The following is a 54817-nucleotide window of genomic DNA, read 5'->3' as shown; positions in this document are numbered from 1 at the left end:
GGAATGGACGTCGCGGCCCTCCTGGGGCGATTTCGTCGTCGAGATCCGCATGGAGCATGTCGGCGATCCGCCCTGGATCGACCTCGACAATCTGGCCAAGGCGCTGCTGGACGCCATCAAGGGCTATCTGTTCCACGACGACAGCCAGGTCGCCCGCCTGCTGGTCGAGCGCGGCGAAGGCGAGCGAGAACGCATCACCATCCGGGTGTTTCCCAGAACCTGACCTCAGCCGGTCGGCCGCGTGAAGCGCAGCGTCGGCAGGCGCATCTGCATGTCGGCGCCCACGAACAGCTGCGGCTCGGACGGCAGCGGCACGGCCGCCGCCTGCTCCTTGCGCGTCACGCAGGCGCGGGCGCCCGCGGCCAGCGAGAGGAAGTCCGTCGCCGTCGGCAGGGCCTCCAGCACGCAGCCATCGAACCACGGATAGCGCTCGTCCGCGCCGCATCCGAAGGACGTCCGGTCGCGCCGCGCGGCGGTCAGCACCATCCTGTTGGGCCCCTGTAGCGCGTTCACGAAGACGCCGGAGAAACAGGCCGAGATGATCACCACCGTCGGTCGCGTCCCGCAGGTCCGCCGGACGGCGCCGGCCATGATGTCGGGCGTCATCAGGTCATCGCCGTAGACCATGCCCTCGGGCGTGCCGTGCGAGGTGAAATAGATCAGACAGCCCCGCGTCGCCCGGGCCGCGGTCTGCATCATGCCCGTGCTCACCGCTGAGGCGGGCGTCGGCTCGGGCACGTCGGTGCGCAGGGAATAGTCGACCATGTCGGCGCGGCTGAAGCCGGCGTCCTGGAAGCCCTTCACCAGATCGCGGCGCGCATTGTCGAAGGCCTCGATCGGACGACCATGCCCGTCTCGCCAGTCGGCCTGGATGATCGCCGCGGTCCAGCCTTCGAAGCGGCTGGGCGCGCCTTGCGCGCCTGCAGGGCCGGCCAGCGCCAGCAACCCCGTCACAAGTACGATCAGACCCCGGACCATCGTCTGCCCCTTCGCCCAAGCTGTACCGACGTTAGCCGATCAGGCGGGCAGGGGAAGGGGGGGGTCACTTCTTCCGGAACTGGTCCAGCGATACGACCTTGGGCGTGTCGTCGCCGCCGGCCGGGGGCGGGGTTTCGTCGGGCTCGGTCGCTGCGATCTCGGCGGCGATCTCCTCGATCGTCGCCGGCGGCTCGAACTGCAGCAGGAACTGCACCGACGGATCGTAGAACCGGGTCACGGCGGTGTAGGGCATGGCCAGAACCTTGGGCATGCCGCCGAACTTCAGCATCACCGAGAAGCGCGACTGCTCGACCTTCAGGTCCCAGTACTGGTGCTGCAGCACGACCGTCATCTCGTCCGGATATTTGGCGAGAATGTCCGGCGGCACGCTCACGCCCGGGGCCCGGGTCTTGAAGGTGACGTAGAAATGGTGCGCGCCGGGGATGCCGCCGGGTCCGGCCGCCCGTTCAAGCGCCGAGCGGATCACGCCGCGCAGGGCGTCCTGCGCCAGCTGCTCGTAGTGCATTTCGTCGACGGGAGGCGTCTCTTCGGACATCGGGAGTCTCGGCTGCTCAGTGGCGGTGATACCCGCCGCCGGGCGCGCGCGGAAGAGAGCAAGAAGGTGAAAACGCCGCGTTTTCGCGAACCGCGTTCGATCGTTCGATTCCGGGGATGAAAGTGCCGGGGTTCTGTTGCCAGGCCCCCGGCGAGCCCCGCCCCGGGATCTGAACCCCGAGGACTTAGTTCGGAATTACCGGAACCGCATTACGCGGCGACGGCGTATTCCCCAGCGAAGTTATCGTTCGCAGTTAGAAAATGACCCGATACGGTGGGTCAGGACGAGCGAAAGCAATCCTCTTTACACGTCCGTCGATGCTAGTCGGCCCCGCGCTCGCCCGCCGATAACCGGGAGAGAATGGTGGAGCCGCCGGGAATCGCACCCGGGTCCGGTCCGCTTATTACAGGCACGTTTATCGCCATAGTCCGGGCGAACCCGAACAGGACCAATATAGGTGACAGCGCCCCGAAGTCCAAGCGCTCAAGCCGGGCTGCGGCCCGCGCAGATGCGGTCAGGCTGCAGCCATGCGTTTCAGAACGCGCGTCCGGGAGGACCGCCGCCGACCTGGATGTTGCCGCCCGTGTTCGGACCATAGGTGTCGCGACGCAGGGCCTCGCGCGTGTCCTGGCGAGCCTGTTCCCATTCCCACGCGGGCGCACAGACGCGGCGCGGCCGGTTGCTGCCGACGACCGTCGTGCCTCGACGACAGATCATGCGGTTCGGGTCTTCCGCCTCCGGTCGGACGCCGGTCGTTGTGACGGGCGGCAGCACCGTGGTCTGCTGACTGGTTGCGGCGGATGGAGCGGCTTGCGGGCCCGTATCCTGCGGCGCGGCAAGGCTGACGGCGAATGCGGCGAGAACGGCGAGCATGGATCATCCTCCCATACCCGCGTTTTCTATCGCAAGTTACCCGTTTCGCCAACTGCGGCGCCGACTCCCCGGCTAGCGCCGGGGGTGTGTTTTAGAAGCCGCGGCCGGGAGGGCCTTCGCCGCCCGTGGTCGAGGCGCCGCCGAGGTTCTGGCCCTGGCTGTCGCGACGCAGGGCTTCGCGGGTTTCCTGACGCGCTTCTTCCCATTGCGCGGCCGTGGCGCAGACGCGGCGCGGACGGTTGCTGCCGACGGTCGCGGCGCTGCGGCGGCACACCATCCGGTTGGGATCTTCCTCACCGTTGCGCGTGCCGGTCGCCGTCACCGGCGGCAGAACCGTGGTGGTCGACGCGTCGCCCGTGGGCGCGGGAGTTTGCGGGGTGGTGGTGTCCTGGGGGGAGGCGAGGCCAATGGCGAACGCGGCGAGGATTACAAGCATCGAAAAAGACTCTCCTGTACCGGCGCTTTTCCAGCGTCAGTTGCTTGCCTGGCCAACCGCGGCGTCAGGCGCGCAGGCAAGATGCCGTGGATTTCCGCGCGGTCAAGCTTGGGCGTGCGCGTTTTGGTTGATCCTGGTCCAGCCGGGGGTCTGGTTCCGGAACCAGGTCAGCTGCCGCTTGGCGTAGTTTCGGGTGGCCTGGCGGGTCGCTTCGACGGCCTCGTCCAGGGTCGCCTCGCCGTTCAGATGGGCGGCGAACTCGCGCACGCCGACGGCCTTCATCGCCGGCAGGTCCGGATCGAGACCGCGCGCCATCAGCGCCTCCACCTCTTGCAGCGCGCCCTGTTCGACCATCAGCGCGACGCGGCGGTCGCAATTGGCGTAGAGCGTCGCCCGGTCGGGCTCGACCACCATGCCCGTCCACGAACCGGGCGGCAGCAGGGGCGTGGTGTCGGTCGTCCAGTCCGTCAGCGCGCGGCCGGTGTGCTCGGCCACCGCACGCGCCCGGATCAACCGCTGCCGGTCCCCAACCTCGATCCGCTGCGCGGCGGCCGGGTCCAGTTCGGCGAGACGCCGGCGGAAAGCCGTCTCGCCTTCCGCCTCGAACGCGGCGGTCGCCGCCTCGCGCGCTTCCGTCGGAATCGCCGGAATGTCCGCCAGCCCCTTGGTCAGGGCGGTGAAATACAGACCCGTGCCCCCGACCAGCAGCGCGGGCCGCCCGGCCTCGGCAAGCTCGGCCAGAACTTCAAGCACCGTGCGGCTCCAGCGCCCGACCGACCAGGCGTCCGCGGCGTCGGCGACGCCGTACAGCCGGTGTTCGATCGCGGCCTCATCCGCCTCCGACGGCCGTGCGCTCAGCACCTGCAGATCGGCGTACAGCTGCTGGCTGTCGGCGTTGACGATCACGGCCCCGGTGCGCGCCGCCGTCTCCATCGCCAGGCTCGACTTGCCCGAGGCGGTTGGGCCGGCGATCAGCTGTATCGGGGGCAGGGACAAATCGGCGCTCGCAGGGCAGGGCCTCCGGCGATAGAACGCAGGCCCCGCAGCCGCAACCCGCAGGACTCCAGACCTTGCCCGACCGCGCTTCCGTCATCGCCGCCCTCGACGCCGTGCTCGATCCGAAGAGCGGCAAGGGGCTGGTCGCCGCCGGACTGGCGCAGGGCCTGACCGTCGCGGCGGACCGGGCGGGTTTCGTCATGGAGGTGCCGGCGACGGAAACCGCCCTGTACGCCCCCGTCCGCGATGCGGCCGAGGCGGCGCTGAAGGCGCTTCCGGGCATGGAGCGGGTCTCGGTCGTCCTGACCGCCGAAGCCGTCCAGCACGCGCCGGCCCGCCGCACGGCATCGCTGTCGCCCCAGGCCGTCGACCAGACCCGCCCGAAAGCGCCGGTCCCCACCGATCGCCCCGCCCACGTCCGCCGCGTGCTGGCCGTCGCGTCCGGTAAGGGCGGCGTCGGCAAGTCTACGGTCGCCGTCAATCTGGCCGCCGCCCTGGCGGCGCGCGGCCTGTCGGTCGGGGTGCTGGACGCCGACGTCTACGGTCCGTCACTGCCGACCATGCTCGGCATCTCGGGCAAGCCCGACTACCGCGACGGCATGATCGAGCCTCACGTCGCCCATGGTCTGAAGGCCATGTCGGTCGGTCTCCTGACCCAGGCCGACGACGCCATGATCTGGCGCGGGCCGATGGCGTCCCAGGCCATCACCCAGATGCTGACCCAGACCCGCTGGGGCACGGAGGAGGCGCCGCTGGACGTGCTGGTCGTCGACCTGCCGCCCGGCACCGGCGACGTCCAGCTGACCCTGATCCAGAAGACGCCGCTGGACGGCGCCGTCATCGTCTCGACCCCACAGGAGGTCGCCCTCGCCGACGCCCGCCGCGCCCATGTCCTGTTCCAGAAGGTGAAGGTCCCGACGCTCGGCCTGATCGAGAACATGTCCGGCCCGATCTTCGGCAAGGGCGGCGCGGAGGCCGAGGCCAAACGGCTGGACGTGCCTTACCTCGGCGACCTGCCGCTTGAGGCCGCCGTGCGCGAAGCCGGCGACGCGGGGCGGCCGGTGGTTCTCACCGACCCGGACGGCGAGGTCGCAGCGCGCTTCGCAGCGATCGCGGAGCGAGTGGTCGAAGCTCTGCGGCTCTGACGGAAAAAGTGAACGCGACAGGGTTTCCAAAAGAAACTTTATTGGCCACCTTGTCGGTTCCAGTCACCTTCTCCGGTTGCCCATGTCCGTCGACGCCCTGTTTCGCCCGTTCACCGTCAAGTCCCTGACCCTGCCGAACCGCATCGTCATGGCGCCGATGACGCGGTCCTTCTCGCCGGGCGGGATCCCCACCTCCGACGTGGCCGGCTACTACCGCCGCCGCGCGGAAGGCGGCGTCGGTCTGATCGTCACCGAGGGCACGGTGGTCGAGCGTCCGGCGGCCCGGAACGACGCGAAGGTGCCAGTCTTCCACGGCGAGGCCCTTCCCGAGTGGAGGAAGGTCGTCGAGGAAGTCCACGCCGCCGGCGGCCTGATCGCGCCCCAGCTGTGGCACGTCGGCTCGGCCCGCGGTCAGGGCGCGGACTGGCAGCCGCTCGGCAAGGTCGACAGCCCCTCGGGCTTCACCACGCCGGGCAATCGCAAGCTCGAGCCGATGACCGACGAGGACATCGCCGACACCATCGCCGCCTTCGGCCGCTCGGCCCGCGCCACCCGCGAGCTCGGCTTCGACGCCGTCGAGATCCATGGCGCCCACGGCTATTTGATCGACCAGTTCTTCTGGAACGGCCTCAACGACCGCGCCGACAAATGGGGCGGCGGGACCATCGCCGACCGCGCCCGCTTCGGGGCCGAGGTGGTCAAGGCGGTGCGCGAGGGCGTCGGCCCGGACATGGCCCTGATCCTGCGTCTGTCACAGTGGAAGTCGCACGATTTCGGCGCGAAGAACGCCCACGATCCGGCCGAGCTGGAGCAGTGGCTCAGCCCGCTGGTCGAGGCCGGCGTCGACGTCTTCCACTGCTCGCAGCGCCGCTTCTGGGAACCGGAGTTCGAGGGCTCGGACCTCAACTTCGCCGGCTGGACCAAGAAGGTCACCGGCCTGCCGACCATCACCGTCGGCTCGGTTGGTCTCGACGGCGAGTTCATCGCGGCCTTCGGCGGCGCGGGCTCGAAGCCGGCCTCGCTGGACGGCCTGATCGCCCGGCTCGAGAAGGACGAGTTCGACCTCGTCGCCGTCGGCCGCGCCCTCCTGGCCGATCCGCACTGGGTCGAGAAGATCCGCGACGGCCGCCACGACGAGCTGAAAGACTTCGAACGCGCGGCGATGGCCACGCTCTCGTAGGGTCGAGGGTCGAGGGATCAGGGGGCAGGGGCGTCGTTTTCGACCCTCGACCCTCGCCCCTCGACCCTAACTCCGCTCCAGAACGCGGAAGACGAAGGCGTGGTCGTCCTTCTCTCCGGCCGAATGGCCTTCGGACGAGACCTCGGTCCAGGCGTCTTCATCGAACGCCGGGAACAGCACGTCGCCCTCGGGTTCGGCGTCGACCTCGGTGACATACAGTCGCTTTGCGCGCGGCAGGGCGGCCTCGAAAAGGCCGGCGCCGCCGATGATGCAGATCTCGGTCGCGCCGTCGTCCTCGGCCTGTTCGCGGGCGATTTCGATCGCCTCGTCCAGCGTCCGGCAGACCAGCGCGCCCCTGGCCTCGCCCTGCTCGCCATAGCCCTCGTCGCGGGTCAGCACGACATTCAGCCGGCCGGGCAGGGGCTTCAGCGGCAGGCTCTCCCACGTCTTGCGGCCCATGATGCAGGGCTTGCCGATGGTGATCGCCTTGAAGCGCTGCAGGTCGCTGCGCAGACGCCAGGGCAGGTCCCCGTCACGGCCGATCACCCCGTTCCTGGCGCGGGCGACGACGAGGGCGATCTGGGGCAGGGGCACGGCGACCTCTCGCGCGCACGGACCGGACGGCCGCGGCGCTCTTTCACCCTGCTCTTTGCGCGATTCCGCCCGGCGCCTTCAAGGCGTCAGGCCCGGCGACCGCTCTGCGGCGGGGGCGATTCCGGTTCCGGAGAAGGAGCGGGCTCCGGCGTCCGGGGCCAGGGCGGCAGGCGGAAGTCGGCATGGGCCTTCAGCATGGCCAGCCCCAGCGCCCGGTTGCGCGCGCTCATCATTGTTCGGCCTCCAGCAGCCGTGAACGGAAGAGAAGAGCCCCCAGCGCCGCCCCGATCAGCGGCGCGACGATAAACAGCCACAGCTGGCTCAGCGCTTCGCCGCCGACCAGCACGGCGGGCCCGAAGCTGCGGGCCGGATTGACCGACACCCCCGTCACCTGGATTCCGACGATGTGGATCACGGTCAGGGTCAGGCCGATGGCCAGGCCGGCGAACGGCGCCTGTCCGCCGGCGCCGGTCACGCCAAGGATGACGATGACGAAGATCGCGGTCGCGACCACCTCGAACACCGCCCCGGCGGCCAGGCCGTATCCGCCCGGCGAGGCGGCGTCGTAGCCGTTCTGTCCCAGACTGGCGAAACCGGTCTGGGCGATCAGTCCGATCAGCACCGCCCCGATCACCGCGCCGATGAACTGCGCCACCCAGTAGACGCCCATTTCCTTCGCGCTCATCCGCCCGGCGAGGAACACCGCCAGGCTGACGGCCGGGTTCACGTGGCAGCCCGAGACCGGCCCGATCCCGTAGGCCATGGCCACGATCGCCAGGCCGAAGGCGAAGGCGATGCCCAGCTGTCCGACATGGTCGAACCCGCCCAGCACGGCCGCGCCGCACCCGAAGAACACCAGCACCATCGTGCCGATCAGCTCCGCCGTGAATTTCCCGGTCATCACTCGCGCCTCCGAATCCTGGACCCGGAGACATTCTGGTCAGGGCATCAGGGTCGGAACATCAGGTGGAACCCGGAGGCGCGGTGCAACGCCAGCGGGTCAGGGCGCGACGGCCTCGTAGGTCACCGACATCTCGCCGACGGCGCCGTCGGCGGGCTCTATCACGCGCACGACCGCGATCAGGCGGCCTTCAGCGTCATGCTGCTCGAAGGTCGTCCAGACGGTCGGCCCGAACTCATTGGCGAAAGGCTCACGCCATTTTCCCGTGCTGAAGCCCGGCGCCCATCCGGTCAGGCCTGCGGCGGCGGCCTGGGCGATCCGGTCGCCCTGGGGTCGCCAGTCCCACGCATGAAGCTCGCAATGGCCGGGCCGGTCGGTCGTCGTATAACGGATGCCCCGGGCGTACCCGGAGCTGCCGCCGCCGGTGGCGACGGGAGCCATGGGATTGGCCGGCCCCTGAATCCGGCCGCACACGTCGAGCGACCCGGTGACAATGTTCGCCAGGTCCGGCCCCGTCCCGTACCACAGGGGCGACAGCTGCTGCAGCGCCAGCGCCGCGACCAGTCCGACGATCACGCCTTCACCTCCAGCCAGTGCAGCCATTTCCGCTGCATCGCCGCCTCGATATCGATCCCGGCGGCGTCGCAATAGATCAGCAACATGCCCAGTACGTCCGCCGCCTCGTCGCCCAGCTTGCCGGCGTCGGCGGCGCCCCGCGCCCGTCCGCTCATGCGGAGATGCTCGGCGGTCAGCTCGCCCAGCTCCTCCTGCACTTTCAGCAGCGCCCAGTCCGCCGACCGTTCGATGCCGTGCTCGCGCGCATAGATGTCGGAGATGCGCAGGACGTCGTCCTGCAGCGCCTTCAGGTCGAGACTCATTAGACCGCGACCGGCGCCTTGATGTGCGGCCACGGCGCATAGCCGTCCAGCACGAAGTCCTCCACCCGATAGGCGAACAGGTCGTCCTTCGGCGTGATCGTCATCACCGGCAGGGGCAGGGGCTCGCGGCTCAGCTGCAACTCGGCCTGTTCGATGTGGTTCAGATACAGGTGCGCATCGCCGAAGGTGTGCACGAACTCGCCCGGCTCCAGGCCGCACACCTGCGCCACCATCATGGTCAGCAGGGCGTAGGAGGCGATGTTGAACGGCACGCCCAGGAAGACGTCGGCCGACCGCTGGTACAGCTGGCAGCTCAGCTTGCCGTCGGCGACGAAGAACTGGAACAGGCAGTGGCAGGGCGGCAGGGCCATGTCGTCCACGTCCGCCGGGTTCCACGCCGAGACGATGTGCCGGCGCCCGTTCGGATTGGTCTTCAGACCGTGGATCAGCTTCTCGATCTGGTCGATGACGCGGCCATCCGGGGCCGCCCAGCTGCGCCACTGCTTGCCGTAGACCGGGCCCAGCTCGCCCTCGGCGTCCGCCCATTCGTCCCAGATGCTGACGCCGTTGTCCTTCAGCCAGCCGATGTTGGTCTCGCCGCGCAGGAACCACAGCAGCTCGACGATGATCGAGCGCAGGTGCAGCTTCTTGGTCGTCAGAACCGGGAAGCCCTTCGACAGGTCGAAACGCATCTGGCGGCCGAACACGCCCTTGGTGCCTGTCCCTGTTCGATCATCGCGTGTTGCCCCGTTGTCGAGGATGTCGCGCAGAAGATTCAGGTACTGCCACTCGGGATGGTCAGCCGCGACCGCTCCGGTGCGGGCTTCCAGATCAACCAATGCGGCCATTGCGTTCATAGCGGGCAGGTTGACTCACTCTGTGATTCGTAGCCCTCAAAATTGGCCAGCAGCCGCAATCAAAGTCGTGGGTTGCGGGGATAACTGCCTCTGACACCCACCAATCCTTCCCCCATTTCGGCGGAAGGTGGGCCGCGGAGCGGCTCGGATGGGGGCTCTTTCCGTATCCGGACTGGCCGAAGCCATGTCGCAGCAACCAGCCCCCGTCCGTCAGGCTCCGCCTGCCACCTTCCCCCATGAAGGGGGAAGGAAGCGCTTACTCGCATGTCATCTCGTCGTCGCCGACGATGCGGAAGTTGGCGAGGGTGAACTGCGGCACCGACTGACCCCAGTGCTCGAAGACCATCAGCCCGGCCCGCACGGTGCAGGTCGAGGTCCGGTTGCGCCGCGCCTCATCGAAATAGGCGTCGTACCGCATCGGCTTGCTGAGGCCGCTCTTCACCCGGAGCGCCGTGCCCATGCTGTTGTCCAGGGTGAACACCACCGTACCTGGCTCGGCTGTGACCTCTCCGTTCGCAGCTTCGGCCCGGACCAGCGAGAACGTCCCGCCGTCGTCCTGCCGCAGGATCGCCCGCTCGCCCCTGACCAGGGTCAGCACGCCGTCCTCGAACTTCGACCGCGGCGCCGCCGGCGCGACGATCGCAGGCGGTCCGGTCATCGCGGACGACGGATTCGCGATCCCGGACAGGGCCAGCACGGCCAGAAGTTCGATCATGAAAAATCCCCCTGAAGCGACGCCGCTCCAGGGGGAAGTTTCGGCCGGTTATGATTTCGGGGTCAACAGCCTGGCCGTTCAGGCCAGCTTTCGCCCGATCAGCAGCGAACCCAGCTGATCCGACGCTCCATCGTAGAAGCCCGCCTCCTTCGGCGCGGTCTTCGGGTTGTTCCAGGTGCCGAAGATCATGTCGATCAGCGGCAGGTCGCAGTAGTTCGAGCGGTGGACCCCGCGCTCATGGTGTGCGGCGTGCATCTCCGGGCGGGCGATGAACCGGCCCAGCCACCGGGGCGTGCGGACGTTGGCGTGGGTGAACATGGCCATGAAGCTGTTCGCCAGCACTATCGGGATCACCGCCTCGACCGACAGGCCGATGAACCAGACCAGGGTCAGGCTGCCCTGCAGCGTCCAGGCGAGCATATCCAGCGGATGGAACCAGAAGGCGCCGTAGACGTCGACGCGCTCGGCCGCGTGGTGGGTCTGATGCAGGTGCCGCCACAGGAAGTCATTCCCGTGCAGCGTCCGGTGCCACAGGTACATGGTCAACTGGAACATCACGAAGCCGACGCCGAGCTGCAGCCACAGCGGCTCGCCGGTGAAGTCGATCAGGCGGTATTCCGACAGGAACCTGTCCCACAACAACGGCGCGCTGATCGAGACGGCCATATAGGTGACGAAGGCCAGCACGCCCTTCAGTCGCCACCACGGCGATGTCGGGTATCCGCGTGGTCTCCACAGCGTGTCGAGTGCGATGAAGCCGACGAACATCGCCAGGATCGAACCGGTTACAATATTGAACATCTTCAACCTCGTTGAGCGGGCGCCGGGGAGGGCGGCGGTCGATTTCGGGAGGTCGAAGTGGTAGAAGTTCAGGCCGCACGAGTTCAGTCGTCGCGTGGTCCAGTTCAGTAACGGGGCGATTTCCCCGCACATTTACAGCGATATAACAGCCCCTCCTGACGCCAGGCCCGTCGTCGTCCTGTGGCCGAAATAAGGAAAACCGCACTCATGGTGCAGTCCCTGACCCGCGAAAGACCGGTGCAGCGTGTCGCCAAGGGCGAACAGACGCGCGACCGGATCATGGACATCGCCGAGGCCTCGGTCCTGGAGAAGGGCTTCGCCGCCACCTCGATCGACGAGATCCTGTTCGAGGCCTGCATCACCAAGAGCGGCTTCTTCTACCATTTCCGCGACAAGAACGATCTCGCCCTGGCGCTGATCGAGCGCTTCCGCGAGCGTAACCTGTCGATCTTCGAAGAGAATTTCGCCCGCGCCGACGAACTCGTCGAGGATCCGCTGCAGGCCTTTCTGCTCGGGCTGAAGCTGCTCGCCGAGATCATGGCCGAGGTCCAGACCGAACGCCCCGGCTGCCTCGTCTCCACCTTCGTCTTTCAGGACCAGCAGTTCGACGGCCGCGTTCGCCAGATGCTGGTCGACGTGATCCAGGTCTGGTGCGCCCAGTTCCTCGCCCGGCTGGAGCGTGTCGCCGAGGTCCACCCCCCGCGGGTCGACATTCCGCTCGCCGACCTGGCCGACATGCTCATGACCGTCATCGACGGCGGCATCATCGTCTCGAAGGCGCTGCAGGAGCCGCAGATCATGGCCCGCCAGATCCTCGCCTACCGCACCTTCGTGCGAACCGTCTTCCTCGGGACCTGATTGGCCCAATGGCCGCCGCGCCTGTAGGGTGGCCTCCGGCAGCGCGCGGGAGACGTCCAGGCGATGATCGACATCAACATCGTACCGCCTGCGGCCGCGGCTTCGCCCGGCTTCTGGAGCCCGCAGGTCATCGCGGCTTTCATCACGGGCTTTATCGCCCTGATCACCGCCTCCGTCGTCAGCGCCATCACCTTCCGCCAGTGGAAGACGGCCAACGACAAGCTGCTGATGGATCTGTTCGACCGGCGCTTCGAGAATTTCCGCACCATCATGGGGGCCATCGCCTCGCGCCATGACGACGTCATGAGGAACCAGCGCCTGGGCGTGCTGATGGGAAAGTTGCCGAAGGAGCCGATGGAGTCCTTCTACCGGGCGGTGGCCGTGTCCCACTTCCTGTTCGGGCCGGAGGTCAAGGCGGCGCTCGAAGGGGTCGAACGTGCGCTTGTGGTTCTCGACGGGCTCAAGGGCGATCCGCCGAACACCGAGGAAGATCCGGCCGGGGACGCGCGCGAGGCGCTGGACGCCGCCGTCCTCGACTACATCGAGGCCGTAGAGCCCTACATGATGGTCGGCCATATCGCCGCGAAAGGCCGCGCGAAGCCCTGAGCGGAGGTGGAGCGGGCGGGGGCGAACCCCCGCCCGTCCGTTCGTCTAGCGGCTCGCTTCGATGAAGGCCGGATCAGCGAACAACTGTCCGATCAGCATCTGTACGGTCGCGGCATACCCCTGAAACGCCGCCGGGATCGCGATCGCGCCCATGAACGACGATTCCCAGGTGTGGTCGGCGACAAGCCGCCGGTCGTAGACGACCCGGCCGTCGCGGGTCAGCACGAAGCGGGCGCCGACCGTGGCGTTGCCGACGGCGGAGTCGGCGGCGTCCAGGCGGTTCGTGGTCAGCGTTCCGGACAGGCGCAGGCCGGAGGCGGCGTCGAGCCGCCCGGCGGTGCGCAGTTCGGACTCCAGCGCCTGCTGCAGGTAGGTGCTGAAGTCGCTGTCGACGCCGGCGCCGGTCATCGTGTTGCCGCGCAGGCTGAACCGGCTGTTGTTGACGCCGGCGTCGGCCGCGAAGTCGTCCACCGCGATCGGCGCGGCGCCGGCGCGCAGCACCTGCAGGTTGGCGATGCCGGGCTGGTAGGCCGGCGCCGGCGAGTTCACGCAGGCGGCCAGCACCAGCAGCATCGCCAGCGCGACGCCGCCGCGGATGGCGACGCGCATCACTCGAACGCCTTCTTGTCGGCGAGTTGGTCGAGGCCGTTCCAGACGATCTGGTCGATCACCTGGTGCGAGCCTTCCAGCATCGACACCGGCGCCAGGCCTTCGGGGCCGGCGTGGTTGCCGATCGTCGTGTGCAGGGCATGGCGCACGTCGACCGAGGTCGTTTCACCGCCGCGGCTGTAGGTGACGGTGGCGACGTAGGTGTCGGTGACCATCGAGCCGACGGCGCCGAGCGTCAGGCCGGTGCCGAAGCCTTCGGCCTCGGCGTTCTCGCCTTCCAGCGGAACGTTGTCGATCATGACCGTCAGCAGGCCGGCGTCGGGGCCGGCGGCCTCGCGCGAAACCGTGGAGAACAGGCCCGACTCGGCGGCGATCGCGACGACGCGCGGCTGCACTTCGGCCGTCCCGGCGGCGTTGGCGGTGCCCCTGGTGCGGAACTCGACCGCGACCTGGACCGGATGCAGGTTCGCCGGCGCGGCGATATCGGCCCGGGCGACGCGCGGCAGCGTCGGATCGACGTACGACTTCGTCGCCAGACAGCCGGTCAGCACCACGGCGCAGGACAGTACGGCCAGGCCGCGAACGGCGTGGCGAAGGAGAATGTTGGACTTCATTGGCGATGGCCCCTGGATCGCATAAAAAACGGCCCCCGACGGGCCGTTTCCCCGCTTAATCCAGAAACCGCAGCGCTCCAAGGCACCCGCCCTGGAACAGGGCGATCAGCCCCGCCAGCCGTCCTTGTCCAGGAACATCTGTTCGTCCGGCGTGGTCTCGCGTCCCAGCGCCCGGTTGCGGTGGGGGAAGCGGCCGAAGCGGGCGATGATGCCGTGATGGTGCTCTGCCCAGCGATCGTCGGCGGGCCGCTCCATGGCCTGGAACAACGCCACCTGCCGGTCCTGCAGCGCCATGTCCTCCGCGTGCTGCAGCGGCAGGTAGAAGAAGCGGCGCAGGTCGTTCTCGACCAACTGGTCCTGGCCGTCATCCAGGGCCATCACCGCGAAATGCCGGGCCAGCGGGTCAGTGGCGAACTGGTGCGCCGTGCCCCGGAACACGTTCCGCGGAAACTGGTCCAGCAGGATCAGCAGCGCCAGCGACCCCTCCGGCGTCTCTGCCCAGTGATCCAGCTCCCGCCGCGCCGCCATCATATGCGCGGCCTCCCACCGCCGGCGGAACGCCGCGTCGAACGCGTCGTCCTTGGCGAACCACTTGTCGGCTCCGGCCTCTTTCCAGAAGGCGACGACGGCGGAAGGGGTTATGTCTGTGCTCATGACCCAGCAAATAGCGACGCCGCTGCCCACGTTCCATGACCGCGACTGCGATCTGTCCATCATCCGCGGCAAACGCGTCGCCGTGATCGGCTACGGCAGCCAGGGGCGGACCCACGCACTGAACCTGCGCGACTCCGGCGTCGCCGACATCGTTGTCGGGCTGAAGGCCGGCTCGGCGACCCGCGCGAAGGCCGAGGCCGACGGCTTCACGGTCCTGACCGCCGGCGAGGCCGCCGCCTCGGCCGACGTCGTCGCCGTCATGGTCTCGGATGAGGCTCACCGCGATCTGTGGCGTGACGAGCTGGAGCCCAACATCAAGCCCGGCGCGGCGCTGATCTTCGCCCACGGCCTGTCGGTGCGGTTCGGCCTGGTCCAGCCGCGCGCCGACCTCGACGTCATTCTCGCCTCGCCCAAGGGCATCGGCCCGCGCATCCGCGACCTCTACGAAGCCGGGGAGGGGGTCTTCTGTCTGTTCGGGGTTCACCAGGACGCGTCCGGCGGCGCGCACTCACTCGGTCTGTCCTACGCTGCGGCGCTGGGCTGCGGCCGCAAGGGCATCCTCGAGACCACCTTCGCCGCCGAATGCGAATCCGACCTGTTCGGCGAGCAGGTTGTGCTGTGCGGCGGCGTCGCCGAACTGGTCGACGGCGCCTTCATGAAGCTGGTCGAGGCCGGCTATCCGCCCGAGGTCGCCTGGTTCGAATGCTTCTACGAGCTGAAGCTGGTCACCGACCTGATGTTCGACATGGGAATCGCCCGCGCCTTCGGCCGAATCTCCAACACCGCCGAGTACGGCGCGTACCTGACCGGTCCCCGCATCATCGGCGAACCTTCGAAGGCGGCGATGGACGAGGTGCTGTCAGAGGTCCGCTCCGGCGCCTTCGTCAAAAAGCTCATGACCGACTACGACGCCGGCTCGCCCGAACTGCTGGCCCGCCGCGAGGCCCTGGGCCTTCGCACCATCGAATCCGTGGGCGCGCATCTGGCGGCGGTGGCGGCGAAGGCGAAGGGCTGAAAACGCAAAAGGCGCCCCGGAGGGCGCCCTTCGAGGCGCTCTGGTTTGCGCCCTGAAATAGATGGTCGGAGTGGCAGGATTCGAACCTGCGACCCCTGCGTCCCGAACGCAGTGCTCTACCAGACTGAGCCACACTCCGACTTGAGGAGCGGGCTTATAGCGAGGGGGTTTGGGGGCCGCAAGCGCGGAAAACGCGTTTGCGAAAATAGTCTCGAACGGGGGGTATTGCGTCCCGCGCCGCCTTGTCGTAATCGACCGCCTCCTCGCCGCAGGGCGGGGCGCGCCGGACCTGCTGGGGAATGGTGTAATGGTAACACTCCGGTTTTTGGTACCGTCATTCTAGGTTCGAGTCCTAGTTCCCCAGCCATCCGCCGCCTTGAAAACGCGGTCGAAATCCGCCGGTGTTTTCCAACACGGTTTTACATTTGCAGCCGTGACGCCCCCCAACCCTCAGCGTGAACTCGGTTCTTCCGCCGCTGCCGCAAGCGGACATTCCGAACGTCGTCTAAGGGTGGGAAGCGGACCTAGCTGATCCGCTCCAGAACGAAGGAAGCCCGATCTGGCACCGGAGCCAACGGAAGGTGGATCAGTTCATAGCCGAACACAGTGTAGGCTCTGACCATCGCATCGAAGGTCTGGCGCGCCTCTTCGACCGACTGTTTACGCTCCTCATCCTGTCGGAAAATCTCCGGCCACGGCGGCGCGATGAAGACCGTTCGGTTGTAGCGGAAGCTACGCACCGCCTTCAGGAAATGCGCCGGAACCGGAAGGCCGCACAGAGTGAGATACCCAACCAGATCGGGCAGGCCGCGATCAAACAGGACAGTTCCTTCGGCATCGCTCGCATCCTGAAAAGATTGCAGGTCGCGACTCAACATCGCCTCAGCGAAGGCGGCTTGGTCGCCCCACGGTAGGGCAGAGCCTCCAGTCGCTGTCTGGTCTTTGATGACTGCTCGGCCAGCTTCCGGCATCGCTCGTAACCCCTTGGCGGAGAGGGCGTCGATCAGCGTGGTCTTTCCGGAGCCGGGACCGCCCGTCACCACGAAGAAGCGTTCTTGTTCTTGCAATCCTACGTCCTCTTCAGGTCTTTGTTGAGAGTGTGTGGTGGACTGAACGTCCGCTTTGGGTCGAAAGCGGAAACCAGCCAGGGTGCCGATAGCCGACGGAGCGTGCTCAGGAGGACGGGGCTAGTTTTCCAATTGGCCGCCAAGTTATTGATCTTTCTGGATCGAATTTGGCTCGTTTTTACACCCAAGTCTCTGATAACGCCGAAAGACGACGCGCTTTTGGTACCGTCATTCTAGGTTCGAGTCCTAGTTCCCCAGCCATCCGCCTTTCCCCGAACAGACCCGCCCGAACCGCCCGCAACCGCGGCGCGCGTTTCCGCTGACGGTCTCGCCGCTTCCCACAGATAGAATGCCCCTGGTCGTCGTCGGACGATCGTCAGTGCGTCTGTGCGCCGTCCAGCGGAAGGCGCAGGCGGACGCCTACGCCGGCTTCCGGCGCCGTCTCGATGCTCATCGTGCCGCCCAGGTGTTCGACCAGGCCGCGGACCAGGGCCAGGCCTTCGCCAGGCTCCAGCGACTCGGAGCCGATTCCCGAGTCCCGGACCACCAGGCTGAGGCCGTCGGTGGCGCGCGAGAAGGCGACGGCGATCGAGCCGCGCCGGTCGCCCGGAAAGCCGTGACGGCAGGCGTTGGAGATCAGCTCGTGGGTGATGATGGCCAGCGGCAGCAGATGGGTGTCGGGCAGGCGGGCGGTTTGTCCCCGGATATCCAGCCGCACCGGCCGGCCCTCGCAGGCGCGGGTCCAGAACGCCGCCACCTCTTCCAGATAGGCCACGAAATCGACCGGACCGTCGGCGGTCATCCGCCGGCTGATCAGCTCCATGGCGGCGGTGACGTCGCTCAGCCAGGTCAGGTGGCGGACGCTTTCCGGATCCCGGACGTTGCGCAGGCGAATCCCCACCAGCGTCTGCAGCAGCTGATAGCCGCCCAGCAGACGTCGCTGAAGTTCCACGACGTGGTCGTCCGTAGCCGCGCCCATCGTTCCCCCAACGACAAAAAAGCCCTTAAAAATCCTACTCCATAGCGAACCAAATAGCCACGGGAGCGTTGCTTGGTCCGCTACCGGACATAGTAGTGTAAACGTCCCTGGTTAGCGTGTGTTGGGGTAGTGGAGTGCCAGACCTGCCGGACCTCCGGGTTATGATCGTGGAAGACCAGGCTCTGCTTGCGATGGAGCTCGAACTGGTGCTGGGCGAAGCCGGTTGCGACGTCGTCGGTTGCGCCATGGACAAGGCCGGCGCCTTCGAGATCGCCGAGCGCGAACGCCCCGACCTCGCTCTCATAGATGTGAACCTGCTCGACGGCATGACCGGCCCGCAGATCGCCCAGCGCATCGTCGGAGAGTACGGCACGGCCGTGATCTTTCTGACCGCAAACCCGGAGCAGATTCCCGAAGGTTTCGCCGGCGCCCTCGGGGCCGTGTCCAAGCCGTTCGACGAGCTCACCATCCGCGCCGCCATCGGCTTCGCCCGCGAGTTCATCCGCAATCGCACCGTCGGCGCGCCGCCCCGTCGCTTCCGGCTGGCCCCCTGGCTGACGACGCCGCCCAACGACATCGCGCCGCACTGAATTCCCGACTGGCGGAGCCCCCCTCCGTCACGGCGCGAAGCCGCGCCGCGCCACCTCCCCACTTCGTGGAGAGGTGAAAGGCGAGCGCCTGGCCTCACCTCCCCATCGCAGATGGGGAGGGGGACCGCCCGAAGGGTGGTGGAGGGGGCGTCGCCGGCCGCGGGTGCGCCTACTGCACCTTCAGCCGCACGAAGACCATGCCGCCGTCCGGATCGCCGCCGTACAGCGGCTCCAGCGCGCCGGGCACGCTGTTCAGGCTGTAGAGCGCGCCGACGCCCACACGTACGTTCTGCGCCACCCGCCAGTCATGGATCGCGCCGACGGACGCCTTGGCGACCGTATACAACTCGCCGTGTCCTCCGCCGTGGCCGGGGACCAACTCGTCCGTCTCGATCCGCTCGGCCCGTGCGAACAGGGTCCAGCGGTCGTCCGGGCTGACCGCCGTCTCGAACAGCCAGGCGTCCTTCGACTCGTCGTGGTCGTTGGTCTTGCGGCCCCAGGCGAGGGTCGACGACCACCAGCCGTCGGCGCCGACGCGGCGCGTATGGATGGCGCTGGCCGACAGCTTGGTCTCGTCCTCTTCCGGCTCCAGCTGCTCCGGCCCGGTGACATCGGCGTAGGACGCCTGCAGCGACCACTCCGGCGATGGGTTCCACGAGCCGCGCACCGCCCAGCTGTCCAGGTCCGGCTGGTCGAAGTCGTAGCGGTCCTCGTCCGGCTCGCGCCCGGTGAAGGCCGAGGCCTCCAGCTTGAACGCGTCGTGCGCCCAGCCCAGCGTGGTCACGCCGAACACGATGTGCGTCGAGTCCAGCCAGTGGTGGGTGATCGGCGCCTCCGGGCTGTCCATCGTGCTCATGCGGTGCATGAAGGCCGGCGGGCCGAAGGCGGGCTCGCCCGGATAGCCGATGTAGGCGAACACCGAGTCCTTGTCGGACAGACGGCGGCTGTAGGACGCCGACAACTCCATCACCAGTTCGTGCGGATGCTGCCGGTCGACCAGCGGAGTGACACCGTCCGCGGTCTCGCCCGCCGCCAGCAGCAGCGGATAGCCGTCCTTGCCCATGAAGGGATCGGGGCTGAGCATGGCCCGCAGGTTCAGGACCGAGCCGTCGGCGAAGTCGCGCCGCGCCGCGCCCATGATCATGCCGCTGACGAAGGTCATGTCGTCGCCGCGCGGACCGTTCTGCCAGTCGTAGGTGAGGTTCAGCAGGGCGTGGCCCATGAAGGTCCAGTCGCCTGAACCCCAGTGGACGCCGCCGTGCTCCGACAGATCGGGCTGCCAGCTTGTGCCCGAAGCGTCGCGCGACATCGGCCATGGCCCCAGCGCGCTCGTCATGGCGTGGCCTTCGCCGTGCGCCTGATGGTCCTCGGCCGACCTGTCGTGACCGGACATGTCGTGGCCGGCGTGCGGATCGGCCGCCGCGACGGGCGGCGCGTCATGCTGGTGCGCCGGAGCGGGCGGGTGCGCGGGCGCCGGTTGGACAGGCTGCGCGGGCGGAGCGGAGTGGTGCTGATGGTCCTGCGCCGCGGCCGGAAGGGCGAGGGCGAGCAGGGATGCGCCGAGCATGGGCGCGAGGGTGTGGTGAGCCAATGAGGCCTCCATGGATACGCTTGAACGCGCGCGGACAGCGCCGCGCGAACGGCAGGTCAGGCGATCAGGAGGCGGGGAGGGCCCGGTTCGGGCGACAGGGTCTGGCCGACCGGCATCGGCGGCAGGGCGGCCGAGCGGGGCGGCGCCGGCAGGGCGAGGGCCGCGCGCATCGGCGGTTCGGGCGCGACCGTCGCCACGCAGGCGACGCAGCAGCCCATCGGCTTCACCGGCTTGTCGGGCGACGACGGGGCCTCATCCGCAGGCTGGCCGTGGCTCATCTCGTGACAGGGCGGCGCGGACGCTTCGGCGCTCCCCGGCGTCGCCAGCGCGCCGAGGATCAGCACCGCCAGGGCGCCGAGCAACAGAATGAAGGTCCGCAGGGCCGTCATGCGCCTGACCTGGGCGCTTCCGCCGCCGGGGTCAAGCCAGCCCGCCGCCGAGGTCCAGCCCCGGAGCCGTCGGCGGCGCGCCGTCCGGCGCCAGGTCCAGCTGCATCAGGGTGACGTCCAGCCAGCGCTCGAACTTCCACCCGACCTGCCGGTAGACCCCCGCCTGGACGAAGCCCAGCGAGGCGTGCAGGGCGATCGAGGCCCGGCTGGTCTCGCTGTCGCTGATCGCCCCGATCACGTGTCGCAGCCCCATGTCGCGGGCCCGACCGATCAATGCTTCCAGCAGCGCCCGTCCGACGCCGCGTCCACGCGCCGCAGGCTCGACATAGATCGATCCCTCGACGCCGTAGCGATAGGCCGGCCTCGGCCGGAACGGCGAGGCGTAGGCATAGCCCGCGAAGGCCCCGTCGACCTCGGCGACCAGCCACGGCAGCCCATGGCGGCGCACCGCCTCCATCCGCCGGCCCATTTCCTCAACGGACGGCGGCTCAAGCTCGAAGGTCGCCGTCCCGCCCGTCACCTCGCGCCCGTACAGGGCGGCGATGGCGGGCAGGTCGCGGTCGTCGGCGTCGCGAAGGCTCACGCCGGCCATGGGATCAGGCCTGCTCCCAGCCCTTGTTGATCGCCCAGATCGCGAAGGCGTAGTCGTGGGCGACCTCCTTCAGATAGTCGAAGCGGCCCGACGACCCGGCGTGCCCGGCCTCCATGTTGATCTTCAGCAGCACCGGCTTGCCCGAGGTCGTGGCTGGACGCAGCTTGGCCACCCACTTCTCCGGCTCCCAGTAGGTCACCCGCGGGTCGGACAGACCGCCCGTCGCCAGGATCGCCGGATAGGCCCGCGGCGCCACCTGGTCGTAGGGGCTGTAGCTCATCATGTAGTCGTAGGCTTCGGCGTCCTCGATCGGGTTGCCCCACTCCGGCCACTCCGGCGGCGTCAGCGGCAGGGTGGTGTCGCTCATGGTGTTGATCACGTCGACGAACGGCACCGCCGCCATCACGCCGGCCCACAGATCGGGCCGCATGTTGTTGACCGCCCCCATCAGCATGCCGCCGGCCGATCCGCCGTGCGCCACGATGTTTCCGGCCGTTGCATAGTTCTGCGCGATCAGGTGTTCGGCCGCGGCGATGAAGTCGGTGAAGGTGTTCTTCTTGGTCATCCGGCGGGCGGACAGGAACCAGTCCCAGCCCTTGTCCGAGCCGCCGCGGATGTGGGCGATGGCGTAGATCCAGCCGCGATCGACCAGCGACAGGCGGTTGGTCGAGAAGCTGGCCGCCATCGGGATGCCGTAGCTGCCGTAGCCGTACAGCAGCAGCGGGGCGGACCCGTCGACCGGCGTCGACTTCCGGCGCAGCACCGTCACCGGCACCAGCTGGCCGTCCGCCGTCGGGGCGTTCAGGCGTTCGACGACATAGTCGGCTGCGTTATGGCCCGACGGCACCTGCTGAACCTTCCGCAGGGTGCGCTCGCGGGTCTTCAGGTCGTAGTCGTAGGTCGAGGTCGGCGTCGACGGCGAGTTGTAGCCGTAGCGCATGGTCGTGGTGTCGAACTCCGACGCCCCGCCCAGCGACAGCGAATAGGCGGGCTCGTCCACCGCGATCTCGTGCTCGGCGCCCGCGCGGTCACGGATGACGATCTTGGTGTTGGCGTCGGCGCGCTCCTGGCGGGCGACGAAATCCTTCACCAGGGCGACGCCCTCGATGAAGCGGCCGGGCGTGTGCGGGACCAGGACCTTCCAGTTGGCCTTGGCCGGCGCACCGGTCGGGGCCTCGACGATCTGGAAATTGACCGCGTCGTCGGCGTTGGTGCGGATCACCCAGCGATCGCCCCAGTGGTCGGAATCATAGAGGCGGCCGACGTGGCGCGGCTCAAGCACCACCGGCTCGGCTTCCGGCGTCCCGGACGGGATGTAGCGGGTCTCCGACGTTTCCTGGTTGGCGATGTTGATGATGATGAACTGGTCGTCCGAGCTCCGGCCGACGCCCATGAACATGCCGTCGTCGGCTTCCTCGTAGACGACGGTCGTGGCGCCGCCGCGTGCGGCGCGGCGGAAGATCTTGTCCGGACGGCCGTTGTCGTCGCGGTTGGTCCAGTAGATCCACTGGCTGTCGGCCGAGAAGGCGAAATTGTCGCTGGCCGACTGGATCGAGTCCGGCAGCACCTGGCCGGTCTCGAGATCCTTCACGTCGATGCGGAAGACCTCGGACCCCTGCGCGTCCTCGCTGTAGGCGAACAGCTTGTGGTCGGGGCTGTAGGCGGTCGAGCCGACGTCCGAGAACGCCTTGCCGTGCGCCAGTTCGTTGGCGTCGAGCAACTGTTGAACAGTCCCGTCCGCCTGGCCACGGGGACGGCGCATGTAGCGGGCGTGCTGATCGCCGGTCTTGAACTCGGTGTAGTACTCCCACGGACCGTCGGCGGCGGGGACGGAGCTGTCGTCCTCCTTGATGCGGCCCTTCATCTCCTCGAACATCGCCGCCTGCAGCGGCAGGGTCGAGGCCATCATCGCCTCGCGATAGGCGTTCTCGGCCGTCAGGTGCTCCTTCACGTCCGCCTTGATCAGGGTCGGATCGCGCAGCACGGCCTGCCAGTTGTCGTCCTTCATCCACTGATAGTCGTCGGTCCGCGTGCGGCCCAGTTGCTCGATGGTGACGGGGATTTTCTTCGCGACGGGCGGGACGGGGGGCATCGAGACTCCGGTGGGACGGGCATGGGCTGCGGCGGGCAGGGCGGTGGCCGCCAGCGCGGCGGCGGAAGTGGCGAGAAGGTCGCGGCGATTCATATGGGCCCCCTGGTTGTTGGGCGGGACCTTGTGCGAGCCGACCGCTCGCCGTCAAATGAACAAACGCCGCTGGCCGGATGCCCGCCATGTTCGACCTGCAGACCCCGCCCTCGAACGTCTCCGCGCCGCCGGTCGCCGAGGTCGTGCAGGCCCGTCCCGCCTGGGACCTGACCGTCGGCCTGATCAACGCCACCGTGCAGATCGACCAGCCGGTGAACGGCGCCACCCGCCGCGTCGGCACGGCCTTCCTGGTCGATGCGCCGCGCCCGGATGGACGTCCCCGCACCGTCATGGTCACCGCCGCCCATGTGCTGGACGGCATGCCGGCGCCCGAGGCCCGCATCGGCTGGCGGACCCAGATCACCGGCGGCGGCTGGCGCTTCGCCCCCGAGCCCCTGCGCATCCGCACCGACGATGGCGATCCGCTCTGGACGAAGCATCCCGAGCGCGACGTGGCGGTGATGGAGGTCTTCGCCCCCGCCGCCTTCGCCAGCGCCGCCATCCCGCTGGGCTGGCTGGCGGAACCGCAGGCGCTGGACGTCTGGCAGGTCGGGCCGGGCGACGAACTGCTGACCCTCGGTTATCCGCACGGCTATGCCGCCAACACGGCCGGCTTCCCGATCCTGCGCGCCGGGCGGGTGGCGTCATGGCCGCTGACGCCGATCAGCGCCTTCCCGACCTTCCTGCTCGATTTCGCGGTCTTCCCGGGCAACTCGGGCGGCCCGGTGTTCTGGACGCCCGCCGCGCGCAAGCTGCCGGGCACGGCCCAGCCGGATCACCCCTTCATCGCCGGGGTGCTGGTTCAGGAGATGCGCGTCAACGACCAGTCCGTCGGCATCGGCGTGGTCGCCCACGCCGAATACATCCGCGAAGCCATCGCCCTGCTCGACGCTCCGTCTCCGTAACTCACCTCCCCATCACAGATGGGGAGGGGAACCGCCCGAAGGGTGGTGGAGGGGGCGACTCCGGCAGATGTCATTGGAGCGCTACGGGCTGACGCCGGCGACGCCCCCTCCGTCACGGCGCGAAGACGCGCCGCGCCACCTCCCCACTGCGTGGAGAGGAGAAACTCGTCAGCCGACCAGCACGTCCACGCTCATTCGCTCCAGCAGCGCTCCACCCTGGCCGATGGTGGCCAGCCGGCTCGACACGTGGCCCAGCACGTTGGCGGCGTAGACCTCGTACAGAGTGATCTTGCCTTCCAGCCAGGCGGGATCGCCCTGGCCGGCGTCCAGCTCGGCCCGCGCCCACAGCGCCGCCTTCGCCAACATCCAGCCGCCCGTCACGTCGCCCAGCAGTTTCAGGTAGGCGTCCGCCGCTGTCAGCACGTCGGCTCCGCGTTTGGCGTCGGCCTTGGCGTCCAGCAGCCACATGGTCGCGTCCTCGACCGCCTCGACGGCGTTGGCGAAGCGTTCGACCGGCTTGCCGGAGTACAGCTTCGGCAGTTTCGCCAGCGTCTCCTTCATGTCGGCGATCAGGTCGCGGGCCGACTGGCCGCCGTCCTGCGACAGCTTGCGGCCGACCAGGTCCATCGCCTGGATGCCGTTGGTGCCCTCGTAGATCGGGGCGATGCGGGCGTCGCGATAGTACTGGGCAGCGCCGGTCTCCTCGATGAAGCCCATGCCGCCGTGCACCTGCACGCCCATGGACGCCACCTCGACGCCGACGTCCGTCGACCAGGCCTTGGCGATCGGCGTGAACAGGTCCTCGCGGCCCTTCCAGCGCTTGCGGGCGGCCTCGTCCGGAGCGTGCTGCGCCAGATCGGCGGCGACGCCGGTCGACAGGCAGATGGCCCGCGCGGCGGCGACCTTGGCCTTCATCACCGACAGCAAGCGGCGCACGTCCGGATGATCGACGATCGGGGCGTTGGACTGGCCGGTCCAGACCGAGCGGCCCTGCTTGCGCTCCTGCGCATAGGCCAGCGCGTGCTGATAGGCGCGTTCGGCGATGCCCACGCCCTCGACGCCCACGGCCAGACGCGCGGCGTTCATCATCACAAACATGTGCGACAGCCCCTCGTTGGGGCGGCCGACCAGTTCGGCGATCGCGCCCTCATAGGCCATGACGCAGGTAGGGGAGCCGTGAATGCCCAGCTTGTGCTCGACGCTGACGGGGTGGAAGGCGTTGCGCTCGCCCAGGGTCCCGTCCGCCCCGACCAGGTATTTCGACGTCAGGAACAGGCTGATGCCCTTCGGCCCCGCGGGCGCGTCGGGCAGGCGGGCCAGCACCATGTGGACGATGTTGTCCGTGGCGTCGTGATCGCCCCAGGTGATGAAGATCTTCTGGCCCGTCAGCTTGTAGGTCCCGTCGCCGACCGGCACCGCCGTCGCCGTCAGGGCGCCCAGGTCCGACCCGGCCTGCGGCTCGGTCAGCACCATCGCCCCGGTCCATTCGCCGGACACCAGCTTGGTCAGATAGGTTTCCTTCTGGGCGTCCGTGCCGTGGGTCTCCAGCGCCTCGATCGTCGCCAGCGAAAGCATCGGGCACAGGCCGAAGGCCATGTTCGCCGCATGCACCGTCTCATAGGCCGCCAGCTCCAGCGCCTTGGGCAGCTGCTGGCCGCCCGAGTGGGCCTGGGCCGACAGGCCGGTCCAGCCGCCCGCCGCGAACTGGCGATAGGCGTCGGAGAAGCCGGGGGCGGGGGTCACATTGCCGTTCACGCAGGTCGAACCCTTCTGGTCGCCGACGCGGTTCAGCGGCGCCAGCACGCCTTCCGAAAACTGCGCCGCCGCTTCCAGCACAGCGCCCAGCAGGTCCGCGTCGTAGTCGGGGAAGGCCCCTGTCGCCGCCACCTGATCGATTCCGGCCACGGCCTGGAGCGTGAAGGCGAGGTCGCGGACGGGAGCGCGGAAGGTCATGGGGGAGGGCCTTGTTGTCGAACGTCCCGCGTTCATGCCGCCTTGCCGCAGGGGGATGCAAGCGACCCTTGGAGAACCTTGGCGGCTGAGGCACGTTGGCGTTTGACACTTCGGGAGTTTTCGATGGCTGAGCCGCGCAACCGATATTCCGCTGTCTCCCTGACCCTGCACTGGGTGATCGCCGCGATGGTGATCGGGCAGGTCCTGCTGATCATGGCCCACGACGCGACGGAAGGCCCCGCGTCCCGCGAGTTCGTCAATCTGCACAAGTCCGTGGGCCTGACGATCCTGGTTCTGACCCTCGCCCGCATCGGCTGGCGGCTGGCCAATCCGGCCCCGCCGCTGCCGGATCACATAAAGCCCTGGGCGAAGATCCTCGCGCGGACCACCCACGTCGGCTTCTACGTCATGCTGCTGGCCATGCCGCTGGTCGGCTGGGCCGCCTCATCGGCCGCGGGACGGGACATTCTGTGGTTCGGACTGTTGCAGTGGCCGCTCCTGCCCATCGGCGGCGGCCGCGACATGGCCCGCGACCTGATGGACGTCCACTCTCTGGGGGCCAAGGTCGTCTACATCCTGATCTTCCTCCACGTGGCCGGGGCGCTGAAGCACCAGTTCGTCGACCGGGACAACGTCCTGCACCGTATGCTCCCCATCATTCCGCGGCGCCCGTGAGACGGCGCGACGTCCTCCTCGGCGGGAGCGCGTCGCTTCTCACCCTGCCTGCCGCGGCCCAGTCGCGGTGGACGTTCGACCGATCCGTCTCCTCCATCGAAATGTCGGTCAGCGCCTTCGGTCAGACGCGGCGCGGCCGGTTCTCTGACTGGAGCGGCGACATCATCTTCGATCCTGCGTCCCTTTCGCGCACCCGGGCGAATGTCGTTGTCCAGGCGGCGTCCCTGAGACTGTCCCCGTCCATAGGCACCGATCGCGCCACGGGCCCGGGATTCCTCGACGCCGCCCGCTATCCGACCATCCGCTTCGTGCTTTTGTCCGTCGAACCGGCGGGCGGCGACAGCTACAACGCGCGCGCCGACGTCACCATCAAGGGACGCACCAACGCGGTCAGCTTTCCTGTAGACTTGCGTGCGACCGGCGACAGGGCGCATCTGACGGGTGCGTTCACCGTCAATCGCACGGATTTTGGAATAGGGACCTCAGGGCCTTGGAACAGGCTGGTCGGACGACAGGCGACAGTGCGGTTCGCGCTTCAGGCGCGACGTACCTAGGCGCGACCGACGCCCAGGCGGTCGAGGCGCTGGCCGGCGGCGGCCTGCTGATCCTCCCGACCGAGACCGTCTACGGCCTCGCCGCCGACGCCGGGGACGCCAAAGCGGTCGCCGCCATCTTCGAGGCCAAGGGCCGCCCGCGCTTCAATCCGCTCATCGCCCACGTCGCCGACGCCACAGAGGCCGAGGCCATCGCCCTGCTCGACGACCGCGCCCGTGAACTGGCCGAAGCCTTCTGGCCCGGTCCCCTGACCATCGTTGCGCCGGTGCGCGATCGCCACCGCGTCTGCGATCTAGCCCGTGCCGGCCTGGACAGCGTCGCCGTCCGCGTTCCGGGCCACGCCCGCGCCCGCGCCATCATCGCCGCCTTCGGCCGCCCCGTGGTGGCCCCGTCCGCCAACCGCTCCGGCCGGCCCAGCCCCACCACCTTCGAGGACGCTGTCGAGGAAACCGGCTTCGCCGCCGCCGACGCCGTCGATGGCGGCCCCTGCGCCGTGGGCGTCGAGAGCACGGTGGTTTCGATCCTCAACGGCCAGGTCAGCCTGTTGCGTCCGGGGTCGGTGACGCGCGAGGACATCGAGGATCTGATCGGCCCGCTGGACCAGGGTGGCGACGGGCACCGTTCGCCGGGCCGTCTGACCCTGCACTACGCCCCGGACTCGCCGGTCCGCGTCAACGTCACCGCACCCCGCAACGGCGAGCTCCTGCTCGGCTTCGGCCCGGACGTCGGCGATCCGCGCTGGAACCTCAGCCCCACCGGCGACCTGCGCGAGGCGGCCGCCAACCTGTTCCGCCTGTTCCGCGAGGCCGACCGCGAAAAGCCCGCCGGCATCGCCGTCGCGCCGATCCCGAGCAAAGGCCTGGGCGAGGCGATCAACGACCGTCTGAAACGCGCTGCGGGATACGTCGGCTAGGCGCTATTGCGCCGTCCAGCCGCCGTCGATCGAGAAGCTGGCCCCGTTGGCCGAGGCGCCCAGGTCCGAGACCAGGTACAGCATCATGCCCACCAGTTCGTCGGTGGTGACGAACCGCTTGGTCGGCTGCGAGCCCAGGATCACGTCCTTCAGCACCGCGTCCTTCGACATGCCGCGCGTGCGGGCCTGATCGGCGATCTGCTTCTCGACGATCGGGGTCTCGACGAAGCCGGGGCAGATGGCGTTGCAGGTGATGTTGTCCTGCGCCAGTTCCAGCGCCACCGTCTTGGTGAAGCCGATCACGCCGTGCTTGGCCGCGACATAGGCCGACTTGAACGGGCTGGCGACCAGGCCGTGGGCCGAGGCGACGTTGATGATCCGCCCGCGTCCCTGCGCCTTCATGATCGGGATCGCCGCCCGCGTCGCATAGAAGGTCGACGACAGGTTGATGGCGATGATCTGCTCCCACTTGTCGGCGGGGAATTTCTCGACCGCCTCGACGTGCTGGACGCCGGCGTTGTTGATCAGGATGTCGACCCGGCCCAGCTGGTGCTTGCCGAAGGCGACCATGTCCGCGACCTCGTCGCCGCGCAGCATATTGGCGGCGTGATAGCGCACCCGCACGCCGCAGCTGGCTTCCAGCTCCGCGCGCGTGCGTTCGATCTCCGAGGGGTCGCCCAGGCCGTTCAGCACCACGTCGCCGCCGCGCGCCGCGATGGCGCGCGCCATCGCCAGGCCGATGCCCGAGGTCGAGCCCGAGATCACCGCCACCTGACCCTTCAGGTCGCCGATGTCGCGGAAAGGCGCCGTTTCCTTTTCGGCTTCGCCGCGCCGGGGCCACTGGAACATGCTGTCGTCCACCCTGTCCTTGGATCGGTCTCGCGCCGACTCTAGCCTTAGCCATACGCCAAGGCGACGGTCTCGCTCAAGAATTTCCCGATCTGATGAATATCCAGTCCGTATCGGTCGAGGCCGCCTTGTCGAACCGGTAGCCGTCGCGGTCGAAACGCTTCAGCTCTTCCGCCCGTTCGATGCGCTCGTCGATGGCGAAGCGCGCCATCGTCCCGCGCGCCCGCTTGGCGAAGAACGAGATGATCCGCCGGTCGCCCGCCTTGTCCTCGTAGAAGTGCGGCGTGATCACCGTCAGCTTCAGCGCCTTGGCGTCGACCGCGCCGAAATATTCCTGGCTGGCCAGGTTCACCAGCGTCGGCTCGGCCTGACCCTCGGCGTCGTCGTTCAGGCATTTCGAGATCCGGTCGCCCCAGAAATCGTACAGGCTGGTCCCGCGCCGGGTCTTCAGCCGCGTGCCCATCTCCAAGCGGTAGGGCTGGATCCGGTCCAGCGGCCGCAGCAGGCCGTACAGGCCCGACAGGATGCGCAGGTGATCCTGGGCGTAGGCCAGTCCCGCCGCATCCAGTTCGCGCGCCTTCAGCCCCTCATAGACGTCGCCCGCGAAGGCGAACGCCGCCTGCACCCCGTCCAGCGATTCGGCGTCGAAGGCCTGGAAGCGCTCGCGGTTCAGCCGCGCCAGATCGTCCGAAATCCCCATCAGCCGGCGCAGCTCGGCCACCGTCCGCGCCCGCGCCGTCCGCGCCAGCGAGCCCGTGTCCTCATGGAACCGCCGCTCCGTGGCGGGCAGGGCGGGGTCGGCTTCCGTGAAATCCAGCCGCTTGGCGGGAGACAGAACGATCAGCAAGGCGAAGCTCCGGGGGCGAACGACGCCCGGGGATAGGCCGCTTCGATGACGAATTGAACCGGGTTGCTACCACTTGCCGCTCATCCCGGCGAAAGCCGGGACCCAGTGGTTTGGAAGAACGGCGAACCCCGCTTCAGTCCCGCCGCCGATCCCATGGAGCCCGCCTCACAAAAAGAACTGGGTCCCGGCTTTCGCCGGGATGAGCGGATCAATGAGACGACTGTGCAAACAGCGCCGCCAGCACCGCCGGCAGCCGCTCGGGCAGGTCCTCGGCGATCAGCCCGGGGCCGAACCCTCGCGCCGCCTCCGCGTGCATCCACACCGCCGCCCGGGCCGCGTCGAAACTGTCCATCCTCTGGGCGACCAGCCCGCCGATCATCCCGGCCAGCACGTCGCCGCTCCCGGCCGTGGCCAGCCACGGCGTGCCGTTGTCGTTGATCGCCAGCCGTCCGTCCGGCGCCGCGATTACGGTCGCCGGTCCCTTCAGCACCATCACCGCGTCCGCCCGTCGCGCCGCCTCGGCGGCGGCGGCCTCGCGGCCCTGGTCCAGCAGGCCGGGGAACAGCCGTTTGAACTCGCCCTCGTGCGGGGTCAGCACGTCGTCGCGGTCCAGCAATTCGAACAGATCGGCGGGCCAGCCCTCGAACGCCGTCAGTCCGTCGGCGTCCACCACCAGCACCGCGCCGGTTCCGGCCAGCGCCCGGATGTTGGCCTGGGTCACTTCGTTCACGCCCGCGGCCGGGCCGATCACCACCGCATCCATCTCGGCCGCGGCCTCGGCCAGCGCCTCGTCCGAGCCGAAGGGCGTCAGCATGATCGCCTCGATCGTCGGCGCGACCACCGCCGCCGCATCGGGCGGGCACAGGATTCGCACCAGCCCCGCGCCGATGCGCAATCCGCCCCGCGCCGCCAGCCTCGCGGCGCCGGTCTGGGTCGCCTTTCCGGACACCACGCCCAGCCGTCCGCGCGCGTGTTTGTGGGTGTCCGCCGCCGGCCACGGCAGGCTGTCCCGCCAGTCGGGGAGGGTGTCCCCGGTCACCACGCAGCCCGTCCGTTCACGGATCGCGACAGCGTCTGAAAAGGGCTTGCCTTATTGTGCAATGCAATGTCCCTTTACCGCCCGAGCGCGAGGCACGATAAGGCCCGCCTGGGATCGCCAATGAAAAAGATTGAAGCCGTCATCAAGCCCTTCAAGCTGGATGAAGTGAAAGAGGCGCTGCAGGACGCTGGCGTCCAGGGGATGACTGTGCTCGAGGCTAGGGGCTATGGGCGCCAGAAGGGTCATTCCGAACTCTATCGCGGCGCCGAATACGTCATCGACTTCCTGCCCAAGATCAAAATCGAGGTCGTGGTTCCCGACGATCTCGCGCCTTCGGTGATCGAGGCGATCCAGACTGCGGCCCGAACCGGCAAGATCGGCGACGGCAAGATTTTCGTGTCTGACGTCCTCGACGTCATTCGCATCCGAACCGGCGAAACGGGGGCCCAGGCCGTCTGACCGCCAGAACCACCGGCCGCTCCTCGGGGCGGCCGTTTCACTTCCTCCCCACTCCAACCGGACTCTTCGAAATGAGTGACGCCAGCAAGATCCTTAAAGAAATTAAGGAGAAAGACGTTCAGTACGTCGATCTCCGCTTCACCGACACCAAGGGTCGGATGCAGCACGTCACCTTCGACATCGACCTGGTCGACGAGGAGTTCCTTGAAGAAGGGACCATGTTCGACGGTTCGTCGATCGCCGGCTGGAAGGCCATCAACGAGTCCGACATGCTCCTGAAGCCGGACCTCAACGGCTACTGGATCGACCCGTTCTACCAGCAGACCACGATGTTCCTGTTCTGCGACGTGCTGAACCCGGACACCGGCGAGCCCTACAACCGCGACAGCCGCTCGATGGCCAAGAAGGCCCTGGCCTATGTCCAGTCCTCGGGCGTGGGCGACACGGTCTATTTCGGACCGGAAGCCGAGTTCTTCATCTTCGACGACGTCCGCTGGAGCACCGCTCCGCACGACACCGGCTACACCTACGACTCGATCGAGCTGCCGGCCAACACGGGCGCCGAGTACTCGGAAGGCAACATGGGTCACCGCCCGGGGATCAAGGGCGGCTACTTCCCGGTCAACCCGGTCGACAGCGCCCAGGACCTGCGCGGCGAGATGCTCGGCGTCATGCGCGACCTCGGCATGCAGCCCGAGAAGCACCACCACGAAGTGGCCCCGGCCCAGCACGAGCTCGGCCTCAAGTTCAGCGACCTGCTGACCATGGCCGACCGCACCCAGCTGTATAAGTACGTGATCCACAATGTGGCCGCGTCCTACGGCAAGTCGGCGACCTTCATGGCCAAGCCGACCTTCGGCGACAACGGCTCGGGCATGCACGTGCACCAGTCGATCTGGCGCGACGGCAAGCCGCTCTTCGCCGGCGACAAATACGCCGGCCTGTCGGACCTCTGCCTCTGGTACATCGGCGGCATCATCAAGCACGCCAAGGCCATCAACGCCTTCGCCAACTCGACGACCAACTCCTACAAGCGTCTGGTCCCGGGCTACGAAGCGCCGGTCAAGCTGGCCTATTCGGCCCGCAACCGCTCTGCCTCGATCCGTATTCCGTGGGTCAACTCGCCGAAGGCCAAGCGCATCGAAGCCCGCTTCCCGGATCCGATGGGCAACCCCTACCTGACCTTCGTGGCCCTGCTCATGGCCGGCCTCGACGGCATCGAGAACCGCATCGATCCGGGCGCGCCCGCCGACAAGAACCTCTACGATCTGCCGCCGGAAGAGCGCGGCAACATCCCCGAGGTCTGCGGCTCGCTGCGCGAGGCCCTCGAGAGCCTCGACAAGGATCGCGCCTTCCTCAAGAAGGGCGGCGTCATGGATGACGACTTCATCGACAGCTACATCGAGCTGAAGATGGAAGAGGTGATGCGCCTGCAACTGCACCCGCACCCGGTCGAATTCGACATGTACTACAGCTGCTGATCCGCAGCTGAGGCCAGACGATCAGGGCGCCGGACGGAACACCGTCCGGCGCTCTTTTCTTTAGGCGCGGCTTGACGGTCAGGTTCTCGTGGGTGTCATCATCGCGGGATGAGCGACCGCCCGGATCAGCAAGCCATCGCCATCAGTTCGGGCTCCGGTATGGTCGCCGGCGCAGCACTGGGCTTCATACTCACACCGCTGACGGGGTCGATCGGCCTTGTCCTTGGCGCAGGCGCCGGATTGGTGATTGGCGCGGCGATTCCCCTGCTCTTCAAGTCCAGTCGCTGAACGACCTGTCGCCTAGTGCAGGCTGAACGTCAGCGGGTCCCACACCGGCGGCGGCTGAAGCGTCGTCGGGAAGGCGATGCGGACGTCGCAGCCGGCGCTGCCCCGGTCCACCCGCAGACGACCGCCCAGTTGTTCGGTCATGGCCTCGACCAGGGTGGCGTCACGGGGCCCCGGAATGTCGATGGCGCCGCCCGCCGCCAGCATCATGACCCGCTCGCCGCCCGTCTCGTTCAGCGTCACCAGCAGCATGGCGTCCGGCTTGCTGGCGCGCAGGGTCGACAGGTACTCCAGCAGGATCAGGCCCAGCGAGGTCGCCTGTTCGATCGGCACCGCCACCTCGCCGCCGCCGAACAGCACGCGGTCGGAGGGCAGGCCGCCCCGGCCGGCGGCGGCGTCGGCCAGCCTGCGGGCGAAGGCCTCGAAATGGATGGTCTTGGCCTCATCGTCGACGAAGGCGCGATGGGTGCGGGAGATGACCAGGGTCCGCGACGCCGCATTGCTCAGCACGCGCGACACGGCCGGATCGGTCTCGCCCCGGGCGCTGACCTGCAGGATGGCGGCGATCAGTTGGAGATGGTCGGTCGTGCGCTGGGCGTGCTCGCGGAACAGTTCCGCCTGACCGGTGGCCAGCGCCTCGACGCGGGCGTGGCTGCGCGCCAGATCGTTGAAGCGGCCCCGGATGCTGCTCAGGATGTGGTTCAGCAGCAGCGACGAGAACAGGAAGAACGACAGGCCCACCGCCGCCCGCCCGTCCAGCTGCAGGGTCAGCGGCGCCGGTCCCATGAAGCAGTAGACGATCACGGTCGACAGCGCGGTCGCCAGCAGCGCCGGACGTCCGCCCAGCCAGTAGGCCGTCAGGATCACCGCCGGATAGAAGCAGGTGAAGCCGTAGCCCTGCGACAGGATCGGATCCAGCCACAGGCGCACGACCAGCGACGCCATCACCAGCAGCACGGCGCCCCAGTACGGCGCGCCGGGCACGCCACGGGCGCGCTCGATCAGGCCGGCGACGGGGCGGGGAGGGGCGGGTGCAAGCATCGTCATGTCCGCTGTCGTAACACGGACGATCCAACGGGGAAGCTCCGGCGTTCCGTCGCTCGGCGAATGCCGATCAGACGGCCAGGCCCTCGGCGATGTCGCGCTTGTTCCGGCGCAGCTCGATCAGGCGCACGCACCAGATCGAAATTTCGTAGAGCAGCACCAGCGGGATCGCGAGCATCAGCTGGCTGATCGGATCCGGCGGCGTGACCACGGCGGCCACCACGACCACGGCGACGATGGCGTAACGGCGGCCCTCGGACATCACCTTCGAGCTGATGATCCCGGCCATGCCCAGCAGGGTCATGACGATCGGCAGCTGGAAGCACAGGCCGAAGGCCAGCAGCAGCGCCGTCACCAGGTTCAGATACTCCGAGATCTTCGGCAGCAGCGCCACCGACACGCCGTCGCCCGTCACCTGCTGGCCCAGCGAGAACCACATGACGAACGGCAGCATGACGAAATAGACCAGCGCCGCGCCCATCAGGAACAGCAGCGGGGCGGCGATCAGGAAGGGCAGGAAGGCGCCCTTCTCGTTGCGGTACAGGCCCGGCGCAACGAAGCGGTACAGCTGCCAGGCCAGCACCGGGAAGGCCACGACCACGGCGCCGAAACCGGCGATCTTCATCTTGGTGAAAAGCTGTTCCAGCGGCGCGGTGGCGATCAGCTGCACCACGCCCTGGCCGCCGGCGGGCACGGGCTTCAGGCCCGCGGTGACCGCGATCAGGTCGAACGGCGACACATGGTGTCCGTTCGCGCCGGCCGCCGCATGCATGGCCGAGGCGGCCTGGAACGGGTGGATCAGGATCAGCTGGATGTCGGCGGCGAAATAGAAGCAGCCGATGAAGGCGAGGGCGAAGGCCACCACGCAGATCAACAACCGGCCGCGCAGCTCGATCAGATGCGACATCAGCGGCGCGCGCGACGCCTCGATCTCGGCTTCGTCGATATCGGTATGGCTCACAGTTCGACGACCTTCTTGCGCGCGGCCTTCGGCTTCGCGGCGGCGGTCGTAGCGGTCTTCTTCGCGGCCGGCTTCTTCGCCGGCGCTTTCGTCTTCTGCGGCGCCGCTGCGGGAGCGGGCGCCGGAGCCGGAGCTTCCTCAAGCGGTTCGAGCACGGGCGGGCTGTCGGGCCATTCGTCCGGCCCGGTCAGCGCCGGGGCGGACCCGGCGTCCGCCGTCGGCAGCGCCGTGTGGACCGGCTTGTTCAGGTCGTCGCGGATGCTGCGGAACGTGGCCTCGGCCTCGGCGCCCAGCGGCATCATGTTCGACTGGCCTCGCCGCAGGGCGTCGACTTCCTTGCGCAGGTCGTCCAGCTCGGACTGCCGCGCCATCTCGTCGAAGCTGCTGCGGAAATCGTTGGCCATGGCGCGGGCCTTGCCGACCATCTTGCCCAGCTTGTTCAGCATGGCAGGCAGCCGTTCGGGACCCACGACAAGCAGGGCCACGACCGCGATCACAACATATTCCATGCCCCCGATACCGGGGCCCAGGCCACCCATCCGTCAGTCTCCGACGCGCGGGCGCGCTTAGTTCTTGAGGTCTTCTTTTTCGGCGTCGGTGCGCGGCAGGGCGCCCGCGCGTTCGTCGCGCGGCTTGTCCTCGTCCGAGTCCTTCAGGCCGTCCTTGAACGCCTTCACGCCCTTGGCTGCGTCGCCCATCAGGCTGGAAAGCTTGCCGCGTCCGCCGAACAGCACGACCACGACCAGGACCACCAGGGCCCAGTGCCAGATGCTCATTGAGCCCAAGACGATCTCTCCTCGTTCGGACCGATGCGCGGCCCGTCTTGAATACTGTCGCCGCATATAGGCGGTTCGGTGGCGCGACGCCAAGCGAACCTGATACAGCGCGGTGATGAGTCACGTGATCATCCACACCGACGGCGCCTGCAAGGGCAATCCTGGCCCAGGCGGCTGGGGCGCCATTCTTCAAACCGGCGGCGGTCACGAGAAGGAGCTGTGGGGCGGCGAGCCGCTGACCACCAACAACCGCATGGAGCTGATGGGCGCGATCATGGCGCTGGAGGCCCTGACCCGCCCGTGCCGCGTCGACCTGCACACGGATAGCAAATACGTGATGACCGGCATCACCGAATGGATCCGGGGCTGGAAGGCGCGCGGCTGGAAGACCGCCGACAAGAAGCCGGTCAAGAACGAGGACCTGTGGAAACGCCTCGACGCCGCCCGCGCCCGCCACGAGGTCAAATGGCACTGGGTGAAGGGCCACGCCGGCCACGAGCTCAATGAACGCGCCGACGGCCTGGCGAATCGCGGGATCGAGGACATGAAGGCGGCCCGCTGAGCCGCCTTCCGGCGGCGGCCTAGGCCGCCCGCACCTTCAGCTTCGGACCGTCAATCGACTCGACGACCACGCTCTCGCCGGCCAGCGGCGCCGCGCCGTCGATCTCGGCCGGCCATTCGGCGCCCGAGACGAAGACCCGGCCGCGGCCGTCGACGAAGGCCTGGACCACCTGCGCCCGCTGGCCGACCAGGCGGCTGTCACGGGCGTTGATGTCCGGCGCGTCGCTCGGATTGACGCGCTGGATCAGGCGTCGCGACAGCAGGGTCGCCAACACCGTCAGTCCGGCGAACAGCGCCGTCTGGCCCCAGAACCCGCCCAGCGGCAGGCCCAGGGCGGTGACGACCGCCACCACGCCTGCGGCCACGGCCGGCCACAGCAGCCACTCGGTCGAGAACGCGGCCTCGATCGCCAGCAGCAGAACCCCGAGCGCCAGCCAGATCCAGAACGGCTGGGCCGTGTAGAACTCGATCAGGGCGTCCATGGATCAGGTCCTCGGAACGGAGCCGCGCGGGCGCGGCGGTGCGGGCGGACGGGGAGGCGTCGGTGCAGCGGTCGCAGCCGCGGCGGCGCGGGGCGTCTGCTGCTGGTCCTGCGCCAGGCCGACCAGCTGGCCGATGCCGGCGATGGTGCCGACCAGTGCGCCCATCTCGGCGGGCACGATGACCGTCTTCTGCTGCGGGCTGCGGGCCAGTTCGGCGAAGGCCTCCACATACTTCTGGGCGACGAAGTAGTTGATCGCGTTCACGTCCCCGCGGGCGATGGCCTCGGACACCATGGCGGTGGCGCGGGCTTCGGCCTCGGCTTCCCGTTCGCGCGCCTCGGCGTCGCGGAAGGCGGCTTCCTTGCGGCCTTCGGCCTCCAGAATGGCGGCCTGTTTGGCGCCCTCGGCGCGGGTGATCGCGGCCTGCTTCTCGCCGTCCGCCTCGGTGACCACGGCGCGACGTTCGCGCTCGGCCTTCATCTGGCGGGCCATGGCGTTGGTGATGTCGGCCGGCGGCGTCAGATCCTTGATCTCGATCCGGTTGGCCTTCACGCCCCACGGCTCGGTCGCCGCGTCGATGACGTGCAGCAGGCGCGTGTTGATGGCGTCGCGCTGCGACAGCACCTCGTCCAGCTCCATCGAGCCGACCACGGTCCGCAGGTTGGTCATGCAGAGCTGGCTGATGGCGTAGGGCAGGTCGTCCACCCGGTAGGCGGCGCGCGCGGCGTCCATCACCTGGATGAAGACGATGCCGTCGACCTTCACCACGGCGTTGTCCTTGGTGATGACTTCCTGCGTCGGAACGTCGAGCACCTGCTCCATCATGTTCATGCGGCGCCCGATGCGCTCGACGAACGGCGCCAGCACGCTGATGCCCGGGGAGATCGTCTTGGTGTATTTGCCGAAGCGTTCGACAGTGAATTCACGGCCTTGCGGCACGATCTTCACGACGCTGAACAGCAGAACGAACGCCAGCGCCACGAGCGCCAGGGTGAAAAGTACGGAAAAGTCCATCAAAGCCTCCCAATCCGGCTCAGGTTATCAGGCTGTGGCGGCCGCGCCACAGAAACCGGACACGGGCGGATGACTTCCGCGTTAATTGCGCCCGTTCAGCGTGTCGCGACGGCCAGATCGATGATCCGCCGCGTCTCAGACCAGTCGATCAGCGCCGTGACCTGATCCAGCGCCACGAATCGCGCCTCGGCCGCGTCGTCCCCCGCCACCGGCTCGCCGGACAGCCATTCGGCCGCATAGTCGATCAGCACATAGTGCCGGCCCGCGTCCGGAAACACGCCGTCGACCACATCCAGCAGGCCGGTGATCCGCGCCTCCACGCCGGTCTCCTCTCGCAGCTCCCGCAGGGCCGCATCGACGACCCGCTCTCCGGCCTCGATGCGCCCCCCGGGCAGGCTCCACTCGCCCTGGCGGGGCGGCTGCCCACGGCGGATCAGCAGCACCTCGTCGCCGCGCAGGCAGACCACGCCGACGGCGGGAACGGGGGCGGGCAGGGGCGTTCTCATGGGCCCGAGCCTAGGCGGTCGCCGGGCCGAACTACAGCCCGTAGCGCTGGTCCCCCGACAGCCAGGTCTCGCTGACGGTGATGGCGGCGATCCGCTTTGGATCGACCGTCGTCGGGTCCTGTTCCAGGATTGTCAGATCCGCGTACTTGCCCGGCTCCAGGCTGCCGGCGATGTGATCCAGCCGGCACTGCCACGCCGCGTCGATGGTCACCGCCCGCAAGGCCGCCTCGACCGGTATCCGCTCATCGGGGAAGAAGACGCCGCCGCCCTCGTGCATTACCCGCGTCACCGCGTCCTCGACGCAGCGCAGCGGCTCCAGCGGCGTCACCCCGTAATCCGAATGCAGCGAAATCCGCAGGCCCCCCGCCAGCGCCGACGCGGCGGGATCATAGAACTGCGCCCGCTCCGGCCCCAGGATGCGATCCCGGAACGCCTTGCCCCACCAACGCACGTGGCCGATCAGGAACGAGGGCGACAGCCCCATCCGCGCCATTCGCTCGATCTGTTCGGGGTGCAGGATGCTGCAGTGCTCGATCCGGTGCCGCGGGTCGGGCCGCCGCACCTCGCCCAGCACCGTCTCGAAGGCGTCCAGAGTCGTGTCGATGCCCGCGTCGCCGTTGGCGTGCACCCCGACCTGCCAGCCCCCCTGATGCGCCCGCCGCACCGCATCGGTCAGCTCCGGCAGGGTGTAGTTCAGCGACCCCCGCGTCGATTTCCCCAGATACGGCTCGCGCTGATAGCCGGTGAAGGCCTGGTTCGAGCCGTCCGACCACGCCTTCACCCCCTCGATCCGGAACCGGTCGTCGCCGCGCCCCGGCCGCACGCCTTCGCGCTCCCACACGTCCATGGCGGTCGAGACCAGCATGCCCCGCAGCCGGATCGGCGGATTGTCAGCCATCACCGCGTCCAGCATCCGGATGTCGTCCATCCCGGCCTGAACCCCGATGCTGCAGTCATGCAGGGCGGTGCAGCCCTTGGAGGCGGCGACGTCGTACAGCCGGCTCACGCGCATCGCCATCTGCGCGCTGGTCGGCAGCGGCATCCGCGCCGCGAACGGCGCCATGGCCCCGGTCTCCTCCAGCCGCCCGGTCAGCGCCCCGTCCTCGTTCCGCCCGAAGCGGGCCTGCGGCGGATTGCGCGACGCCCGGCTGATCCCCGCCACCGCGAAGGCGCGCGAGTTCACCCAGGCGACGTGCCCGTTGCCCTCCATCATGAACAGCGGCCGGTCGGGCGACAGGGCGTCCAGCTCCACCAGCGTCGGGCTGCGGCCGCCGCGCGTGATCGACGGATCGAAGCCGTGCGCGCGCACCCATTGCCCCTCCGGCGTCTGGGCCGCCGCGTCCCTCAGTCGGGCCATGACCCCGTTCTGGTCCGGAACGGTCAGCGGACTGACATCCAGCCAGTCGTCGAACAGCACGAAGCTGTAGTGGACATGCGGGTCGATCAGGCCCGGCAGCAGGGCCCGTCCGTCCAGCTCCACGATCCGGGTCCCCGCGCGCCGGTGGATATCCACTTCGGCCCGTCCGCCGACCGCCAGGATGCGGCCGTCCGCGACGGCCAGCGCCTCCGCGCGCGGATTGGACGGATCCATCGTCAGGATCGGCCCGCCGCGGAAGATCACCGTGGCCCCGTCGCCTTCCGGCCGGTTCAGCGCGCATCCGCCGAGGGTCGTGGCGGCCCCGGCCAGGCCCGCATAGCGCAGGAAGTCACGGCGGGACCCTGCGGTGCGCAGGAACGCTGTGAGACCAGGCTGGCAGGCGACGCACATCGAACTGGCTCTAGGCCGGAACGGCCGGAGCGTTAACCTTCCGCCTGTCGCCAAGCGTGGCCTATCAGGGGCAACCCTGGGTCGAGCCTCTTCGAATCACTGGAGTCCGCCGCCCGTCTTTGAGACAACGGGCCATGACCCAGCCCTCCGCCGCCGCCCTCGATGCCCTCAAGGCCGCCGTCGGGCCCGGCGGCTGGACCGGGGATCCCTCCGAAATCGCGCCCTGGCTCAAGGAGTGGCGCGGCCGCTGGAACGGCGACACCCCGCTGATGCTGACGCCCCGCTCGACCGATGAGGTCGCCCGCGCCGTCACCGTCTGCGCCGAACACCGCATCCCGCTGGTGCCCCAGGGCGGCTGCACCGGCCTGGTCGGCGGCCAGATCCCCTTCGGCGAGGTCCTGATCTCCACCCGCAAGCTGCGCGCCGTTCGCGACGTCAACGCCCTGGACGACGCCATGACGGTCGAGGCCGGGGTCACCCTGCTGGAGGCCCAGCTGGCCGCCGCGACCGCCGATCGCCGCTTCCCCCTCGGCCTCGCCTCTGAAGGCACCGCCACCATCGGCGGCGCCATCTCCAGCAACGCCGGCGGCACCGCCGTCCTGCGCTACGGCATGATGCGCGACCTGGTGCTGGGCATCGAGGCCGTCATGCCCGACGGCCGCATCTTCAATGGCTTGAAAAGGCTGCGGAAAGACAACACCGGCTACGACCTCAAGCAACTGTTGATCGGGGCTGAGGGCACGCTGGGCATCGTCACCGCCGCCACGCTCAAACTCTTCCCCGTCATGCAGTCCCGCGCCACCGCCGTGGTCGGCCTCGACAGCCCTCGCGCCGCCGTCGAACTTCTGGCCCGCGCCAAGGCCGAAACCGGCGGCGGCGTCGAGGCGTTCGAGCTGATGAAGCGGATCGGTCTGGAGTTCGTGCTGCGCAATATCCCGGACACGCGCGAGCCGCTGGACTCGACCCCGCCCTGGTACGCCCTGATCGAACTGGCCTCGGGCGAGCCGGGCGCCGCCGACTCCGCCCTCGAACGTCTGCTGTCCGAGGCCCTGGACGGCGGCTTGATCACCGACGCCGCCGTCGCCCAGAACGACGCCCAGCGCGGCGACTTCTGGAAGGTGAGGGAAGAGCAGTCCGCCGGCCAGAAGCCCGAGGGCCCCGGCTGGAAGCACGACGTCTCCGTCCCCGTCTCCCGCGTCGGCGATTTCCTTGAGGAGGCCACCGCCGCCGTCGAACGCTTCGAGCCCGGCGCCCGCGTCAGCGCCTTCGGCCATGTCGGCGACGGCAACATCCACTACGATGTCCTGTGCCCGCCCGACGCCGACCGCGCCGCCTTCATCGCCCGCTGGGCCGAGGGCTCGCGCATCGTTCACGACATCGTCGACCGCTACGACGGCTCCATCTCCGCCGAACACGGCCTCGGCCGCCTCAAGACCGAGGAAGCCCGCCGCTACAAATCCCCCGTCGAGATCGAGGCCATGCAGGCCGTCCGCCACGCCCTGGACCCCCTCCGGATCATGAATCCGGCGGTTCTGTTCTGATCTGCTGTGGATATAGAACAAAAAGGGAACAATTGCCCTTGAGACTCACCGGCCGGACCGACTAGCGTCCGGGTCCGGGAGGAATCATGGCCGAATCTCAAACTGATGCGTCACGTGGACGGATGATCGTGCGTTGCCTGTCGCCGGGCTGCGTTCACGTCGCCCTGATGGATCCGCGCGGCCTGTTCGGCCCGACCCGCGACTGGCCCGCCGCCGGGCGTTCGCAGCGCTTCCGCTGCGTCTGCGGCGGCCGTGAAAGCCGTATCAGCTATGCCGCCGGCGCCGCTCCGGCCGAGGCCGCCGCCGCCCCGGACGCCATCCACCTCTGGGGCTGATCGCGTCGGCGACTTGCCCCCGACGACTTGCCCCTGCGGCAAGCCCGGCCTATCGCTGCGCGCTCGATTCACGGCCTTCGGAGCGCCCATATGACCCTCGCCCTGCTGTTCCCCGGACAAGGCAGCCAGTCGGTCGGCATGGGAGCCGCCCTGGCGGACTCCTTCGCCAGCGCCCGCGAGGTCTTCGCCGAGGTCGACGAGGCGCTGGGCCAGAAGCTGTCGCAGCTGATGCGCGAAGGCCCCGAGGATCAACTCACCCTGACCGAGAACGCCCAACCGGCCCTGATGGCCGTCTCGGTCGCCGCCGCCCGCGCCCTGAAGGCCGAGTTCGGCGTCGACCTGTCGAAGGCCGCCTTCGTCGCCGGTCACTCGCTCGGCGAATACTCGGCCCTGTGCGCCTCGGGCGCCATCTCACTGTCCGACACCGCCCGCCTGCTCAAGCTGCGCGGCCAGGCCATGCAGCGCGCCGTGCCGGTCGGGAAGGGGGCCATGGCCTCGCTGATCGGCCCCAAGACCGACCTCGCCCTCGCCGAGGAAGCCGCCCGCGCCGGGTCGGAAGTCGGCGTCTGCGTCGTCGCCAACGACAACAACGCCGGCAACATCGTCATCTCGGGCGACAAGGCCGCCGTCGACCGCGCTATTGAAAAGGCCAAGGAACTGGGCGCTCGCGCCATTCCGCTGAACGTCTCGGCGCCCTTCCACTGCCCGCTGATGCAGCCCGCCGCCGATGAAATGGCCGCGGCGCTCGCCTCGGCGACCATCCTCGCTCCGGTCGTCCCGGTCGTCGCCAACGTCACCGCCCGTCCGGAAACCGATCCGGAAGTCATCCGCCGCCTGCTGGTCGAGCAGGTCACCGGCCGCGTCCGCTGGCGCGAGTCGATGGAATGGATGGCCGGCGAAGGCGGCGTCACCCGCTTCGCCGAGATTGGCTCGGGCAAGGTCCTGACCGGCATGGCCAAGCGCATCGCGCCGGACGCTGAAAGCCTGTCGCTCAACACGCCCGAAGAGCTGGAAGCCTTCGCGAAGTCGCTCGGCTAGGCGTGCGCTACCTGGTGGCGCTTGCCTATTTGGCTGCCTGTGTACCCCCACTCCTCTACGCCGGATTGGGGGTTCTACTGTTCCTCACACCGAAGCTCCCACGCACCGGCGGTCTTGGCCTTCTGGACTGGGTCGTATTAGGCGTCTGCGCACTGACAATCGTGCTCGTCGGCGCAGGAATCGTCGCTTACCTGGGACAGAGGTGCCGACCTGCGTGGCTGCTCCTGGTTGCGGCCTATCTGCCCCTGGTGCTGGCCCAGACGGCTTCGGTCGTCCTGTAACCTGCGCGACCTGTCGCAGCGCCGGACCCGCCTGTTCCTGCTATTGAGCGGTCTCTGACGGGGGACGCACCATGCGATGGCGTAGACTGCCGGCCGGCGTGGCCGAAGCCGCCCTGCCGTCGGGCGCCTTGCTCGGCCGCTATGTGTCCGCCGGCAGCTATACCGACTGCTTCGTCGTCACCGTCCCCGGTTCGATCACCCAGGCGGCCTACGTCGAAGCCTTCTACACGACGCCCCTGTTCAAGCTCGAGCGGCTCGCCCTGGCCGTGCTGCTCTGGTTCCCGTCGACGGACCAGCAGGCGCGATGCATGGCGGCCGGAGAGATTTCGAGGTTCGCAGCCTGGACCGTTGAGGGCAGGGAGGCGGACCAGATCCTGCTGTGCGACTTCCTGGGGGCCTCGCGGTCCTGGCTCATGAGCGTCGCGGACGGCGCCACGGGCACGACCACCCTCTATTTCGGAACCGCGCTCCTCCCGCACCCCCGTGGCGACCGCCTGGGCCTCGGCTTCCGCGCGCTCGTCCCCTTCCACCGGCCATATGCCCGCGCCCTGTTGCGATCAGCAGTTCGCCGTCTGGCAGTCCGCCCGGCCTGACCGGCTCGATAATCTGAGGCTGTCGGCCCCCGTCACGCGTTGGATCACGGCGTTGCTCTGGCGATGCGGCGCGCCCTCGGCTAGGACGCAGCGAACTCAAAGGCGGAGCTGACTCGATGTTCAATCTCACCGGCAAGACCGCGCTCGTCACGGGCGCCACGGGCGGCATCGGCGGCGCTGTCGCCCGCGCCCTGCATGCGCAAGGCGCCACCGTCGTTCTCTCCGGCACCCGTGAAGCCGTGCTCCAGGACCTGGCGAAGGAACTGGGCGAGCGCGCCCACTTCGCCACCGCCAACCTCTCGGACCCCGAGTCGGTCGACAACCTCGTCAACGCGGCCGAAACCGCCGCCGGCGCCCCGCTGGACATCCTGGTGGCCAACGCCGGCATCACGAAGGACGGCCTGCTGATGCGCATGAAGGACGAAGACTTCAGCGACGTCATCAAGATCAACCTCGAGAGCTATTTCCGCCTCTCGCGCGCCGCCATGAAGGGCATGATGAAGCGCCGCTCGGGCCGCATCATCGGCGTCACCTCGGTGGTCGGCGTCACGGGCAACCCCGGCCAGACCAACTATTCGGCCTCCAAGGCCGGCATGATCGGCTTCTCCAAGTCGCTGGCGGCCGAGGTCGGCTCGCGCGGCATCACGGTCAACTGCATCGCGCCGGGCTTCATCGCCTCGCCGATGACCGATGTGCTGAACGAGCAGCAGCGCGAGACCATCCTGAAGAACATCCCGGCGGGCCGCCTGGGTACCGGCGACGAGATCGCCGCCGCCGCCGTCTACCTGTCGTCCGACGAAGCCGCCTACGTCACGGGACAAACGCTCCACGTGAACGGCGGCATGGCGATGATCTAGGACGGGAACGCCGGCCTTCACTCACCTCCCCATCGCAGATGGGGAGGGGGACCATCCGAAGCCCGCAGGGCGAAGGATGGTGGAGGGGGCGTCGCCGGCCTCAGGTTCGTTCGGCGTTTCGCCGGATCCAGAGAGCCGCCCCCTCCGTCACGGCGCATATCTGCGCCGCGCCACCTCCCCACTGCGTGGAGAGGTGAGTTCTACTTCAGCGAAGCGCAGAACCGCTGGATCCGGCTGCACGCCGCCTCCAGCACCGCCTCGCTCGTCGCATAGCTGATGCGGAAATACGGGCTCAGGCCGAACGCCGAGCCCTGCACCACGGCCACGCCCTCGGCGTCCAGCAGGGCGGTCGCGAAGGTGTCGTCGCTGTCGATCACCACGCCGCCTTCGGTGGTCTTGCCGATCAGCCCCTCGATCGACGGATAGACGTAGAACGCCCCCTCCGGCACGGCGCAGCGGATGCCGGTCGCCTGGTTCAGCATCGACACGACCAGGTCGCGGCGCTTCTCGAAGGCGGCGCCGCGCTCGGCGATGAAGGCCTGCGGCCCGTTCAGCGCCTCGACCGCCGCCGCCTGGCTGATCGACGACGGGTTCGACGTCGTCTGCCCCGCCACCTTGCGCATCAGGTCGATCAACGGCTTCGGCCCGCCGGCGTAGCCGATCCGCCAGCCGGTCATCGCATAGGCCTTCGAGACCCCGTTCACCGTCAGCGTCCGGTCGTACAGATCCGGCGCCACCTGGGCGATCGTCCGGTAGTCGAAGTCGCCGTAGATCAGGTGTTCGTACATGTCGTCGGTCATCACCCACACCTGCGGGTGACGGCGCAGCACCTCGGCCAGCGCCTCCAGCTCCTCGCCGGTGTAGGCGGCGCCGGTCGGGTTCGACGGGCTGTTCAGGATCAGCCATTTCGTCTTCGGCGTGATCGCCGCTTCCAGCACCGCGGGCTTCAGCTTGAAGCCGTCCGCCTCATGGCCGATCACCGTCACCGGCTCGCCGCCGGCCAGCAGCACCATGTCTGGGTACGACACCCAGTAGGGCGCCGGCACGATCACCTCGTCGCCGGGCGACAGGGTGGCCAGCAGGGCGTTGTAGATCACCGCCTTGCCGCCGGTGGCGACGTGGATCTGGTTGGTCTCGTAGGTCAGCCCGTTCTCGCGCGCGAACTTGGCTGCGACGGCGGCCTTCAGCTCCGGCGTGCCGTCGACGTCGGTGTATTTCGTCTCGCCCCGGCGGATGGCGGCGATGGCCGCTTCCTTGATGTTCTCGGGGGTGTCGAAGTCGGGCTCGCCGGCGCCCAGGCCGATCACGTCGCGACCTTCGCGCTTCAGTTCGCGGGCCCTGGCGGTGACCGCCAGGGTGGCCGACGGCTTGACGCGGGCGAGGGCGGAGGACTGCAGGCTGGACATGGCGACTCCCGGGGACGGCGGCCCTCATTACGCAGATGCGAAGGAGGGATCAAATGAGGTCCTGTTTCGGACCTCGCAGCCATCGTTTTCCGTCCCATTGTGGAACGCACAGGCTCAAGATTTGAGACGCCCGGGCATGGAGCGTCTCGCGAAACCAAGCGAAAACAGTCACCTGGGGGGCCGCTCCGGCCTGGAGTTTGTCGCGCGGCTGCGCGACCGGGATTTGGAATCTGATCATGACTTTCGTAGCGCCGCAGGCCGGCGCGCCGATCGACGCGCCTGAAGACGACGTGCGCGCCAGGGCGCCTTTCGTTGGCGGGCCGCTCGCTGCGCCCGCTCCGGGCGACGATCCGCAGACCGACGTCATCACCGGCACGGACGGCGGCGAACCCCTGCAGGGCACGGCTGGCGACGATGTGATCGACGGCGGCGCCGGCGGCGACCACATCTGGGGCAGGGCCGGCGCGGACGTCCTGATCGGCGGCGATGGCGTCGACCTCCTGCGCTACGACAACGAGAGCAGCTGGGGCGGGCGCGGGATCAGCGTCAACGTCAACCTGGCCACCGGGATCGCGACCGACAGCTACGGCGACACCGACACCATCTCCGGCTTCGAAGGCGCCTACGGCACCGAGTATGACGACGTGCTGATCGGCAGCGCAGGGAACGACGAATTCGGCGGTCGTGAAGGCAACGACATCATCGATGGCGGCGCAGGCGCCGACATGATGTTCGGCGAGGACGGCGACGACGTCATCTTCGTCGACGACCAGGGCGACCTGGCTGTCGAATACGGCGGCGAGGGGACGGACGAGGTCCGCACGACGCTGGCGAGCTTCACCCTCGGCAGTACGGCGTACAGCTACAACATCGAGAACCTGACGGGCCTGCTTACGACCGGTCAGACGCTGTGGGGCAACAGCTCCGACAACGCCATCACCGGCGGCGACGGCGACGACGTGCTGATGGGCTGGGGCGGCGCGGACATCCTGAACGGCGGCGCGGGCGTCGATACGGCCGACTATCGCTACTCCAGCGCCGTGAACGTGAACCTCGGATCCGGCTCAGGCTCGGGCGGCGACGCCGCGGGCGACACCCTGATCGGCATCGAGAACGTCATCGGCGGATCGGGCGCCGACACCCTCACCGGAGACGTCAACGACAACATCCTGAGCGGCGGCTCCGGCAACGACACCCTGCGGGGCGGCCAGGGTCTCGACACCCTCCACGGCGGTATTGGCGACGACTGGTACATGCTGAACAGCGCCGGGGACGCGAACGATATCGTCGTCGAACAGGTCGGCGAGGGGACGGACACGGTCTACACGACCATCAGCGGCTACGTCCTGGGCGCCAATATCGAGAACCTGGTCGGCCAGTTCGCCGGCCGCCAGACGCTGACCGGCAATGACGCGGGCAACGCCATCCGTGTGCAGAACGGACCCGGCGTCCTGAACGGCGAAGGCGGCAACGACACCCTGGAGGGCGCCTCCGGCCTCGTGGCGGCCGACGCGCTGTCAGGCGGAGCCGGCAATGACACCCTCTATGGCTGGGAAGGCGGCGACACGCTGAACGGCGACGACGGCGACGACAACATGGTCGGCGGTGCGGGCGACGACAGCTTCGACGGCGGCGCGGGCGTCGACTCCGTCAACTACCTGTTTGAGGGCGGCCCGGCGGGCGTGACCGTGAACCTCGGCACAGGCGTTGCCACCGACACCTTCGGCTCGACCGACACCCTGATCTCCGTCGAGCGGATCTTCGCGACCAATCAGACGGACACAGTGACCGGCGGCGCGGGCGCCGACCAGGTTTACGGCTACGCCGGCGACGACGTCCTCGACGGCGCCGGCGGCGACGACATTCTCATCGGCGGGACGGGCAACGACGTCTACGTCGTCGACTCCGCTTCGGACATGATCAGCGAGGCCGCCGGAGACTCCGCCGACGTGGTGCGCACCACCCTGGCGACCTTCACCCTGGGCGCGACCGCGAACAGCGGGAACATCGAGAACCTCACCGGCCTGCTGTCCACCGGCCAGACCCTGATCGGCAACAGCGGGAACAACATCATCACCGGCGGCTCCGGCGACGACACCCTGCGCGGCGGTGCCGGCGCGGATGTGCTGATCGGCGGCCTCGGCCTCGATACGGCGGACTACAGCACGTCCACCGCCAACGTAAACGTCAACCTGGCCACCAACACCGGTCTGCAGGACGCGGCCGGCGACACCTTCAACAGCATCGAGAACGTCACCGGCGGCTCCGGCTGGGACAACATCACCGGTAATGCGGTCGCCAACGTCCTGATCGGCGGGGCCGGCATCGACAGCCTGCGGGGCGGCCAGGGCGCCGACACCCTGATCGGCGGCGCTGACGGCGACAACTACTGGCTCGAGGCCGCGGGTGACGAGACCGACGTCATCGTCGAGCAGGCCGGCGCCGCCGGAACCGACTCCGTCTACACCAACCTGGCCGCCTACACCCTCGCCGACAACGTTGAGGCGCTGTGGGGAACCTCGATGACCGGCGGGGTCCTGACCGGCAATGCGCTGGGCAACCAGATCGTGCAGTTGGGGTCGTCCGCGGTCACCCTGAACGGCGGCGATGGCAACGACGTCATCTACGCGCACAACACCGGAACCTTCGCCGACACGCTGAACGGCGGCGACGGCATCGACAGCCTGTTTGGCTACAACGGCGATGACACGCTGAACGGCGGCGCGGGCCAGGACGCCCTGTACGGCGGTCGCGGCAATGATGCGTTCGATGGCGGCGCCGGCTACGACTCCGTCTCCTACGACGGCGAAGGGACCCAGGGTCTCAACGTCGACCTCGCGGCGGGCACGGGCACGGACGCCTATGGCGACACCGACGCCTTCGTCAGTATTGAGACTGTGGTCGGAACGGCCTTCGACGACCGCATCGTCGGCGACGCCGGCTACAACATTCTCGCCGGCCGGGACGGGAACGACTACCTCGACGGCGGCGCGGGCGACGACCAGATGATCGGCGGCGCCGGCGACGACACCTACATCGTCGATTCCGCCAACGACATCGTCGCCGAGATCGGGACCTCGGACACGGCGGACGAGATCCGCACCGGCCTGGCGACCTTCACCCTCGGCGTCACCGCCAACAGCGGCGGCATCGAGAACCTCACCGGCACGTCGGGCGCCGGCCAGACCCTGACCGGCAACAGCGGCGACAATGTCATCATCGCCGGATCGGGCGACGACAGTCTCGCCGGCGGCGCGGGGAACGACACGCTCGACGGCGGCCTCGGCGCGGATACGGCGATTTTCGCCGCCGACGCGGCCTCGGGCATCGCCGTTGATATCGGCGGCGGCCGTCTGCAGATCACCACCGGCGCCGGTGTGGACACGGTCCAGTCCATCGAACGCCTGCAGTTCAGCAACGGGACCGTCCTGCTCAACACGGCCACCGGCAACGCCCACGCGCTCGGCATCGCCGATACCGCGACCGCCGGCGCCAACGGACCCGGCGTCGCCGGAAACGTCCTGTCCAACGACATCGACCTCGAGGGACAGGCCCGGACCGTCACCGGCGTCGCTGCCGGCGACGAGGCCTCCAACGCCGCCCTGACCACCGGCGGCGTCGGTGTGGCGATCGACGGCGCCTACGGCTCCCTGACGCTCAACGCGGACGGGACCTGGACCTACACCGCCGATGATGCGGCTCTCGGAGCCGGCGAGACGGCGACCGAGACCTTCACCTACCGGGTGGCGGATTCGAACGGCGACGGCGACCTGACGACGCTGACCTTCACCATCACCGGCGAGAACGACGCGCCTGTGGTCACCGGCCCGTTGACGGACGATGTCAGCGAGGACGACGTCGGCTACAGCTACAACCTGCTGGATGGCGCCTCTGATGTCGACGCCGGCGCGTCGTTGTACATCGACGCCCTGACCGTCACCCAGACGGCCGGGACCGCCATCGACCTGGCGAACTTCAACTACGCCCTCGCCATCGATGGCTCCGGCACGCTCGGCTTCGATCCCGCCTGGTTCAACGGCCTCGGCGACGGTGATGATATCGAGCTGACCTTCAGCTACAATATCGTCGACGATTCCGGCGGCGTGGTCGCCCAGACCCTGACGGTCACCGTCGAGGGCCAGGACGACGCGCCCGACTTCACCGACTCCGACGCCGACGTCTGCTTCGGCGAGGACGACACGCTCTCTACCTCGGGCGCGCTGGCGTTCGCCGGCCTCGACCGGACCGACGTCCATGTGTCCAGCGCGGTCAGCGCGATCGTCCTGTCGGGCGGCGCATCCCTCACGCCGGCGCAGCAGCAGGCGCTCGAAGCGGCGCTTGCCACCTCGGTGAATGGCGCCGTCGTCGACTGGTCGTTCGACGCCACTGCCGTCGACCTGAACGGCCTCGGCGACGGCGAGACGGTCGAGGTCACCTGGACCGTCTCGGTCGATGACCAGGCCGGCGGCACGGACAGCCGGACCGTCACCGTCACCATCCACGGCGACTACGAGACCGTCACCGCGCCCGTCGGCGGCGGCGATGTCTCCGGCACCGCGTTCGACGACAGCGTCACCGGCAGCACCGATGACGACCGGATCGACGCGGGCGATGGCGACAATGTCGTCGAAGCCGGCGACGGCGACGACAGCGTCAAGGCCGGCTCCGGCTCGGACAGCCTCGACGGCGGCGACGGCGACGACACCCTCAGCGGCGGCGGCGGTTCCGACGTCCTGATCGGCGGCGACGGCTTCGATACGGCGGACTACAGCCAGGCCGCCGGCGGCGTCACCGCGCGCCTGGACACAAAGCGCGCCGGCAACGACGGCGACGGCGGTTCGGACACCTTCTCCTCGATCGAACGTCTGGTCGGCTCCGCCTTCAACGATCTGCTGATCGGCGGCGCGGCGGGCGACATGCTCGAGGGCGGTCTGGGCGGCGACACCCTTCTCGGCGGCGCGGGCGACGACGTCCTGTCCGGCGGCTCGGGCGCGGCCAACCAGCTTCAGGGCGGCGCCGGCGACGACCTCTACATTCTCGACGCCAACGACACGGTCGTCGAACTGGCCGGCGGCGGCGTCGACACGGTCGAGGCCCACATCCACACCGTCAATCTGGCGGCCAATGTGGAGAACCTGGTCTTCACCGGTCAGGGCGACTTCACCGGCAACGGCAACGCCGGCGACAACGTCATCACCGGCGGCGCGGGTAACGATCTCCTGCGCGGCGGCGGCGGCTCGGACACCCTGAACGGCGGCCTCGGCGTCGATACGGTCGACTATTCGCGGGCCTCGGCCGGCGTCCACGCCCGTCTCGACATCATGCGCGCCGTCAACGACGGCGACGGTGGGTCGGATGCCTACAACTCCGTCGAGGCCATCGTCGGCTCGGCCTTCGACGACCTGCTGGTCGGCGGGACTCACGACGATCACCTCAGCGGCGGTCTCGGCCGCGACACCCTGCTGGGCGGCGCCGGCGACGACGTCCTGTCGGGCGGCCAGGGTCTGGCCAACCAGCTGCAGGGCGGGGCAGGGAACGACCTCTACATCCTCGACGCCAACGACACCGTCGTCGAACTGGCGGGGCAGGGCCATGACACGGTCGAGGCCCGCATCGGCGCCTGGGTCATGGGGGCCAATATCGAGAACATGTACTACGCCGGTCCGGGCCGCTTCATCGGCACGGGCAATGCGCTGGACAACATGATCCTGGGCGGCGACGGCAACGACATTCTCCGTGGCGGCGGCGGTGACGATCAACTGTACGGCGGATCGGGCGAGGACACCGTCGCCCTGCGCGGAGCCGTCGGCGCCTACACCATCACCGAGGAGGGCATCGGCTGGCGCATCGTCGACTCGGTCGCCGGCCGTGACGGCTCGACCTATGTCGAGGACATCGACTTCCTGCGCTTCGATGTCGGCGGGACCCTGGTCAGCCTGGCGGGCCTCAGCGCGCCGGAACCGGACGCCAAGGCGTTCGCAGCCCAGGTCATGCCGCTGGCTCTCGACGACGCCTTCCTCGATCTGGCCGGCGTCCCGTCCACGCCGTCTCATACGCAGTTCGACAGCGTCGTCGACACCGGCTCCAGCGCCGTCTTCACCTTCGGCGACGCGACGGTGCCGTGGAGCATGACGGACGGCATGCAGGGCCTGCTCGACGCCTTCGACGGCCGGTCGCACCACGACGGCCATCTGGCCGCGATCGATCCCTGGGCGGTCTGAGCCTGATCAGGCTGACCAGGAACGGCGCCGCGGGACCCACCCCCGCGGCGCCGACGTTCCTCCGGAATCCGCCCGTTTGTGCCGCTTCGGCACAGAGTGATCAGCGATCACCGGGCACAACCCAGGGCGCCCACGGAAAAATGCCCGCCATTTTCCTGCCACGCTTGACGCTGTTCCGATAACCCCATCCTCTGAACCCGCCGTCCGGTTTACCCGCTCGGGTTGATCGGCTGCTCCGGATGGATTGTGGTCGGGGTGTAGCGTGTCATGGTCGGAAAGCGTCGCGCGACGATCGTCGCCATCGTCGCCCTTCTGCTGGGGTCCGGCCCGGTGACGGCCTCTACGCCGACCCTTCTCTGGCAGGACGCCCGTCAGGTCGCCGTCCTCTGCCTCGTCGCCGACACCCGCCTCGTAAATCCCCGCGAACTCCAGGCTGACCTGTGCCGCCGCGTCGTCGCCGACGCCTCGCGCGACGCCCCGCTGCCGGTGATCGAGATCGCCCACGGCGATCCGCAGGTCATTGACGCCCATACCGTCGCCCTGCTGGTCCACGCCTCCGTCCAGGAGGGACCGCTGGTCGCCTTCACCATCCGGCCCTTCCGCGCCACCGTCGAACAGACCGCCCAGCTGTTCAGCGCCGCCCCGCGCGCCGCGCCTCTCTCCGGCGACGCGCTCGACGCCGCGATCGACGCCTCCCTTTCCGAAATCCTGCCCTGGCGCGCCGACGCGGCGCCGTCCGGAGCGCAGCCCCTCGACTAACCCCCCACCCCCCACAGGAGACGACCATGCGTACACGCAGCGGTGAAACGACCCCGGTCCAAACGGCCTCCACGTCCGCCCCGGACGCTCTCGTGAACGTCACCCTCCATCCGGACGACGGCGGCGACGGCGACGCGCCTTTCCCCGGTCTGGAGCCCGTCACCTCGCCGCTGGACGTCAACATTGACGGCACGGGCGGCACCGTCGCCGGCAAGCCCGTCTGGACGATCGAACAGGTCACCGCCCACCTGAACCGCACCGGCATCTCCTGGACGCCCGGCCCCAACAACGCCGTGCCGGTCAGCGGCAGCGCCGCCGTGATCAATTTCGGCTTCTTCGACACCCAGGACCAGGTCTTCGAGAACGGCTACGGCTATGAGTCCGGCGGCAGCCTTTTCGCCTTCACCGAATACTTCAACTTCGCCGCCTTCACCCCCGCCCAGCGCGACGCCACCCGCGCGGCCATCGAGGCCTGGGACGACCTGATCACCACCACCTTCGTCGAGACTTCGGCCGACGACGCGGACATCAATTTCGGCAATCTGCTGAACGCCCCCAACACCCAGGCCTACGCCCGCCTCCCGGCCGCGACCCTGACCGCCAATCCGGCCATCAACGAACAGATCCGCGAAATCGGCGGCGACGTCTGGGTCAGCACCGCCCAGGCCAGCAATTTCCAGCTCGATGAAGGCCTCTACGGCATCCACACCCTGGTTCACGAAGCCGGCCACGCGCTGGGCCTCAGCCACCCGGGCGCCTACAACGCCGCGCCGGGCCTCAGCATCACCTATCCGGCCAATGCCGAATACGCCCAGGACACCCGCGCCTATACGGTCATGTCCTACTTCAACGCCTCGTCGCTGGGCGCGCGCCACTTCGACTTCAACATCTCGACGACCGTCTACGCCGCCACGCCGCTGATCCATGACATCGCGGCGATCCAGGCGATCTACGGCGCCGACATGACCACCCGCACGGGGAACACGACCTACGGCTTCAACTCGAACGCCGGCCGGGATTCCTACGACTTCACCCTGACCCCCGCGCCGGTCATGGCCATCTGGGACGCCGGCGGCATCGATACCCTCGACGCGTCCGGCTACGACACCGTCCAGCTGATCGACCTGACCCCCGGCGCGCTCAGCAGCATCGGCGGCGTCACCGCGGCCTCGGCCCCGACCTTCGAGCAGACCAACGCCAACCGCGCCGCGGCCGGCTACGCCCCGATCACCCTGGCGACCTACAACGCCAACATCGCCGCCCTGATCGCCAATCCGGTCGTCGGCCGCCTGACCGACAACGTCGGCATCGCCTATGGCGTGATCATCGAGAACGCCGTCGGCGGCTCCGGCGCGGACGCCATTATCGGCAACACCGCCAACAACGTCCTGACCGGCAATGCCGGCGACGACGTCATCCTCGGCCGGGAAGGGAACGACACCCTCGACGGCGGCGCGGGCAATGACCAGCTGGACGGCGGTGTCGGCGCCGATCTGATGATCGGCGGCGCCGACAACGACCTCTACCTCGTCGACAACGCGGCCGACCAGGTCGCCGAAGGCGCCGACGCCGGGACCGACGAGGTCCGCACCGGCCTCGCCGTCTACACCCTCGGCCAGAATGTCGAGAACCTGACCGGCACGGCCTCCACCGGCCAGCGCCTGACCGGCAACGGCCTCAACAACGTCATCCTGGCGGGCGCAGGCGCCGACGCCCTCGACGGCGGCGCGGGCGACGACTTCCTCGACGGCGGCGCGGGCGCGGACAGCCTGACCGGCGGCACGGGCAACGACGTCTACGTCGTCGACAACGCCGGCGACCGGGTCACCGAAAAGGCCAACGCCGGCGTCGACGAGGTCCGCACCACGCTGACCGCCTACGTCCTCGGCCAGAATGTCGAGAACCTCACCGGCCTCTCGGCCACCGGCCAAAGCCTGACCGGCAACACCCTCGACAACATCATCATCGCCGGCGCCGGAGACGACTTCCTGTTCGGCGGCACGGGCTTCGACACGCTTCGCGGCGGCGCCGGGGCCGATGTTCTCGACGGCGGC

At 68.7% G+C, this 54817-nt stretch carries 58 protein-coding genes, 2 tRNA genes and 1 other RNA gene (2 of these 61 only partly in view); 24 read left to right on the top strand and 37 right to left on the bottom strand.

All coding sequences use genetic code 11. The features are described from left to right. Window positions 1–223, top strand: the 3' portion of a protein-coding gene (locus tag GGR12_RS11410; RefSeq protein WP_183204514.1) for a RusA family crossover junction endodeoxyribonuclease. Its footprint begins 143 nt before the window's first position; only the last 223 of its 366 coding nucleotides appear in the window; the start codon falls outside the window, past its left edge; its stop codon occupies window positions 221–223. Between the two features lie 2 nt (window positions 224–225). Here the strand turns inward: GGR12_RS11410 and GGR12_RS11405 are convergent, their stop codons facing one another. The 6 genes from GGR12_RS11405 to miaA all read right to left on the bottom strand — a co-directional run bounded on the left by GGR12_RS11405 (window position 226) and on the right by miaA (window position 3839). Then, window positions 226–978 carry a C13 family peptidase gene (locus tag GGR12_RS11405; protein WP_183204513.1) on the bottom strand — a complete coding sequence of 251 codons (753 nt, stop codon included), beginning with the start codon at window positions 976–978 and terminating at the stop codon, window positions 226–228. A gap of 64 nt (window positions 979–1042) precedes the next feature. Then, window positions 1043–1534 (bottom strand): SspB family protein, encoded by a 492-nt coding sequence (locus GGR12_RS11400; protein WP_183204512.1) that lies wholly within the window; start codon window positions 1532–1534, stop codon window positions 1043–1045. Window positions 1535–1655: 121 nt separating this feature from the next. Next, window positions 1656–2017, bottom strand: a transfer-messenger RNA (tmRNA) gene (ssrA, locus tag GGR12_RS11395). A 51-nt stretch (window positions 2018–2068) separates the two neighbouring features. Next, a complete protein-coding gene (locus GGR12_RS11390; RefSeq protein WP_183204511.1) occupies window positions 2069–2407 on the bottom strand; it encodes a hypothetical protein in 339 nt (112 codons plus the stop codon). Between the two features lie 91 nt (window positions 2408–2498). Beyond that, entirely contained in the window at window positions 2499–2843 is a 345-nt protein-coding gene (locus tag GGR12_RS11385; RefSeq protein ID WP_183204510.1) for a hypothetical protein, read from the bottom strand. Between the two features lie 102 nt (window positions 2844–2945). Further along, on the bottom strand, window positions 2946–3839 hold the full coding sequence (gene miaA / locus GGR12_RS11380; RefSeq protein WP_183204509.1) for a tRNA (adenosine(37)-N6)-dimethylallyltransferase MiaA: 894 nt from the start codon (window positions 3837–3839) through the stop codon (window positions 2946–2948). 74 nt (window positions 3840–3913) lie between these two features. On the opposite strand from miaA, the gene GGR12_RS11375 reads away from it, so the two are divergent. Further along, the gene (locus GGR12_RS11375; protein ID WP_183204508.1) at window positions 3914–4984 is read left to right on the top strand and encodes an Mrp/NBP35 family ATP-binding protein; all 1071 of its coding nucleotides are present in this window, start codon (window positions 3914–3916) and stop codon (window positions 4982–4984) included. Between the two features lie 82 nt (window positions 4985–5066). Then, window positions 5067–6164, top strand: a complete 1098-nt coding sequence (locus GGR12_RS11370; RefSeq protein WP_183204507.1) for an NADH:flavin oxidoreductase — start codon at window positions 5067–5069, stop codon at window positions 6162–6164. A gap of 66 nt (window positions 6165–6230) precedes the next feature. Here the strand turns inward: GGR12_RS11370 and GGR12_RS11365 are convergent, their stop codons facing one another. The 8 genes from GGR12_RS11365 to GGR12_RS11330 all read right to left on the bottom strand — a co-directional run bounded on the left by GGR12_RS11365 (window position 6231) and on the right by GGR12_RS11330 (window position 10910). Then, window positions 6231–6758, bottom strand: coding sequence for a dihydrofolate reductase (locus tag GGR12_RS11365; RefSeq protein ID WP_183204506.1), 528 nt, complete (start codon window positions 6756–6758; stop codon window positions 6231–6233). Between the two features lie 86 nt (window positions 6759–6844). Further along, window positions 6845–6988 (bottom strand): hypothetical protein, encoded by a 144-nt coding sequence (locus tag GGR12_RS11360; protein WP_183204505.1) that lies wholly within the window; start codon window positions 6986–6988, stop codon window positions 6845–6847. Then, window positions 6988–7659: an aquaporin gene (locus GGR12_RS11355; RefSeq protein WP_183204504.1), complete on the bottom strand. Its 672-nt coding sequence runs from the start codon at window positions 7657–7659 to the stop codon at window positions 6988–6990. Before GGR12_RS11355 ends, GGR12_RS11360 begins: the two co-directional genes overlap by 1 nt. Before the next feature lie 99 nt (window positions 7660–7758). Then, the gene (locus GGR12_RS11350; protein WP_183204503.1) at window positions 7759–8262 is read right to left on the bottom strand and encodes a hypothetical protein; all 504 of its coding nucleotides are present in this window, start codon (window positions 8260–8262) and stop codon (window positions 7759–7761) included. Beyond that, a complete protein-coding gene (locus tag GGR12_RS11345) occupies window positions 8232–8537 on the bottom strand; it encodes a nucleoside triphosphate pyrophosphohydrolase family protein (protein ID WP_183204502.1) in 306 nt (101 codons plus the stop codon). The genes GGR12_RS11350 and GGR12_RS11345 overlap by 31 nt, the downstream gene beginning before the upstream one ends. Further along, window positions 8537–9385 (bottom strand): thymidylate synthase, encoded by an 849-nt coding sequence (locus tag GGR12_RS11340; protein WP_246328855.1) that lies wholly within the window; start codon window positions 9383–9385, stop codon window positions 8537–8539. The genes GGR12_RS11345 and GGR12_RS11340 overlap by 1 nt, the downstream gene beginning before the upstream one ends. Before the next feature lie 265 nt (window positions 9386–9650). Beyond that, the gene (locus GGR12_RS11335) at window positions 9651–10109 is read right to left on the bottom strand and encodes a hypothetical protein (protein ID WP_183204500.1); all 459 of its coding nucleotides are present in this window, start codon (window positions 10107–10109) and stop codon (window positions 9651–9653) included. Window positions 10110–10187: 78 nt separating this feature from the next. Next, window positions 10188–10910 (bottom strand): sterol desaturase family protein, encoded by a 723-nt coding sequence (locus GGR12_RS11330; RefSeq protein WP_183204499.1) that lies wholly within the window; start codon window positions 10908–10910, stop codon window positions 10188–10190. A gap of 207 nt (window positions 10911–11117) precedes the next feature. Here GGR12_RS11330 and GGR12_RS11325 point away from each other — a divergent pair, with 207 nt between their 5' ends. Both GGR12_RS11325 and GGR12_RS11320 read left to right on the top strand, forming a co-directional pair. Next, window positions 11118–11768 (top strand): TetR/AcrR family transcriptional regulator, encoded by a 651-nt coding sequence (locus GGR12_RS11325; protein ID WP_183204498.1) that lies wholly within the window; start codon window positions 11118–11120, stop codon window positions 11766–11768. Window positions 11769–11831: 63 nt separating this feature from the next. Then, window positions 11832–12374 (top strand): hypothetical protein, encoded by a 543-nt coding sequence (locus tag GGR12_RS11320; protein WP_183204497.1) that lies wholly within the window; start codon window positions 11832–11834, stop codon window positions 12372–12374. 45 nt (window positions 12375–12419) lie between these two features. Here the strand turns inward: GGR12_RS11320 and GGR12_RS11315 are convergent, their stop codons facing one another. The 3 genes from GGR12_RS11315 to GGR12_RS11305 form a co-directional block, all read right to left on the bottom strand. Then, the gene (locus GGR12_RS11315) at window positions 12420–12983 is read right to left on the bottom strand and encodes a hypothetical protein (protein ID WP_183204496.1); all 564 of its coding nucleotides are present in this window, start codon (window positions 12981–12983) and stop codon (window positions 12420–12422) included. Then, window positions 12983–13597, bottom strand: a complete 615-nt coding sequence (locus GGR12_RS11310) for a hypothetical protein (protein WP_183204495.1) — start codon at window positions 13595–13597, stop codon at window positions 12983–12985. The genes GGR12_RS11315 and GGR12_RS11310 overlap by 1 nt, the downstream gene beginning before the upstream one ends. Before the next feature lie 105 nt (window positions 13598–13702). Then, window positions 13703–14251 (bottom strand): DUF924 family protein, encoded by a 549-nt coding sequence (locus tag GGR12_RS11305; RefSeq protein ID WP_183204494.1) that lies wholly within the window; start codon window positions 14249–14251, stop codon window positions 13703–13705. Between GGR12_RS11305 and ilvC the strand changes: the two genes are divergently transcribed. Next, window positions 14250–15266, top strand: coding sequence for a ketol-acid reductoisomerase (gene ilvC, locus GGR12_RS11300; protein WP_183204493.1), 1017 nt, complete (start codon window positions 14250–14252; stop codon window positions 15264–15266). The two genes, GGR12_RS11305 and ilvC, sit on opposite strands and share 2 nt — an antisense overlap. Window positions 15267–15328: 62 nt before the next feature. Here the strand turns inward: ilvC and GGR12_RS11295 are convergent. Then, a tRNA-Pro gene (locus GGR12_RS11295) sits at window positions 15329–15405 on the bottom strand. A gap of 154 nt (window positions 15406–15559) precedes the next feature. Here GGR12_RS11295 and GGR12_RS11290 point away from each other — a divergent pair. Beyond that, a tRNA-Gln gene (locus GGR12_RS11290) sits at window positions 15560–15633 on the top strand. A gap of 157 nt (window positions 15634–15790) precedes the next feature. Here GGR12_RS11290 and GGR12_RS11285 read toward each other — a convergent pair. Further along, window positions 15791–16333 carry an AAA family ATPase gene (locus GGR12_RS11285; RefSeq protein ID WP_183204492.1) on the bottom strand — a complete coding sequence of 181 codons (543 nt, stop codon included), beginning with the start codon at window positions 16331–16333 and terminating at the stop codon, window positions 15791–15793. Between the two features lie 376 nt (window positions 16334–16709). Then, complete coding sequence (locus GGR12_RS11280; RefSeq protein ID WP_183204491.1) at window positions 16710–17285, bottom strand: ATP-binding protein; 576 nt, start codon at window positions 17283–17285, stop codon at window positions 16710–16712. Between the two features lie 188 nt (window positions 17286–17473). On the opposite strand from GGR12_RS11280, the gene GGR12_RS11275 reads away from it, so the two are divergent. Continuing rightward, window positions 17474–17902: a response regulator gene (locus tag GGR12_RS11275; protein ID WP_183204490.1), complete on the top strand. Its 429-nt coding sequence runs from the start codon at window positions 17474–17476 to the stop codon at window positions 17900–17902. 169 nt (window positions 17903–18071) lie between these two features. Here the strand turns inward: GGR12_RS11275 and GGR12_RS11270 are convergent, their stop codons facing one another. From GGR12_RS11270 to GGR12_RS11255, 4 genes are read right to left on the bottom strand one after another with little or no spacing between them, the layout of a single operon-like run. Next, the gene (locus GGR12_RS11270) at window positions 18072–19493 is read right to left on the bottom strand and encodes a hypothetical protein (RefSeq protein WP_183204489.1); all 1422 of its coding nucleotides are present in this window, start codon (window positions 19491–19493) and stop codon (window positions 18072–18074) included. Between the two features lie 56 nt (window positions 19494–19549). Then, entirely contained in the window at window positions 19550–19882 is a 333-nt protein-coding gene (locus tag GGR12_RS11265; protein WP_183204488.1) for a hypothetical protein, read from the bottom strand. A 31-nt stretch (window positions 19883–19913) separates the two neighbouring features. Then, on the bottom strand, window positions 19914–20474 hold the full coding sequence (locus GGR12_RS11260) for a GNAT family N-acetyltransferase (RefSeq protein WP_183204487.1): 561 nt from the start codon (window positions 20472–20474) through the stop codon (window positions 19914–19916). Window positions 20475–20478: 4 nt separating this feature from the next. Further along, window positions 20479–22659, bottom strand: coding sequence for a S9 family peptidase (locus GGR12_RS11255; RefSeq protein ID WP_183204486.1), 2181 nt, complete (start codon window positions 22657–22659; stop codon window positions 20479–20481). 86 nt (window positions 22660–22745) lie between these two features. Here GGR12_RS11255 and GGR12_RS11250 point away from each other — a divergent pair, with 86 nt between their 5' ends. Continuing rightward, window positions 22746–23564 carry a S1 family peptidase gene (locus tag GGR12_RS11250; RefSeq protein WP_183204485.1) on the top strand — a complete coding sequence of 273 codons (819 nt, stop codon included), beginning with the start codon at window positions 22746–22748 and terminating at the stop codon, window positions 23562–23564. Between the two features lie 168 nt (window positions 23565–23732). On the opposite strand, the gene GGR12_RS11245 is transcribed toward GGR12_RS11250, so the two are convergent. Beyond that, entirely contained in the window at window positions 23733–25517 is a 1785-nt protein-coding gene (locus GGR12_RS11245; protein WP_183204484.1) for an acyl-CoA dehydrogenase, read from the bottom strand. Window positions 25518–25640: 123 nt separating this feature from the next. Here GGR12_RS11245 and GGR12_RS11240 point away from each other — a divergent pair, with 123 nt between their 5' ends. Genes GGR12_RS11240 through GGR12_RS11230 form a run of 3 tightly spaced genes read left to right on the top strand, consistent with a single transcriptional unit; the run spans window position 25641 to window position 27660 of the window. Then, window positions 25641–26192, top strand: a complete 552-nt coding sequence (locus tag GGR12_RS11240; protein WP_183204483.1) for a cytochrome b — start codon at window positions 25641–25643, stop codon at window positions 26190–26192. Then, window positions 26189–26746 carry a YceI family protein gene (locus GGR12_RS11235; RefSeq protein ID WP_183204482.1) on the top strand — a complete coding sequence of 186 codons (558 nt, stop codon included), beginning with the start codon at window positions 26189–26191 and terminating at the stop codon, window positions 26744–26746. Before GGR12_RS11240 ends, GGR12_RS11235 begins: the two co-directional genes overlap by 4 nt. Next, the gene (locus GGR12_RS11230) at window positions 26683–27660 is read left to right on the top strand and encodes an L-threonylcarbamoyladenylate synthase (RefSeq protein WP_183204481.1); all 978 of its coding nucleotides are present in this window, start codon (window positions 26683–26685) and stop codon (window positions 27658–27660) included. The genes GGR12_RS11235 and GGR12_RS11230 overlap by 64 nt, the downstream gene beginning before the upstream one ends. 3 nt (window positions 27661–27663) lie before the next feature. On the opposite strand, the gene GGR12_RS11225 is transcribed toward GGR12_RS11230, so the two are convergent. The 3 genes from GGR12_RS11225 to GGR12_RS11215 form a co-directional block, all read right to left on the bottom strand. Then, window positions 27664–28509: a 3-hydroxybutyrate dehydrogenase gene (locus tag GGR12_RS11225; protein WP_183204480.1), complete on the bottom strand. Its 846-nt coding sequence runs from the start codon at window positions 28507–28509 to the stop codon at window positions 27664–27666. Window positions 28510–28585: 76 nt separating this feature from the next. Further along, window positions 28586–29356 (bottom strand): peroxide stress protein YaaA, encoded by a 771-nt coding sequence (yaaA, locus tag GGR12_RS11220; RefSeq protein WP_183204479.1) that lies wholly within the window; start codon window positions 29354–29356, stop codon window positions 28586–28588. 208 nt (window positions 29357–29564) lie between these two features. Beyond that, entirely contained in the window at window positions 29565–30395 is an 831-nt protein-coding gene (locus GGR12_RS11215; RefSeq protein WP_343053222.1) for an NAD(P)H-hydrate dehydratase, read from the bottom strand. 120 nt (window positions 30396–30515) lie between these two features. On the opposite strand from GGR12_RS11215, the gene GGR12_RS11210 reads away from it, so the two are divergent. From GGR12_RS11210 to GGR12_RS11200, 3 genes are all read left to right on the top strand, one after another. Continuing rightward, on the top strand, window positions 30516–30854 hold the full coding sequence (locus tag GGR12_RS11210) for a P-II family nitrogen regulator (RefSeq protein WP_183204477.1): 339 nt from the start codon (window positions 30516–30518) through the stop codon (window positions 30852–30854). Between the two features lie 71 nt (window positions 30855–30925). Continuing rightward, window positions 30926–32335: a type I glutamate--ammonia ligase gene (gene glnA, locus GGR12_RS11205; RefSeq protein WP_183204476.1), complete on the top strand. Its 1410-nt coding sequence runs from the start codon at window positions 30926–30928 to the stop codon at window positions 32333–32335. A gap of 108 nt (window positions 32336–32443) precedes the next feature. After that, entirely contained in the window at window positions 32444–32623 is a 180-nt protein-coding gene (locus tag GGR12_RS11200) for a hypothetical protein (RefSeq protein ID WP_183204475.1), read from the top strand. 12 nt (window positions 32624–32635) lie between these two features. Here GGR12_RS11200 and GGR12_RS11195 read toward each other — a convergent pair whose 3' ends face one another. The 4 genes from GGR12_RS11195 to GGR12_RS11180 form a co-directional block, all read right to left on the bottom strand. After that, window positions 32636–33661, bottom strand: a complete 1026-nt coding sequence (locus tag GGR12_RS11195; RefSeq protein WP_183204474.1) for a DUF4118 domain-containing protein — start codon at window positions 33659–33661, stop codon at window positions 32636–32638. A gap of 73 nt (window positions 33662–33734) precedes the next feature. Further along, entirely contained in the window at window positions 33735–34625 is an 891-nt protein-coding gene (tatC, locus tag GGR12_RS11190) for a twin-arginine translocase subunit TatC (protein WP_343053221.1), read from the bottom strand. Then, window positions 34622–35134, bottom strand: coding sequence for a Sec-independent protein translocase protein TatB (tatB, locus tag GGR12_RS16840; RefSeq protein ID WP_425486218.1), 513 nt, complete (start codon window positions 35132–35134; stop codon window positions 34622–34624). Before tatB ends, tatC begins: the two co-directional genes overlap by 4 nt. A gap of 57 nt (window positions 35135–35191) precedes the next feature. Beyond that, a complete protein-coding gene (locus GGR12_RS11180) occupies window positions 35192–35410 on the bottom strand; it encodes a twin-arginine translocase TatA/TatE family subunit (protein ID WP_183204473.1) in 219 nt (72 codons plus the stop codon). Window positions 35411–35516: 106 nt separating this feature from the next. On the opposite strand from GGR12_RS11180, the gene rnhA reads away from it, so the two are divergent. Next, on the top strand, window positions 35517–35963 hold the full coding sequence (rnhA, locus tag GGR12_RS11175; protein ID WP_221212317.1) for a ribonuclease HI: 447 nt from the start codon (window positions 35517–35519) through the stop codon (window positions 35961–35963). Between the two features lie 19 nt (window positions 35964–35982). Here the strand turns inward: rnhA and GGR12_RS11170 are convergent, their stop codons facing one another. The 4 genes from GGR12_RS11170 to GGR12_RS11155 form a co-directional block, all read right to left on the bottom strand. Continuing rightward, on the bottom strand, window positions 35983–36444 hold the full coding sequence (locus GGR12_RS11170) for an NfeD family protein (protein ID WP_183204471.1): 462 nt from the start codon (window positions 36442–36444) through the stop codon (window positions 35983–35985). A 3-nt stretch (window positions 36445–36447) separates the two neighbouring features. Continuing rightward, window positions 36448–37458 (bottom strand): SPFH domain-containing protein, encoded by a 1011-nt coding sequence (locus GGR12_RS11165; RefSeq protein WP_183204470.1) that lies wholly within the window; start codon window positions 37456–37458, stop codon window positions 36448–36450. A 95-nt stretch (window positions 37459–37553) separates the two neighbouring features. After that, window positions 37554–37964 (bottom strand): NUDIX hydrolase, encoded by a 411-nt coding sequence (locus GGR12_RS11160; protein ID WP_183204469.1) that lies wholly within the window; start codon window positions 37962–37964, stop codon window positions 37554–37556. Between the two features lie 31 nt (window positions 37965–37995). Continuing rightward, on the bottom strand, window positions 37996–39732 hold the full coding sequence (locus GGR12_RS11155) for an amidohydrolase family protein (protein ID WP_183204468.1): 1737 nt from the start codon (window positions 39730–39732) through the stop codon (window positions 37996–37998). Between the two features lie 134 nt (window positions 39733–39866). On the opposite strand from GGR12_RS11155, the gene GGR12_RS11150 reads away from it, so the two are divergent. The 5 genes from GGR12_RS11150 to fabG all read left to right on the top strand — a co-directional run bounded on the left by GGR12_RS11150 (window position 39867) and on the right by fabG (window position 44377). Further along, window positions 39867–41273, top strand: coding sequence for an FAD-binding oxidoreductase (locus tag GGR12_RS11150; RefSeq protein ID WP_183204467.1), 1407 nt, complete (start codon window positions 39867–39869; stop codon window positions 41271–41273). An 86-nt stretch (window positions 41274–41359) separates the two neighbouring features. Next, window positions 41360–41608 carry a hypothetical protein gene (locus GGR12_RS11145; RefSeq protein WP_183204466.1) on the top strand — a complete coding sequence of 83 codons (249 nt, stop codon included), beginning with the start codon at window positions 41360–41362 and terminating at the stop codon, window positions 41606–41608. Window positions 41609–41698: 90 nt separating this feature from the next. Continuing rightward, the gene (gene fabD, locus GGR12_RS11140) at window positions 41699–42646 is read left to right on the top strand and encodes an ACP S-malonyltransferase (protein WP_183204465.1); all 948 of its coding nucleotides are present in this window, start codon (window positions 41699–41701) and stop codon (window positions 42644–42646) included. A 352-nt stretch (window positions 42647–42998) separates the two neighbouring features. Further along, on the top strand, window positions 42999–43520 hold the full coding sequence (locus GGR12_RS11135) for a hypothetical protein (RefSeq protein ID WP_246328854.1): 522 nt from the start codon (window positions 42999–43001) through the stop codon (window positions 43518–43520). A gap of 116 nt (window positions 43521–43636) precedes the next feature. Beyond that, complete coding sequence (fabG, locus tag GGR12_RS11130; RefSeq protein WP_183204464.1) at window positions 43637–44377, top strand: 3-oxoacyl-[acyl-carrier-protein] reductase; 741 nt, start codon at window positions 43637–43639, stop codon at window positions 44375–44377. 200 nt (window positions 44378–44577) lie between these two features. Here fabG and GGR12_RS11125 read toward each other — a convergent pair whose 3' ends face one another. Next, on the bottom strand, window positions 44578–45783 hold the full coding sequence (locus GGR12_RS11125) for a pyridoxal phosphate-dependent aminotransferase (RefSeq protein ID WP_183204463.1): 1206 nt from the start codon (window positions 45781–45783) through the stop codon (window positions 44578–44580). 236 nt (window positions 45784–46019) lie between these two features. Between GGR12_RS11125 and GGR12_RS11120 the strand changes: the two genes are divergently transcribed. From GGR12_RS11120 to GGR12_RS11110, 3 genes are all read left to right on the top strand, one after another. Then, on the top strand, window positions 46020–52004 hold the full coding sequence (locus GGR12_RS11120; RefSeq protein WP_183204462.1) for a VCBS domain-containing protein: 5985 nt from the start codon (window positions 46020–46022) through the stop codon (window positions 52002–52004). A 267-nt stretch (window positions 52005–52271) separates the two neighbouring features. Next, on the top strand, window positions 52272–52763 hold the full coding sequence (locus GGR12_RS11115) for a hypothetical protein (RefSeq protein ID WP_183204461.1): 492 nt from the start codon (window positions 52272–52274) through the stop codon (window positions 52761–52763). A gap of 26 nt (window positions 52764–52789) precedes the next feature. Beyond that, a protein-coding gene (locus GGR12_RS11110; protein ID WP_183204460.1) for a M10 family metallopeptidase C-terminal domain-containing protein crosses the window boundary here: on the top strand, window positions 52790–54817 show its 5' portion. Its footprint extends 672 nt past the window's final position; only the first 2028 of its 2700 coding nucleotides appear in the window; it begins with the start codon at window positions 52790–52792; the stop codon falls past the right edge of the window.

The sequence above is a fragment of the Brevundimonas lenta genome (assembly GCF_014196335.1).
GTDB lineage: Bacteria > Pseudomonadota > Alphaproteobacteria > Caulobacterales > Caulobacteraceae > Brevundimonas > Brevundimonas lenta.
The sequence above is the reverse complement of the archived record's forward strand: the minus strand, read 5'-3'. Positions and strand labels throughout refer to the sequence as shown.

Excerpts from the sequence above, each read along its gene's own strand:
- glnA (WP_183204476.1), top strand. The coding sequence starts at position 30,926 with ATGAGTGACGCCAGCAAGATCCTTAAAGAAATTAAGGAGAAAGACGTT.
- tatB (WP_425486218.1), bottom strand. The coding sequence starts at position 35,134 with ATGGAATATGTTGTGATCGCGGTCGTGGCCCTGCTTGTCGTGGGTCCC.
- GGR12_RS11240 (WP_183204483.1), top strand. The coding sequence starts at position 25,641 with ATGGCTGAGCCGCGCAACCGATATTCCGCTGTCTCCCTGACCCTGCAC.
- ilvC (WP_183204493.1), top strand. The coding sequence starts at position 14,250 with ATGACCCAGCAAATAGCGACGCCGCTGCCCACGTTCCATGACCGCGAC.
- GGR12_RS11150 (WP_183204467.1), top strand. The coding sequence starts at position 39,867 with ATGACCCAGCCCTCCGCCGCCGCCCTCGATGCCCTCAAGGCCGCCGTC.
- GGR12_RS11340 (WP_246328855.1), bottom strand. The coding sequence starts at position 9,385 with ATGGCCGCATTGGTTGATCTGGAAGCCCGCACCGGAGCGGTCGCGGCT.
- GGR12_RS11325 (WP_183204498.1), top strand. The coding sequence starts at position 11,118 with ATGGTGCAGTCCCTGACCCGCGAAAGACCGGTGCAGCGTGTCGCCAAG.
- GGR12_RS11145 (WP_183204466.1), top strand. The coding sequence starts at position 41,360 with ATGGCCGAATCTCAAACTGATGCGTCACGTGGACGGATGATCGTGCGT.
- GGR12_RS11405 (WP_183204513.1), bottom strand. The coding sequence starts at position 978 with ATGGTCCGGGGTCTGATCGTACTTGTGACGGGGTTGCTGGCGCTGGCC.
- GGR12_RS11385 (WP_183204510.1), bottom strand. The coding sequence starts at position 2,843 with ATGCTTGTAATCCTCGCCGCGTTCGCCATTGGCCTCGCCTCCCCCCAG.
- GGR12_RS11200 (WP_183204475.1), top strand. The coding sequence starts at position 32,444 with ATGAGCGACCGCCCGGATCAGCAAGCCATCGCCATCAGTTCGGGCTCC.
- GGR12_RS11155 (WP_183204468.1), bottom strand. The coding sequence starts at position 39,732 with ATGTGCGTCGCCTGCCAGCCTGGTCTCACAGCGTTCCTGCGCACCGCA.
- GGR12_RS11275 (WP_183204490.1), top strand. The coding sequence starts at position 17,474 with ATGATCGTGGAAGACCAGGCTCTGCTTGCGATGGAGCTCGAACTGGTG.
- GGR12_RS11255 (WP_183204486.1), bottom strand. The coding sequence starts at position 22,659 with ATGAATCGCCGCGACCTTCTCGCCACTTCCGCCGCCGCGCTGGCGGCC.
- GGR12_RS11225 (WP_183204480.1), bottom strand. The coding sequence starts at position 28,509 with ATGTTCCAGTGGCCCCGGCGCGGCGAAGCCGAAAAGGAAACGGCGCCT.
- GGR12_RS11195 (WP_183204474.1), bottom strand. The coding sequence starts at position 33,661 with ATGCTTGCACCCGCCCCTCCCCGCCCCGTCGCCGGCCTGATCGAGCGC.
- GGR12_RS11265 (WP_183204488.1), bottom strand. The coding sequence starts at position 19,882 with ATGACGGCCCTGCGGACCTTCATTCTGTTGCTCGGCGCCCTGGCGGTG.
- fabG (WP_183204464.1), top strand. The coding sequence starts at position 43,637 with ATGTTCAATCTCACCGGCAAGACCGCGCTCGTCACGGGCGCCACGGGC.
- GGR12_RS11305 (WP_183204494.1), bottom strand. The coding sequence starts at position 14,251 with ATGAGCACAGACATAACCCCTTCCGCCGTCGTCGCCTTCTGGAAAGAG.
- GGR12_RS11115 (WP_183204461.1), top strand. The coding sequence starts at position 52,272 with ATGGTCGGAAAGCGTCGCGCGACGATCGTCGCCATCGTCGCCCTTCTG.
- GGR12_RS11120 (WP_183204462.1), top strand. The coding sequence starts at position 46,020 with ATGACTTTCGTAGCGCCGCAGGCCGGCGCGCCGATCGACGCGCCTGAA.
- GGR12_RS11160 (WP_183204469.1), bottom strand. The coding sequence starts at position 37,964 with ATGAGAACGCCCCTGCCCGCCCCCGTTCCCGCCGTCGGCGTGGTCTGC.
- GGR12_RS11370 (WP_183204507.1), top strand. The coding sequence starts at position 5,067 with ATGTCCGTCGACGCCCTGTTTCGCCCGTTCACCGTCAAGTCCCTGACC.
- GGR12_RS11320 (WP_183204497.1), top strand. The coding sequence starts at position 11,832 with ATGATCGACATCAACATCGTACCGCCTGCGGCCGCGGCTTCGCCCGGC.
- GGR12_RS11400 (WP_183204512.1), bottom strand. The coding sequence starts at position 1,534 with ATGTCCGAAGAGACGCCTCCCGTCGACGAAATGCACTACGAGCAGCTG.
- GGR12_RS11335 (WP_183204500.1), bottom strand. The coding sequence starts at position 10,109 with ATGATCGAACTTCTGGCCGTGCTGGCCCTGTCCGGGATCGCGAATCCG.
- GGR12_RS11315 (WP_183204496.1), bottom strand. The coding sequence starts at position 12,983 with ATGCGCGTCGCCATCCGCGGCGGCGTCGCGCTGGCGATGCTGCTGGTG.
- GGR12_RS11210 (WP_183204477.1), top strand. The coding sequence starts at position 30,516 with ATGAAAAAGATTGAAGCCGTCATCAAGCCCTTCAAGCTGGATGAAGTG.
- GGR12_RS11345 (WP_183204502.1), bottom strand. The coding sequence starts at position 8,537 with ATGAGTCTCGACCTGAAGGCGCTGCAGGACGACGTCCTGCGCATCTCC.
- GGR12_RS11170 (WP_183204471.1), bottom strand. The coding sequence starts at position 36,444 with ATGGACGCCCTGATCGAGTTCTACACGGCCCAGCCGTTCTGGATCTGG.
- rnhA (WP_221212317.1), top strand. The coding sequence starts at position 35,517 with ATGAGTCACGTGATCATCCACACCGACGGCGCCTGCAAGGGCAATCCT.
- GGR12_RS11360 (WP_183204505.1), bottom strand. The coding sequence starts at position 6,988 with ATGAGCGCGCGCAACCGGGCGCTGGGGCTGGCCATGCTGAAGGCCCAT.
- GGR12_RS11390 (WP_183204511.1), bottom strand. The coding sequence starts at position 2,407 with ATGCTCGCCGTTCTCGCCGCATTCGCCGTCAGCCTTGCCGCGCCGCAG.
- GGR12_RS11165 (WP_183204470.1), bottom strand. The coding sequence starts at position 37,458 with ATGGACTTTTCCGTACTTTTCACCCTGGCGCTCGTGGCGCTGGCGTTC.
- GGR12_RS11350 (WP_183204503.1), bottom strand. The coding sequence starts at position 8,262 with ATGGCTGCACTGGCTGGAGGTGAAGGCGTGATCGTCGGACTGGTCGCG.
- GGR12_RS11355 (WP_183204504.1), bottom strand. The coding sequence starts at position 7,659 with ATGACCGGGAAATTCACGGCGGAGCTGATCGGCACGATGGTGCTGGTG.
- fabD (WP_183204465.1), top strand. The coding sequence starts at position 41,699 with ATGACCCTCGCCCTGCTGTTCCCCGGACAAGGCAGCCAGTCGGTCGGC.
- GGR12_RS11310 (WP_183204495.1), bottom strand. The coding sequence starts at position 13,597 with ATGAAGTCCAACATTCTCCTTCGCCACGCCGTTCGCGGCCTGGCCGTA.
- GGR12_RS11260 (WP_183204487.1), bottom strand. The coding sequence starts at position 20,474 with ATGGCCGGCGTGAGCCTTCGCGACGCCGACGACCGCGACCTGCCCGCC.
- GGR12_RS11245 (WP_183204484.1), bottom strand. The coding sequence starts at position 25,517 with ATGACCTTCCGCGCTCCCGTCCGCGACCTCGCCTTCACGCTCCAGGCC.
- GGR12_RS11330 (WP_183204499.1), bottom strand. The coding sequence starts at position 10,910 with ATGTTCAATATTGTAACCGGTTCGATCCTGGCGATGTTCGTCGGCTTC.
- GGR12_RS11125 (WP_183204463.1), bottom strand. The coding sequence starts at position 45,783 with ATGTCCAGCCTGCAGTCCTCCGCCCTCGCCCGCGTCAAGCCGTCGGCC.
- GGR12_RS11250 (WP_183204485.1), top strand. The coding sequence starts at position 22,746 with ATGTTCGACCTGCAGACCCCGCCCTCGAACGTCTCCGCGCCGCCGGTC.
- GGR12_RS11135 (WP_246328854.1), top strand. The coding sequence starts at position 42,999 with ATGCGATGGCGTAGACTGCCGGCCGGCGTGGCCGAAGCCGCCCTGCCG.